This window comes from Microcoleus sp. B5-D4 (assembly GCF_036705145.1).
Classification (GTDB): Bacteria; Cyanobacteriota; Cyanobacteriia; order Cyanobacteriales; family Microcoleaceae; genus Microcoleus.
Map to the genome: position 1 here is coordinate 1 of NZ_JAUBTV010000067.1, position 43,644 is coordinate 43,644.

At 45.2% G+C, this 43,644-nt stretch carries 22 protein-coding genes and 1 pseudogene; 7 read left to right on the top strand and 16 right to left on the bottom strand.

The window, feature by feature from the left end; all coding sequences use genetic code 11:
* The 3 genes from QUB10_RS24820 to ppsA all read right to left on the bottom strand — a co-directional run.
* Nucleotides 1-3,171, bottom strand: a 3,171-nt coding sequence (locus QUB10_RS24820) for a DUF4347 domain-containing protein (RefSeq protein ID WP_333205888.1), incomplete at its 3' end; no start/stop codon positions are given.
* A 1,417-nt stretch (nt 3,172-4,588) separates the two neighbouring features.
* Nucleotides 4,589-4,909, bottom strand: a complete 321-nt coding sequence (locus QUB10_RS24825; protein WP_333205889.1) for a DUF6464 family protein — start codon at nt 4,907-4,909, stop codon at nt 4,589-4,591.
* A gap of 282 nt (nt 4,910-5,191) precedes the next feature.
* The gene (gene ppsA, locus QUB10_RS24830) at nt 5,192-7,669 is read right to left on the bottom strand and encodes a phosphoenolpyruvate synthase (protein ID WP_333205890.1); all 2,478 of its coding nucleotides are present in this window, start codon (nt 7,667-7,669) and stop codon (nt 5,192-5,194) included.
* 789 nt (nt 7,670-8,458) lie between these two features.
* Between ppsA and QUB10_RS24835 the strand changes: the two genes are divergently transcribed.
* The 3 genes from QUB10_RS24835 (at nt 8,459) to QUB10_RS24845 (ending at nt 22,120) form a co-directional block, all read left to right on the top strand.
* Complete coding sequence (locus QUB10_RS24835; protein WP_333205891.1) at nt 8,459-14,950, top strand: PAS domain S-box protein; 6,492 nt, start codon at nt 8,459-8,461, stop codon at nt 14,948-14,950.
* A 248-nt stretch (nt 14,951-15,198) separates the two neighbouring features.
* Nucleotides 15,199-16,419: a hybrid sensor histidine kinase/response regulator gene (locus QUB10_RS24840; protein WP_333205892.1), complete on the top strand. Its 1,221-nt coding sequence runs from the start codon at nt 15,199-15,201 to the stop codon at nt 16,417-16,419.
* 682 nt (nt 16,420-17,101) lie between these two features.
* Nucleotides 17,102-22,120 (top strand): PAS domain S-box protein, encoded by a 5,019-nt coding sequence (locus tag QUB10_RS24845; RefSeq protein WP_333205893.1) that lies wholly within the window; start codon nt 17,102-17,104, stop codon nt 22,118-22,120.
* A 372-nt stretch (nt 22,121-22,492) separates the two neighbouring features.
* Here the strand turns inward: QUB10_RS24845 and QUB10_RS24850 are convergent, their stop codons facing one another.
* The 9 genes from QUB10_RS24850 to QUB10_RS34305 form a co-directional block, all read right to left on the bottom strand.
* Nucleotides 22,493-24,244, bottom strand: a complete 1,752-nt coding sequence (locus QUB10_RS24850; protein ID WP_333205894.1) for a diguanylate cyclase domain-containing protein — start codon at nt 24,242-24,244, stop codon at nt 22,493-22,495.
* A gap of 38 nt (nt 24,245-24,282) precedes the next feature.
* Nucleotides 24,283-24,735, bottom strand: coding sequence for a response regulator (locus QUB10_RS24855; RefSeq protein ID WP_333205895.1), 453 nt, complete (start codon nt 24,733-24,735; stop codon nt 24,283-24,285).
* The gene (locus QUB10_RS24860) at nt 24,732-24,902 is read right to left on the bottom strand and encodes a hypothetical protein (protein WP_333205896.1); all 171 of its coding nucleotides are present in this window, start codon (nt 24,900-24,902) and stop codon (nt 24,732-24,734) included. The genes QUB10_RS24855 and QUB10_RS24860 overlap by 4 nt, the downstream gene beginning before the upstream one ends.
* 521 nt (nt 24,903-25,423) lie before the next feature.
* The gene (locus tag QUB10_RS24865) at nt 25,424-27,331 is read right to left on the bottom strand and encodes a PAS domain S-box protein (protein ID WP_333205897.1); all 1,908 of its coding nucleotides are present in this window, start codon (nt 27,329-27,331) and stop codon (nt 25,424-25,426) included.
* A complete protein-coding gene (locus tag QUB10_RS24870; RefSeq protein ID WP_333205898.1) occupies nt 27,332-29,275 on the bottom strand; it encodes a response regulator in 1,944 nt (647 codons plus the stop codon). It lies immediately after the preceding gene.
* Nucleotides 29,276-29,565: 290 nt separating this feature from the next.
* Complete coding sequence (locus QUB10_RS24875; protein WP_333205899.1) at nt 29,566-32,724, bottom strand: PAS domain S-box protein; 3,159 nt, start codon at nt 32,722-32,724, stop codon at nt 29,566-29,568.
* Complete coding sequence (locus tag QUB10_RS24880) at nt 32,721-33,119, bottom strand: response regulator (protein WP_333205900.1); 399 nt, start codon at nt 33,117-33,119, stop codon at nt 32,721-32,723. Before QUB10_RS24880 ends, QUB10_RS24875 begins: the two co-directional genes overlap by 4 nt.
* A gap of 60 nt (nt 33,120-33,179) precedes the next feature.
* Nucleotides 33,180-35,723, bottom strand: a complete 2,544-nt coding sequence (locus QUB10_RS24885) for a CBS domain-containing protein (RefSeq protein ID WP_333205901.1) — start codon at nt 35,721-35,723, stop codon at nt 33,180-33,182.
* Between the two features lie 159 nt (nt 35,724-35,882).
* The gene (locus QUB10_RS34305; RefSeq protein ID WP_445300788.1) at nt 35,883-36,041 is read right to left on the bottom strand and encodes an ATP-binding protein; all 159 of its coding nucleotides are present in this window, start codon (nt 36,039-36,041) and stop codon (nt 35,883-35,885) included.
* Nucleotides 36,042-37,698: 1,657 nt separating this feature from the next.
* Between QUB10_RS34305 and sds the strand changes: the two genes are divergently transcribed.
* On the top strand, nt 37,699-38,670 hold the full coding sequence (sds, locus tag QUB10_RS24890; RefSeq protein ID WP_333154483.1) for a solanesyl diphosphate synthase: 972 nt from the start codon (nt 37,699-37,701) through the stop codon (nt 38,668-38,670).
* A 97-nt stretch (nt 38,671-38,767) separates the two neighbouring features.
* Here sds and QUB10_RS24895 read toward each other — a convergent pair whose 3' ends face one another.
* On the bottom strand, nt 38,768-39,232 hold the full coding sequence (locus tag QUB10_RS24895; RefSeq protein ID WP_333205902.1) for a hypothetical protein: 465 nt from the start codon (nt 39,230-39,232) through the stop codon (nt 38,768-38,770).
* An 852-nt stretch (nt 39,233-40,084) separates the two neighbouring features.
* Between QUB10_RS24895 and QUB10_RS24900 the strand changes: the two genes are divergently transcribed.
* The 3 genes from QUB10_RS24900 to QUB10_RS24910 all read left to right on the top strand — a co-directional run bounded on the left by QUB10_RS24900 (nt 40,085) and on the right by QUB10_RS24910 (nt 42,547).
* Nucleotides 40,085-40,435 (top strand): hypothetical protein, encoded by a 351-nt coding sequence (locus tag QUB10_RS24900; protein ID WP_333154481.1) that lies wholly within the window; start codon nt 40,085-40,087, stop codon nt 40,433-40,435.
* Nucleotides 40,436-40,542: 107 nt separating this feature from the next.
* Complete coding sequence (ycf46, locus tag QUB10_RS24905) at nt 40,543-42,063, top strand: stress-responsive protein Ycf46 (RefSeq protein WP_333154480.1); 1,521 nt, start codon at nt 40,543-40,545, stop codon at nt 42,061-42,063.
* A gap of 130 nt (nt 42,064-42,193) precedes the next feature.
* Nucleotides 42,194-42,547 carry a DUF1257 domain-containing protein gene (locus QUB10_RS24910; RefSeq protein ID WP_006635781.1) on the top strand — a complete coding sequence of 118 codons (354 nt, stop codon included), beginning with the start codon at nt 42,194-42,196 and terminating at the stop codon, nt 42,545-42,547.
* Nucleotides 42,548-42,717: 170 nt separating this feature from the next.
* Here QUB10_RS24910 and QUB10_RS24915 read toward each other — a convergent pair whose 3' ends face one another.
* The 3 genes and pseudogenes from QUB10_RS24915 to QUB10_RS24925 all read right to left on the bottom strand — a co-directional run.
* On the bottom strand, nt 42,718-43,158 hold the full coding sequence (locus QUB10_RS24915; protein ID WP_333205904.1) for a glycosyltransferase family 4 protein: 441 nt from the start codon (nt 43,156-43,158) through the stop codon (nt 42,718-42,720).
* Nucleotides 43,122-43,496: a hypothetical protein gene (locus QUB10_RS24920; RefSeq protein WP_333205903.1), complete on the bottom strand. Its 375-nt coding sequence runs from the start codon at nt 43,494-43,496 to the stop codon at nt 43,122-43,124. The genes QUB10_RS24915 and QUB10_RS24920 overlap by 37 nt, the downstream gene beginning before the upstream one ends.
* Nucleotides 43,489-43,644: pseudogene (locus QUB10_RS24925) on the bottom strand (IS630-like element ISAcma34 family transposase); the annotation flags it as partial. The pseudogene QUB10_RS24925 and the gene QUB10_RS24920, both read right to left, overlap by 8 nt.

A 43,644-nucleotide genomic window follows, 5' to 3' on the forward strand; every position in this document is an offset into this window, starting at 1 on the left:
TGGGAACTCGATCGCCCCTGTGTCTGGATTGTAGGTTCCGTCATCGGACACGCTGACATTAGTTAAGCCGGGAATCAAGCTGTCAGTAATGACTACGTTGGCCGCAGGACTCGGCCCGTTGTTGGTAGTAGTAATTGTATAAAGTAGCGTGTCGCCCACCTGGATGCTGGCCGGAGCTGTTTTTTGGGTGACAACATCGGCCACAGCCTCGATCGAGGTGGTGACGGTGGCGTTGGGGTTTGTACCGTTGTTGTTGGCCGGAGTGAAGTCGGGAGTGATGGAGGTACTTCTGGCCGTGTTGCTGATGGAAGTTAGAGTAGGCGGTACTGTGAAGTCGATCGTCCGGATGACTGTCTCCGCGTTGGCTATTGCCACCGGCGCGAAGGTGACAATACCAGTCACTGGATCGTAAACGCCACCATTAGATGCCGTCACTCCGGCTAACCCCGGAACTATGCTGTCAGTGATGGTTACAGCCTCTGCAGGACTCGGCCCTAAGTTGACTGTGGCGATCGAATAGCTGACCGAACTACCAGCAGTAGCACTCGTAGAACCCGTTTTCGTGGTAACAAGATCCGCGTTGGGCGCAATACTTGTCGTAACCGTAGAGTTAGTGGGAGTGCCGTCTTTGTTGGTGGTCGAGCCGTTGTTGTTAGTGGCGATCGGATCGAAAGTCGCCGAGCTACTCCGGGCCGTGTTGCTGATGGCGGTACGGGTGGCTGGGGCAGTGAAACTGACAGTGTGGGTCACAGTATCCGCACTTGCCAGCGCTGTCAGTGCTGGGAAGGTGACAATGCCCGAAACAGAATCGTAACTCCCCCCGTCCGATAAGCTGACTCCTGTTAAACCCGGAATAATGCTGTCCGTGATAGTCACATCCGCAGCAGAGTCTGGCCCCATGTTAGTAGTAGTCAATGTGTAGGTGACGCTTGACCCGGCCGAAGTAGTCACAGGGCCACTTTTGGTAGTAACTAAATCCGCGACTGTATCGACAACTGTGGTAAAAACTACACCCGGCCCCTCGATTTGACCGGGCGCGAGTACACCGCTGTTGTTGCTGAGGTCGGGGTCGAAAGTCGAGCTAGTGCTGAATGCAACGTTGGCAAAACTGCTACCGCTGGTTAAACCGGGCGGCAAATCAACTGTCAGGGTGTAAGTCAGAGTCTCACCCGCATTGAGAACCGGAATTAACGGCCAGGTGACAGCCTTCGTTTGGTTCACGTAAGTGCCGTTGTTGGAGGCACTGAGAATCGGCGGCAATCCCCCCGGAAGCAGCAGTTCTAAAGGTAATTCGTCTTGAATCAGAACATTTGTAGCAGGCGCTGGCCCTCTGTTTACAGTAGTAATCGTGTAGGTAATGCTGCTTCCGGGCTTGACAAACTGCGGGCCGGTCTTGATAGTGGCAACCTCAGCGGCGATACTGGGAGGATTGATAGTTTCAACTACCACGTTTTGAAGTTCGTGAATGTTGTTGGCGCCTCCTGTGGAACTGCCAAAACCAAATTTGAAAAGGGGCGGTACTGCGCCATTTGCGGTGACCAAGTTGGGGATGTCGATCAATGTAGTTTCGTAGATGTCGTCGAAATTTTCATCGAAGGCAACGGTGAGACGAGACGGATTTACCGGATCGTTAGATGGATTCAGTGTAATTTGAACGGATCTTTTGGCTAAATTGCGATCGGTCGTGAACGTATTGCTGAAGTTAAAACTGGCGCCTTGTTGAGGGCCACTAAAGTCAATACTCGTAGGAATGTTATCGATGCCGAAGGGAACGATCACATTTGTTAAAAACCGATAACCATTTGCTTGACTTCCTCTAACCGTTACTGAATCAGGTCTGAAAGAACCAATAGAAGATCCCGGAATCGGAGGCGGCTCAGGGCCAGAGCGCCCTTCTGTGGATGTTGAAAAATTGCCAAACTCGTCAAGCCCAATGCCTAAATAACCTCCCTCAATACCGGGTATACCCGTTCGTGGAGCGTAAGCCAGAGAACCGCCATAACCCCCAGTCCTGGTTGGGCTAACAGTCCCATCAATCAAGAAGAAACCCAGCCCGTCCCCTGGCTGAGGGCTAATATTCGGTTGCGGAGCCGGAAACTGCCCGCTTGAACCATAAGAATAAAAATCAAACTGGACTCTGAGACCATCAGTTGAAGGAATCGGATTGTTGTAGATGACAAAAGCTTCCCGAAGGTTTACTGCTGGAGTTAATCGCAGAGCGCCATCGCCAGGACTTGCACCGCCCAAAGCCGGAAGTACGCCGGATACAGTGCCTCCGGTAATGCCGGGGATAAGTTGATTGGCTGCTGCAACCCCGTTGCTCGGATTGAACAGTGCCCCGTTGTTTCCCCCGTAAATCCAAGGCCCCCTAACTGTGGAGTTTCTGAAAGTTTCGTTAACTAATGTGCCGAGGGCGTAAGGGTAGGCTTCGAGCACTTCTTTTTCAATAGCGATTCTCGCCTTTATTTCCCCGATCGCAAATTTTAATTCCCAGTCCCCGCCGAGTGCCGCACTCCCCGTCAAGTTGTCGGAAGCTGCAATATCTGCACCGACTATCAAGCTCAGCCGCCGCACGAAGGCCTCGCCCCTTTCCCCCGCTGCGACGCTGCACCCGAATAACAAGATATCTCCTCTCTCGCTCAGGGCTTTTCCCCACTGCTGTAACAAATGGCTGTAGGTTTCTAAGTTGTCGTTGCAGAGTTCGATCGACCCTAGCTGCACTCCTGCTTCTCGACCGTGAGAAACTATCTGAAGGCTGTCTAAATCGCTGCAAACCGCCAAAATTCTAGTAATTTGCTCGACTCCATCCCGTGTCGAGTCCAGTACAAATACCTCTGTATCGGCTGTTGCTCCTCTTGCCAAGCTGTCGCCGTTCTCTACTCTGGCATCGAGGAACAGTACATTTTTTATAGTCCGAGGGGGCAACCACGGGGGGTTTTCCCTTACGGTTGCTCGCAAAAATTCTCTGGGGGGATGCCCAATTCCCGTGCCACCACGGAGTTTCTGGGACAGGGGCAACCACGGGGGGATTGCCCCTACTGTTTTTACTTGTTTTATTGGTTTTTTCTGATGATAAGTTGCTGTTGTTTGGGAGTTCGCGCCCGCAATCCTTGCGGTGGAGTCACATATTTTTGGGGTGATAAAGATTGATTTGTTGCAGATGCTTTGCATGGTCAAATTGGCTCACGGATTGTAGATGATGTACCCATTTCCAGATGATAATTATCACCTATTCACAAGGTGGAATTGCAGAGTAAGAGGCTCTGCTGCTTGACTTGTATCAAGAGCAAAAAGCAAATTTTACTCAGCACAAAGCAGTGCTATATAGATATTTGATAGCATTGCAAATATCGCCGGCAGAAGCGCTGAGGATTTGGGGTTTAAATCCCAATAATCTCTCTATCGGGTGATATTTTGCCTTCGGCTTTTTTCTTTTCTTTTAGGGAGTGTATCTGTTACACGCCTACAGCATTTCTCAATCTTGGTGAGGTATGCCCACGGAGGCCACGGAGGCCTATTCCCACGGAGGCCACGGAGGCCGCTTATCAAGCGTGCACCTCATGTTACTGAGAAAGGCTATATCTCTTACATCGCGCAGTAGATAATAACAGGAGTTCTCAAAAATTTACTTTATGAGGTTTTCTGTACATCGTCTAATGCACTTTATTTGCAGAGAAAATTCACTATTTCTGGACGTATAAACCTGGTTTGAGGGACTAAAAGACTTCTTTGTAGCCTTCGCTCCCGGTAAAAAACTCGGTTTCTTTGGTTTTGGCGCGCAAACCCTGTTCAAAATAGCAACTAGACATTAATTAGGGAGTGATAGCCGTCACATAATTATGTCGGCAGTGCCCGAAGTGTCATTCAACTGAGATCTTTTACCCTTCTCAATAACCCTTCTATGGGGGGTTCTCCTGCCCGGCCCATAAGAAAATTCACTGGTTGTAGAACAGGCCAGCGTCGCCTATTCTTGAAAATGGTGCAACATATGAGATTCAATTGAAATCGGCATACCCTGTATCGACGAGGCGTCTTAAAAATTCATGACTTGGAGTCGGGAGATAGCAATCTAGGTTTGAGACTGTTTCGCTACGATCGCAAAAACAGATTAGTGCCGCCCACAAGCAACTTCTCAAGTTGTCAACTTAGAGTCTTCGAGCTGGTTTCTGCTTAAGATAAATGCTCGGGACAATGTTTCGTGCAGAATTTTTCATGATGTTTTGGAGAAACTGATTGGGAGATGTGCGCCTCAGCTACTTACGATTTTTGTTGGCTAATTTTCTTAACTGCAGGAGTTACGCCCCGGAGACTAGAAACCTAATTTGTGCCTAGATTTCTCGTCGCCTAACCAAAATTTATCATCTAAACCTGGTTTTTGATCGTAAGTCCTCAACTAGAAAAACACCGATCGCAATCCGCCAGTTATGGCAACTGTAACCAAGCAATAATGCTCGATTAGGTTTTAACTGCTGAGTTTGGGCGTGGGTAGTCCAAAACAAGCTTCAACAAGAATCCTTACACGTAAGTACATATTAACTCATTGATTATTACATCCGCAAATAGACGTAGATACAAGCACCAATATAAGCTATATCTTTTGCTCTCCAACGTCAAGAGTTTTGGCTTGGTAGTACCGACAATCTTGACAGGGCCCAGAAGGATTGACAGCGCAGCGAATGTAATTAGAGCGGGCGTTATACTCGCAAGTGATATCGCCGATAGCATAACCGAGGCTTTGTATGTAAGTGCGATCGGCAGTTGGTAGTTGAGTTCGGATTGGTCTATTCGCTACCGCAAGTCTGGCCGCTGCAATTCTGTCGCGGGCTTGGCTCTGGGCATAGCGCATCACCCACAAAGACAGCAGCGACGGAGCTAAACCTATGAAAATAATCAGGAGAGCAGTTAGCACATTTTCAGAGCTTATGTGGAGAATATTTGTTTTAATTTAGGCTATGGCAACAGAAAATCATCCCCGAAAAGACGGTTTTAAATAAGAAAAGTTCCCGATTAAGTCTCAAACTAGGCCGCCCCTGTGTTAACTGTTAGCTGGCGGCTGAGGAGGGCGAATTAAATAACTTACAATTTCAATTGTTATTGTGGGATGGGCGTCCCGCCCGTATTTTTTGGACGGGCGGGACGCCCATCCCACAAACTTTTTGATAAACCCGGTTGCTCTCAAAAACCCAAACGGTTAAACCTTAGCAATATCCCCCGCTAAATCCATCAACGAACCCGCACCTTCCACCTTAGCAACATCTAACAAAGTCTTCAAAACTGAATCGGGATTCAAACTAATCGAATCAATTCCCAACTCAACCAAGAATCGAGCAAACTCAGGATAATCGCTGGGGGCTTGACCGCAAATCCCAATTTTGCGATCGTACTTCTTGGCGGCTTTAATGGCAATTGCTACCATGCGCTTGACAGCTTCATTCCGTTCGTCAAAAATGTGCGCGACTAAAGCAGAATCCCGGTCTAATCCTAATGTTAGCTGAGTTAAATCGTTAGAGCCGATCGAGAATCCGTCAAAAACTTGGGCAAATTCGTCAGCAAATATGACATTGCTCGGCAATTCGCACATCACATACACTTGCAAGCCGTTCTCGCCCTTAACTAAACCGTGTTTTGCCATCTCGGCTAACACTTTTCGGCCTTCCTCTGGGGTGCGGCAAAATGGAATCATCGGAATCACATTTGTCAAGCCCATTTCGTCGCGAACTCGCTTTAATGCTTTGCATTCCAAAGCGTAAGCTTCGCGGTAATTTGGGTCGTAATAGCGAGAGGCGCCACGCCACCCGATCATCGGGTTTTCTTCCTTGGGTTCAAACTGCCGCCCTCCCAAAAGATTAGCATATTCGTTGCTCTTGAAATCGCTCATCCGCACGATAACTGGATTTGGATAAAATGCGGCGGCAATTGTGGCAATCCCGTGGGCGAGTTTGTCGGTGAAGAAATCGGGTTTGTGTTGGTAAAGTGCTGTCAGCTTTGCAATTTCTTCTTTGACTGATTCATCCACCAATTCGTCAAAGTGAATCAGTGCCAGCGGGTGTGCTTTAATGTGATTGGCAATGATGAATTCCAACCGCGCTAAGCCTACGCCGTCGCAAGGAATGGCTGATAAACCAAAGGCTTCTTCTGGGTTCCCGACATTCATTAAAATTTTAGTGCGGGTGCGGGGTAAATTCTCGATCGCAGTTTCTTGAATTTCAAAAGGAAGCAAACCGGAATAAACTTTGCCTTCGTCTCCTTCGGAACAAGAAACAGTGATTTCCTGCCCGTTTTTCAAGATTTGAGTGGCGTCGCCGGTGCCGACAATGGCGGGAATTCCCATTTCTCTGGCGATGATGGCGGCGTGACAAGTGCGGCCGCCGGAATTGGTAACGATCGCACTTGCTTTTTTCATAATCGGTTCCCAATCCGGGTCTGTTTTGTTGGTAACTAAAACTTCTCCTGATTGAAATTCAGCGATTTTGTGCACATCTAAAATCACGCGGGCTTTTCCTTGTCCGATTGATTCGCCAACGGCGCGTCCTTTTGCCAAAATTGCACTGGAACCTTGCAATTTGTAGTTTCGCAAAACTTTAGCAGACTTTTGAGATTGTACTGTTTCGGGTCGCGCTTGGACAATAAACAATTCGCCAGTATTGCCGTCTTTTGCCCACTCAATGTCCATCGGGGTATAAGTCCCGCGCACTTTAGAGTAGTGTTCTTCGATGATGACGGCCCATTTTGCGAGTTGCAGAATTTCATCATCTTGTATGGCAAATTTATTTTTTTCGGCTGCTATGACGGAGACGTTTTTGGTGTATTTAGAACCGCCGATATCGTACACCATTTTGAGTGTTTTGGTGCCGAGACGTTTGTCTAAAATCGGGAGAAAACCTTGTTTTAAGGTGGGTTTAAAGACGAAGTATTCGTCGGGGTTGACGGTGCCTTGGACGACGTTTTCGCCTAATCCGTAGGCGGCGGTGACTAATACGGCGTTTTTGAATCCGGTTTCGGTGTCGATGCTGAACATGACGCCGGAGGATGCTAAGTCCGATCGCACCATTTTTTGGACGCCGACTGATAGGGCGACTTCAAAGTGGTCGAAACCTCGCTGTTGGCGGTAGGAAATCGCGCGATCTGTGAATATGGAAGCAAAGCATTTGTGACAGCATTCGAGGACGCCAGCGCAAGCTTGGACGTTGAGGTAGGTTTCTTGCTGTCCCGCGAAACTGGCGTCTGGTAAGTCTTCGGCGGTGGCGGAGGAACGCACTGCTACGTCTGTACTGTCGCCGTAGCGATCGCACAATGTTTCGTAAGCATCCGCGATCGCCGCTTGGATTTCTCGCGGAAATGGTGTGTCCAGAATCAGTGCCCGCGCTTGCTTGCCTTTTTGTCGCAGGTTCTGCAGATCTTCTACGTCTAAATCGGCAAAAATTTCGCGCAATTTAGCTTCTAAACCCGCTGACTGGATGAAGTGCCGGTAAGCGTGTGCTGTAGTTGCAAATCCGTTGGGAACTCTGATTCCTTGGCCGGTTAATTGTTGAATCATTTCGCCCAAAGAAGCATTTTTTCCGCCTACTAATGGGATGTCGGCGATGCCGACTTCATCAAACAACAATACTAAGGCTTTTTCTTTGGGAATTAAACCGGGTTTTTGATCAATTGCTAAATTTTCGATCATTGCTTTTTTCCTCTAAAATTCATCTCAGTTCGGTCAAAGGACAGTAAACAAAAGGTAAACAAAAGACAGTTTATTGGGAATTGTAATTTTGTTACAAAAATTCTCAATTTTTTTCCTAGGCTGTATCAACCGAATTTTCGATTGCCTCTATTTCAAGACTATCACTTTTTGGCTAAATAGCAAGGCCTGTGGAGATATTTGATTTGATTGCAAAACGTAAAGAATTTGCAGTAATGAGTTTATGTAAGGTATTATAAAAGAAGTGGTAAAAATATGAATAACGAAGATATTTCTCACCGCTTTTTTGGCGTTGAGCGCTGATTGGTGTGGGGATATCGCTCGGATTGTGTTGGTAGGGGAATCCAAGGGGAACAAAGGGTGGGGTTCGATCGCGCGATCGGCTGACCCCGCCCAAAAACCGATACTTACTTTCCGACAGTAGCCGTGAGTCACCCAAAATTTTAGATTCTAGTTCAAGCTCCCCGATTCATCTGTGGACTAAATCTAAAATCTAAAATCTAAGATCTAAAATCGACAGACCGGGGTGCTAGCCCAAAAAAACACAACACCCAGCAGCTTAGTTTCCTCCTGAAACAGAGATCCTAAAAACCGTAAAATTTTTGCCTCTGATTGCGTGGATCTACTTAGAGCAAAAAAACAGTTGCATAGAGTACATTGTAATTGTTGAACCACAGAGTTTTTAACTTGGAGTGGCCGGATTTGGGGGGAGGTAATTATTTATATGCTATAATAGTTAGCTCGACTGCCTTATGACAAAAAACAAGGTATATGATATCAGTTTTGAGCCCAGCCGCAAAGCGAAACGGCTTTAAAGTTCTTCTGGTCGAAGACAATCAAGCCGAAGCCGATCTGATCGAAGAATTATTATTAGAAACAAATGTCAGTAGAGCCGAACCCCAAAGACTATCCGTAAGTTGTACAGACCGTCTCAGCAAAGCGCAGGAAATTTTAGTCAGTGAACATTTTGATGTGATTTTACTAGATCTTTCGCTGCCGGACAGCCAAGACTTAAATACAATTGTCAAAATACAAGAATACAGTCTAAATACTCCGATTGTTGTACTGACTGCCCGCAACGATGAAGAGCTTGCCGTGCAGTCAATCCAAGCCGGAGCTCAAGATTATCTAGTCAAGCGAAAAATCGACAGCGAAGTGTTAATTCGATCGATTCGCTACGCAGTCGAGCGACAGCACAACCAAGAAGCTTTGCGAAAAAGTGAAGAAAAATATCGCTCGGTAGTCGAGAATTCTCTCGTCGGAATTGCGATTCTTGCTCCTCCGAATTCCCCCTCAGAACCAGAAAAATACGAGTGGTTAGAAGTAAACGATGCTTTGTGCGATTTGCTGGGATACGATCGCCAAGATTTTTTGCATGAGAATTGCCAGAGGTGGGGTTTTCCTGAAGACTTGCAGGCTAGTGGGGAGCAGTTAAATAAAATTTTGGCTGGGGAGAGCGAAGGCTATGTTCTAGACAAAAGGTGGCGCAGAAAAGACGGACAAACAGTTTATACTAGAGTTTCCCTGCGCTGTATTCGCGCCCTAGACGGCTCGATCGACCACCTGATTAAAGTAGTCTTGGACGTGAGCGATCGCTACCGTTACGAAGCTCAATTAAAAGCATCAGAAGAGTTTTTAAATCACACGATTAATTCTACTCCTGACCCAATTTTTGTCAAAGATGAGCAGCACAGATGGATCGTATTAAACGATGCTTTTTGCAATTTGATAGGAAAAAGGCGAGCGGAACTGATTGGCAAGTCAGGATACGATTTTTTACCCCCAGCACAAGCGGCTTTTTTTTGGCAACAAGACGAGCAAGTATTGCAAAGAAGTCTTGCTCAGCAAACAGAAGAAATTTTTACCGATGGCGGCGGCCAAGAACGCATTATCTCTACTAAAAAAACAGTATTTAACAACGCCGATGGTCGTAAAATGTTGGTCGGAACAATGCGAGATGTGACAGAATACAAACGCCAGCAAATTGCGTTGCAGGAAAGCGAAGCTCGATTTCAAATAATGACCGACAACGTGCCGGGAATGATTTATCAATATCGGCTTTATGTAGATGGTAAAACATCTTTTACTTACGTTTCTTCCGGCAGTTGGCAGATATACAATTTAAAACCAGAACAAATAGAAGAAAATGCCCATTTGGCTTTTGCAACAGTTCACCCAGACGACATCTCAGGCTTGCAGCGGTCGATCGCAACTTCAGCGGTGACTCAGCAAGCTTGGCAACACCAGTGGCGGCAAGTTATGGGAGATCGAGTGAAATGGCTGCAAGGCGCGTCAAAGCCAGAAAAGCAAGCCAACGGCGATATAGTTTGGGACGGTTTGGTGATGGATGTTACGGAATTGAAACAAACCCAGCAAGACCGCGATCGATTTTTTAATCTCTCGTTGGATTTACTTTGCATTGCAGGTTTTGATGGCTATTTCAAACGCTTAAACCCCGCTTGGTCAAATGTATTAGGTTATAGCAGTGATGAAATGTTAGCCAAACCTTTGATAGAATTCGTGCATCCAGACGACCGAGCAATTACTTTAGCTGAATTAGAAATACTTAAAAAAAGCCACCCCGTTATTAGCTTAGAAAACCGCTATCTTTGCCAAGATGGTACTTATAAATGGCTGTCGTGGACAGCATCGCCGTTTGCAGAAGAAGGTTTGATTTATGCAGTGGCTCGCGACGTTACATTTAGCAAGCAAGCTGAAGCTGAATTGCGTAAGAGCGCAGCCACTAACCGCGCTCTTTTAAATGCGATACCAGACATGATATTTCGCTGTCGGGCAGACGGCACTTTTGTAGACTTCAAACCTGCAAAAGATTTCGAGAATATCCTACCACAAAAAGCACTAATTGGCAAAAAAGCACAAGACATATTACCGGCTGCTTTTGCTGACAAAATCTTGTCGGGCCATCAACAAGCGATCGCCACTGGCGAGATTCAAGTTGTAGAATATCAAATGCCCGTTAATGAGGAACTGTACGATTTTGAAGCGAGAATTGTTTTCTGCACGGATGACGAAATTATCGCGATTGTCCGCGACATCACCAATCGCAAACGTTTCGAGTCAAAACTCCACCGACAAACAGCGGCAATGGCTGCCGCTTCCGAAGGTATAGCCATAATCGATAGCGACGGACTTTTGATTTATTGCAACGCAGCCCGATTAAAAATCTACGGTTACGACTCTCTCGAAGAACTGTTAGGCAAAAATTGGAAAATATTCTACGAAGGTGCAGAACGGCAGAGGTTTGAGGAAGAAGTTGTGCCTAATTTAGTGCAGAAAGGTTGGTACATGACCGAAGCAGTAGGATGTCGCCGCGACGGATCGAAGGTTCCTCTAGATGTATCGCTGACAATGCTGCCCGACGGGGAAATCATTTGCATTGTTCGCGATATTTCCCAAAGAAAAAAAACAGAAGCAGCACTGCGGGAAAGCCAGCGGTTCATTCAGCAAATTGCTGGGGCCAGTCCTAATATTTTGTATGTTTGTGACTTAATTGAAAAAAAAAATATCTATGCGAACGCTTCTATTTACCACATTCTTGGCTATACAGTAGAGGAGATTCAGGCAATGGGGCCGTGGATGATTTCAAGTTTAATCCACCCCGAAGATTCAATCAAAATGCCTGATTATTTACAGCAAGTCGAAACAGGCAGCGAAGGGGATATCTTTGAAATTGAATATCGAATTAGGCACAAGGATGGTTCTTGGCGCTGGATGGTTAGCCGAGATACTGTATTTGGGAAAACAGCAGACGGTAAGTTAAAACAAATTCTCGGCACGGCAACTGATATTACAGAAAGCAAGCAAGCAGAAGATGAAATAAAGCTGTTGCTGGCAGCAACTAAAGCCATTAGTCAGTCGGCAGATTTTCAGAGCGCCCTCCCAGATATCCTGCGGTTGCTGTGCAATGCGATCGGCTGGAATTTTGCAGAAGCTTGGATACCGAGTGCTAACGGTACTTTTTTGGAACACAGCGAAACTTGGTACGCTAGCGATCGCGATTTAGATACGTTTGGCCACGAAAGTAAAAAAATTAGATTCGCCGCCGGAGTGGCAGTACCTGGACGGATTTGGTCAACCAGAAATGTAGAATGGATTGAAGATATTTCTCTAGCCAAAAATCATCTTTTTGCCCGATCGCAAATGGCGAAATCAGTCGGATTGAAAGCTTGTTTCGGAGTGCCAATTCACGCTAGTTCAAAGGTGCTGGCAGTTTTAGTATTCTGCAAGCGCGATCGCTCGATTATGGAACCGCGTATAGTAGAATTGGTCAAGGCTGTAGCGACTCAGTTGGGCGATTATATTCAGCGCAAACAAGCCGAAGAAGAATTGCGTAAAAGTGAAGAACGCTGGCAGTTAGTTCTCAAAGGCAATCAAGACGGAATTTGGGATCTGAATCTTCAAACAAATGAAGCTTTTCGATCTGCCCGCTGGCAAGAAATTATCGGTTACACAGACGGCGAAATCGACAGCACCAACAGCGCATGGATCGAGCGCATCCATCCAGACGATCGCTCACGAGTGCAAGCAGCGATCCAAGCTTATCTCGATCGCCAAACCCCCAATTACGCCGCCGAATACCGCTTGCAGTGCAAAGACGGTAGCTATAAGTGGGTGCTCGCCCGCGCTCAAGCAGTGTGGGACGAAGCCGGAAACCCTCTGCGGATGGTGGGTTCGATGACGGATATTAGCGATCGCAAAGCAGCCGAATTAGCTTTACTGCAGGTCACTCAAGCCGTCGAAAGTACCAGCGATGCGATCGTGATCGCCGACTTGAAAGGGCGGTCTATTTACCACAATCAAGCCTTCATTCAGCGCTACGGCTACACGGTGGAAGAACTCAATGATATTGGCGATATGACCGCGCTTTATGTCCGGCATAAAAATCATAAACAAATCTATAGAAGCCTTCGCCAAGGTCGCTCTTGGTGTGGCGAAGTTGCGCTGCAAACTAAGAGTTACGAAGCAGTAACTGCTCTGGTGCGAGCCGACAGTATTCAAGATATTAATGGGAATTATATCGGCTTAATTGCAGTAATTACTGACATCACAAAACGCAAAGAATCCGAAGTAATTTTACGCCAAAAATTAAAGCGCGAACAGTTAGCCGTAGCCATGCTGGAACGCATTAGGTCTTCTCTAAATCTTGAAGAAATTCTTACCAAAAGTGTCGAAGAAGTGCGGCATTTTTTGCAAGTAGACCGCACTATTATTTACCAATTTAATCCGGATTGGAGCGGGTTTATCGCTGTCGAGTCGGTTGCCGAAAATGTCCGACCAATTGTAGGAATGGAAATTTATGACCCCTGTTTCGGGGCAGCCTACGTTCATCTTTACCAAGACGGTAGAATTAGAGCCATAGAAGATGTTTACAATGCCGGCCTGGCCGACTGCCACTTGGGTTTGTTGACTCGGCTCGATGTGAGAGCGAATCTGGTAGTACCAATTTTGCAAGGTGAAAACTTGTGGGGGCTGTTAATTGCCCACCACTGCACGGGCCCGCGTCTCTGGCAGCAATTGGAGGGAGAGTGCCTAAAACAATTGGGGGTGCAGTTGGCGATCGCCATTCAGCAATCGGTGCTATTTGAACAAGCACAAACCGAAATTGCCGATCGCAAACTTGCAGAAGCCGCCCTGCAATTAGCTAAAGAAGCCGCCGAATCTGCCAACCGCGCTAAAAGCGACTTTCTCGCCAACATGAGCCACGAATTGCGGACGCCTTTGAACGGGATTTTGGGATACATTCAACTGCTCAAAGTCGAGAAAAACTTTACCGCAGATCAGCAGGAAAGTCTTAACAACATTCACCAGTGCGGCAACCACCTGCTGATGCTGATTAATGATGTTTTAGACCTCTCAAAAATCGAAGCTAGTAAAATGGAGCTGTCGCTGACCAACCTGCATTTTTCCAGTTTTGTGAAAAGTATTATTGATTTGTTCCAGATGCGATCGGCTCAAAAAGGAATTGCTTTTAATTACGAGCAGGTTTCAGCGCTGCCAGACGGCATTTTGGCAGACGAAAAAAGGTTGCGTCAAGTTTTGATTAATTTGCTCAGCAATGCCGTTAAGTTTACGAAGAGCGGCAGCGTTACATTCAAAGTCGGTTATGCAGAAAATTTCCCCGATAACTATCCTCAAACCAACTGCGAAAATTCTAGTTTGACAGCGGAAATTGCCAGTCAAACGCTCAATGTGACCGCGAATTTAGACGCGCAGCAAATGTCGATCCAGCCCCTAGGAACAACAGAAGCGCGCGAGGTGACAACAGCAGAAAATATCGGCCGTGTTCCTACCCCTAAAATTCGCTTTCAAATCGAAGATACCGGCATTGGCATTTCTCAGAATAAATTAGAAGAAATATTTTTGCCTTTTCATCAAGTGGGCGATCATAACAATTTCGTTGAAGGTACGGGACTGGGACTTTCCATCAGCCAAAAATTAGCCAAAATGATGGGCAGCCAAATTCGCGTCCAAAGTACCTCCGGCAAAGGCAGTATATTTTGGTTGGATCTAGACTTGCCCGCAGTCGCCCAGTCTTCTGAACTCCCCTCCCGGCAAGAAAAAAGGCGGCTTATCGGTTTTACCGGCCCCCAGCGGAAAGTGCTAATCGTGGACGATCACGAAGTAAATCGCGCTATGTTGCACAGGCTACTTTTTCATTTAGGCTTTGAAATTGCAGAAGCTACAGACGGCGAAGACTGCTTGCACAAAGCACAGGAATTTCTACCGGATATAATTTTAATGGATTTGCTGATGCCCGTCATGAACGGTTGGGAAGCTACCAGGCGGCTGCGACAGTTGCCGGAATTAAAAGATACGGTTATCCTTGCTTTGTCCGCTAACGTTTACGAGACTACCAAGCGAGAGAGCATACTTGCAGGTTGCGATAGTTTTCTCACCAAGCCGATTCAAACTAACGAGCTTTTAGAATTATTGCGCCTGCACTTGAGACTAGAATGGGTTTACGAAGAACGAGCACAAACCAAAAAGCGGACAGCCCACACTGCAAAAGCATATTCTGAAATTGCGGCTGCTGACTCAACGATGGTGTCTCCTGCCTCAGAGTCAGTCTTGGCGTTGTTAAGATTGGCTGCAATGGGCGATATTGAAGCTATTCTGGAAGAAACTGCTAAACTCGAACATTCTGACCCGACATTAGTGCCTTTCGTTCATCACCTGCGCCAACTTGCTAAAGGATTTCAGCTCAAGCAAATTCGAGATTTTTTGAAGCAACATTTGTCCTAAAATTGACGGTAGCTAACACACAACTCAAAATCAGTTAAATCTCACATCTTGCACTTTTGTCAGCAACAGGCTGTCCGGCCTGTTCCACAGAGACTGTAATTTTGGTGGGTGGGCATCCTACCCGCCCATAAAAGAAAGAGTGATTGCAAATAAAGGGATCTACGAAGCAACCGGGTTTCGAGAGCCGCCGAAAATCACTTGAATCCGATTTAAACTCACCACCCACAACTAAAAAGTAAAAAATTTGAATGTTTGCCTTGAATATGAACGATAAGAATTCCGCAAGAAGCATCATACTAATTGTTGATGACAACCAAACAAATCTTGACGTACTTTTCGAGTTGTTAAGGAATTACGGGTTTAAAGTATTAGTGGCTCTAGACGGCGAAAGTGCGATCGAGCAAATTGACTACATCCATCCAGACTTGATTCTTTTGGATATCATGATGCCAGGAATTGACGGTTTTGAAACTTGCCGACGTTTGAAAGCAGACCCGTCAACGCAAGATATTCCCATCATATTTATGAGCGCCCTTTCCGATACGCCTGATAAAGTAAAAGGCTTTCAGACAGGAGCCGTTGACTACATCACTAAGCCTTTCCAGCACGAAGAAGTTTTGAGCCGGATTCAAACCCACTTGACAATCCGCAGCTTGCAAAAAAAACTCGAAGAAAAAAACCTCGAACTTGCCCACCTCAACCAAAACCTTGAAAGACTTGTTGAACAAAAAACCAAGCAATTAATAAACCAGGAAAAAACAGCCATCATCGGACGTTTGACTCAGGGCATGGTTCACAATCTCAAAAGTCCGCTGCAAGTGATCCAGACTAGCGTCGATTTGATTGAAACAAAAGCCACACAAATTCAAGAAGACTCTCTGTTTAATTATACTAAGTATATTTTTCAAGCTGTCACAAAAATCAATCAGATCATGGATACTCTGATGATGAAAAGCCGAAACGAGCAAAAGCAAGATTTGCACCCGGTGAATATCAACGATTTAGTGCAGCGAGAAATTCAGCTATTGGAAGGCAACCTGTATTTTAAAAATAAGATTAGAAAAAAATACTTTTATGACGAAGAAATTGCCAGCATTCCCTTAATTTATTCCTATCTTTCTCAAGTATTTTATAATTTAATCAATAATGCAATGGATGCTATGTGGGAAAAGAAAAGCAGAGAAATAACTATCGTGACTCGGCAAGACGACTCGAACATATACATGGATATTGCAGATACGGGATGCGGCATATCATCTGAAGATTTGCCAAAACTTTTTGACCCTTTTTACACATCAAAGCCACCTAAAGGCGAGGAAAAAAGAGAAGGCGAACCGACAGGAACTGGCCTAGGACTTTATACTTGTATTGAACTTTTAAAACCTTTTAACGGTGAGATTGCTATTAGCAGCAATGTCGGTCAAGGCAGCGTGTTTACAGTTGTGCTGCCTAAACCGCAGAAAAATTGAGCGACTCAACTGAGTTAAATTGTGTCCGTTAGACAACCGTAATTAAGTTGGTAATTAGGTTTGTAGCAAGGAAGGCAAGTCTTGGTTCCTCGATCAAGAGAGGACTTGCATGGCTCAATACAAATAGGCGCTAATTGCGGGCCATTAACCGAACACAATCTCAGGCCGTATCTTGTAAATCAACGGTAATTCTCGTAGCTTAGTAGTAATACCATTATGGAAAAATAATGCAGCTTTAGGCAAGCTTTAAACGGCCATTTATAATCTAAAGTTTCAAAGGCTATCAGCAATGCAAATCCTGATTACTCCGCGCTCTTTTGACTTGCCTCTTGCTATTCCCCTGCCAAAGGTTGTAAATTAAAATAGAGTTAAGTTGCAATATGGGTAAGAAAATGATAGTTTTGGGCCACTAGGTTTGGGGCGAGGCGGAAAACTTGCAGCGAACAACTCAATTCTACAAATAAATCTGCGGGGTTTGCAAGCACACAGCGAACTCTAAAGCCTGCGGTTCAATTTCCCAAATCATGAGCTAGGTAGCTGCATCCGCTGCTGAGATTTTATAATTCCTAAAAAATAGCAAAAGGATAGCAGTAAAGAAAAATGCCACTGTACGCAAGAACCAAACTGCGATAGTCATCAGTCATTCCAAATCTCAATTCAAAAATATCAAATATAAAATGGTATGACATCTGTTTTTGAGTCAACTTTAACGCCTGGTTTGAAAATTCTTTTAGTAGAAGACTGTGCAGAAGATGCAGAACTCATTCAAGAACTGCTGTCTGAACCCCAACTAGGACAATCAATTGATCTGACCAATGTAGTTCGCCTCCGGGAAGCTATAGAAATTTTAAGCGACAAAATTTTTGATGTAATTTTATTAGATCTTTCACTTCCTGACAGCCTAAAATTTAATACTTTTTTCCGACTTCAAGATTGCGGTATAAATATTCCGATCGTCATTCTGACAGCGGCCGATGACGAAGAACTGGCTGTCGAGTTAATTGCCGCCGGCGCCCAAGATTATCTGGTGAAAAGACAGGTAGACAGCCGGCTGCTGGTGCGGACGCTCAGGTGCGCGATCGCCCGCCAGAAACGGCAAGCAGAATGGCAAAAAAGTCAAGAAAAATACCAGCAGGTTGTTGGCAATATCAAAGAAGTAGTTTTTGAAACAAATACTGCGGGCCATTGGACTTTTCTCAATCCAGCTTGGACGGAAATTACCGGATTTACCGTTGAGGAAAGCTTAGGAACTTCCTGTTTGAGTTACATTCATTCTGAGGATCAATACCAATATTTAAATTCGTTTAGAGGTCAGAAACCAAATCAAGAAACATCCTGTTGTTATCAAAGTCGATATATTACCAAAAATGGCGAAATTCGGTGGGTGGAAGTGCAAGAATTTTTTATGTTGGGCTGGAACGGCGAGGCGCAGGGGACGACAGGAACTATCAATGATATTACAGATAAAATTTTAGCACTTTCCGAACTCGAAGCTAGTAAAAAGTTTTTGAATTATACAATCGATGCAGTTGCAGACCCAATTTTTGTCAAGGATGAACAGCACCGGTGGATACTGTTAAATGATGCTTTTTGCAAGCTGATCGGGAAGCAGCGCGAGGAACTGCTGGGCAAATCGGATTATGACTTTTTCCCGAAACAAGAAGCTGAGATTTTTTGGCATACTGACCAACAAGTGTTTAGGACTGGGAAAGAAAACGAAACCGAGGAAATATTTACAGACAGCAGCGGTGCAAAGCACATTCTGTCTACTAAAAAAACAGTCTTTGAAAATACCGACGGCAGTAAAATTCTCGTCGGGATAATTCGAGATATCACTGAGGATAGGCGCAAACAATTAGCGCAGCAAGAAAGCGAAGCTAGACTTCGGCAACTTGCTGCCAATTTACCGGGAATAATTTATCAATTTAGTCTTTCAACAGACGGCAAAAAAAGTTTTACTTATATTTCTTCTGGTAGCCGCGATTTATATGAATTGGAACCAGAAACTATTCAGCAGAATCCCCAACTATTTTTTAGTTTTATTCATCCAGATGACCGTCAAAAATTTGAAGAATCTATTGCTTTTTCTGCGGCAAATATGCAGCCATGGCAGCAGGAATGGCGCGCGATTGTACCGTCGGGAAAACTTAAGTGGATGCAAGGGGTTTCGAGACCGGAACGAGTTGATCGTCCGACGGAAATAGGGCAGGAAGGGGATATAGTTTGGGAAGGCATGGTGCTGGATATTACTGATTTAAAACAGGCAGAAGCAGCTTTGCGGGAGAGCGAAGCCAGATTTCGATCGCTCGTTGAGAATATCCCCGGCGCTATCTGCCGCAGCTTGTACGATGCTGAGTGGACGATGGTATTTATTAGCGATGAAATTGAGGTAATTAGTGGGTATCCTGCTGGGGATTTTATTGGCAACAACGGCTTGAGTTTTGCGAGCATTGTCCACGAGGCAGACAAGGAAATGGTCGATCGACAAATCAGCGCAGCCGTAGAGTCGAAACAGCCGTACAATCTAGAATACCGGATTGTTCGCGCTGACGGGGCGGTGCGGTGGATGTCGGAAAGAGGTAGGCCAACTTACAATATAGAAGGGCTAGTTTTGTGGCTCGACAGAGCGATTTTTGACATTACCGATCGCAAACAAGCCGAACTGACTCTGTGCCTGGTAACTCAAGCTGTAGACAGCGCTAGTGATGCGATCGCGATCGCCGATTTGGACGGTTATTCCGTTTATCACAATCAAGCATTTATTCAGCGCTACGGCTATACAGTTGAGGAACTAAATAATGCCGGCGGCCCAGCAGTAATGTACCCCAAATCTCAAGATTTGAGCAAGTTATTTAGGGGGCTGCGGAAAGGTCTTTCCTGGGATAGTGAAATTGAAATCAAGAGTAAAAATGGCGATATTATAGAAACTTTCTTGCGAGCTAACTGCATTAAAGATAGCGCTAGTCAACCGATAGGAATGATAGCCATAATTGCCGATCTCACAGAAATAAAACGCACCGCATCGGCATTAAAACTCAGTCAAGAGCGATTGCAGTTGGCGGTTTCAGGCAGCTCTTTGGGGCTGTGGGATTGGAATATAGCTACTGGCGAAACTTATTTCGATTTTCATTGGAAATCAATGCTTGGCTACGCAGAAACCGAAATTGAAAACAACCTCAAAGGTTGGGAAAGTTTGCTGCATCCAGAAGACCGAGGGAAGGTAATGGAATGTTTAAATTCCTATTTGGAAGGTGAGACTGAGATTTATGAATTTGAATTTCGGATGCTCAACAAAGCGGGCAATTGGCAGTGGATTCTGGCAATGGGCAAGGTAGTCGAGTACGACGAATGGGGTGCGCCGTTGCGGATAACGGGCACTCACAAAGATATCAGTGCCCGCGTTGCAGCAGAAGCAGAAAAAACGCAGTTAATCGCATCTCTGCAACTACTTGCTGACCAGTTACAAGCAGCGCAAAAAATAGCCCGCATCGGCAATTGGGAATTCGATAGGGAGGCAGGAGTTATTACTTGGTCGGAAGAACTGTTTCGAGTTTATGGTCGAGAATTGAATCTGCCACCGACAATGGAAGAACTTTTAGAGCAAATTCATTCCGATGACAAAGAAAGGTTCGCAGAAGTTGTACAAAAAGCAGTGACTGAAGGAACAGCTTACGATATCGACCACCGCATCTATTTCCCATCAGGAGAAATTAGGCACGTTAACGCTAAAGGACAAGCTATTAAAAATGAGTTGGGTCAGGTGGTGCGGATGTTTGGCACGGCAATGGACATTACCCATCGCAAAAAAGCCGAAACTGCTTTGCAAGAAAGCGAACAGCGATTTCGAGCGGTATTTGAACAAGCGGCGATAGGCATTGTGAAAGTGTGGCCAGACGGTCACTTTTTGAATGCAAATCAAGGGTTTTGCAATATTGTCGGCTACTCAGAATTGGAGCTAAAATCGCGAAATGTTGGGGATATTTCTCACCCCGCAGATGTAGCAGCAGATGTCGAGTCGCGCGACAGACTGTTAGCTGGGGAAATTTTAAATTATTCCATTGAGAAACGCTTTATTCGCAAAGACGGTTCATTTGTTTGGACTAATATGACTGTATCTTTAGTGCAGGATGGGTTTGGGGAACCTAGCTATGTAATTGCTGTGATTGAAGATATTAGCTCTCGCAAACTTGCCGAGGCTATCTTGCGCCAGCAATTAAAGCGAGAACGGTTGGTGGTAGAGATGCTGGAACGCATTCGATCTTCTCTCAATTTAAAAGAAATCTTGACAAAAGCTGTTGCTGAAGTACGGCAATTTTTGCAAACAGACAGGACAATAATTTATCGCTTTAATCCCGATAGGAGCGGTTTTGTAACTGTCGAGTCGGTGGGCAAAAATTGGCAATCGATTCAGGGACTAACTATTAACGATCCCTGCTTTGAATACAGCTATGCTTCTGCTTACGAACACGGTCGCGCTGTACCTGTAGATGATATTTACAAAGCTGGTCTTTCCGAGTGCTACATTAATTTATTAAGTCAATTTCAGGTGCGAGCTAATTTGGTAGTGCCGATTTTGCAAGGCGAGAAGTTGTGGGGGCTATTGATTGCCCACGAGTGCGCGGGCCCCCGCCACTGGCTGGAAATTGAGGTTGAGTGTCTCAAACAAATTAGCGTGCAGTTGGCGATCGCGATCCAGCAATCAATGCTGTTTGAGCAAGCACAAAGTGAAATTGCCGATCGCAAACAAGCCGAGTCAGCTTTGCAGGAATCGGAAGCGCGAGAACGTTCAAAAGCGCTAGAGTTAGAAGCAGCTATTAACAAACTCCGAACGACTCAAGCTCAGCTCGTTCAAAATGAAAAAATGGTGAGTTTGGGTCAGTTAGTTGCTGGTGTTGCTCACGAAATTAATAACCCCGTTAGCTTTATTCACGGCAATCTCAGTCCGGCTCGCAATTACACTTTAGATTTGCTGGAATTGATTAAAGTTTACCAGCATTACTGTCCTCATCCTCCGGCCCAAGTCTTGGATAAAATTGATGAAATAGACTTGGATTATATTGTTGAGGATTTCCCGAAATTGTTTAACTCGATGCAAGTAGGAACCGAGCGAATTGTCGAGATTGTGAAATCGTTGCGTAATTTTTCCCGATTGGACGAGTCCGCAGGGAAGTCGGTTAACATTCACGAGGGAATTGATAGCACTTTGATGATTTTGCAAAATCGGTTAAAATCTCACAGCAGTCATGGAGAAATTCAGATAGTTAAAGACTACCAACTCTTGCCACAAATTGAATGTTTTCCTGGCGAGTTGAATCAGGTATTTATGAATATTTTGATTAATGCGATCGATGCTTTGGAAGAACGGGACAAACAGCGTTCGATCGAGGAGTGCGATCGACATCCCAGCACGATCGCTATTCGCAGTTATCAGGCTGGTGCAGGCTTCGTAGCGGTATCGATTGCGGACAACGGGGGGGGGATGCCGGAGTCAGTGCGATCGAGGCTGTTTGATCCCTTTTTCACGACTAAACCTGTCGGCAAGGGTACGGGTTTGGGATTGTCGATTTCTCACTCGATTATCGTCGATCGGCATGGCGGCCGATTGAGTTGTATTTCGACACCGGGAGAGGGAGCGGAGTTTTTGATTGAAATTCCAGTGCAGCCGAATTTAACTGGTAGGAATTCAAATTTGGGGCAATAAATTAGCAATTGGTAATTGGAAATTGGGAAGCGCAAATGGGTAATATCTCACATCTTGCACCATTCTCGCTTAACAGGCTTTTCGGCCTGTTCCACAAGAAAATTTACTCTTTGTGGAACAGGCCGAAAAGCCTGTTCCTAAACAAGTAATTGAGAATGGTGCAACATCTCAGTAATATCAAATACCGTAGAATCAGAATTATACCCTGAAAGCGAGCATTATTATTGCTCCGGCTCACTCGATCGCATCCCGCTCGCACTGCACTCGGAAAATTATTATTCCGATGCAAAGGTCAACAATATGAGTTATGAGTTGTGAGTGGTGAGTTAAAAATAAAACACGATTTTACTAATTACTAATTGCCTTCAACGTTTACATAAAAATCTGGGAAGATTCCGAGTTATTGCTAGCGTGACAAATGCGATTTTTGCCTTCGGTTTTGGCTTGAAAAAGGGCGCTGTCAGCGCTGCGAATTAGGGTGTTGGGAGATTCCTGGGCAGAAGGAATCGCTGTTGCAATGCCGCAACTGAGGGTAACGTAGGGGCCGATCGACGATCGCGCGTGGGGCAGTTTCAAGCTGGCGATGCCGTCGCAAATTTTCCGGGCGACAGCGTTTGCCCCTTGGGCGCTGGTGTTGGGCAGCACTAGGCCAAATTCTTCGCCACCGTAGCGGGCAGTCAAATCCCCAGGCCGGTTGGTGGCGCTGGCGATCGCCCCGGCAATTTGGCGCAAACAATCGTCCCCGCCCAGGTGCCCATAAAACTCGTTGTAAAGTTTAAAAAAGTCGATGTCCAACATAATTAAAGAAAGCGGTAGCTCCTCTCTGGCCAATCTGCGCCACTCTAAGTTCAAAACGCGATCGAACTGGCGGCGATTGGCAATGCCAGTCAGTCCGTCAGTAGTTGCCAGTTGCTGCAATTTTTGATTGGCTATTGCTAGCTTGCGGTAAAGTTGAGATTGTTCGATCGCGATCGCTACTTGATTTGCCAACTGCTGTAAAAAATCTATTTCCCACTGTTGCCATTCCCTGACACCACTGCAATTGTATGCTGTCAGCATTCCCCACAAACTATTGCCATTTTCTGGGATCGAATCCGGCAACTTCTTACCCTGCGCCTGCGGGTTGCCACTCGCCTGCGGCCAGATATAATTTTCCACTGCATCTTGATTTTTCTCGACTTCCCAAACAGTGGTTTCTTGTGTTTCTTTTGCCGTTTCCCAGTCGCCTGATTGCCAAATTGGCACGCTGATAACTGCTGCAATTTCACAATCTGCCAGCAATTCTTTGCAACTGCCAGCCAAGGGGGCAGTGCTGACATCTGCGATTGCTTGTACCGACTGGGATTCGACTAAAACAAAGCATGACACCGCCAAAGCAGCACTAATATTTTGGTTTTCAATATAACCTTCTGGCAAACCGTCACCTGCGACGATCGCACCTTTTTGCTCTTCCCCGTCCAATTGAGACACCCAATCCTGACAGCGATAAATTAAAACGCGGTCTGTTTGGAGAAATTGGCGCACTTCTGCAACGGTACTTTGGAGAATGCTTGCCGGATCTATTGACGATCGAATATGTTCGATCATTTTGCCCAACAGCCGCTGTCGCAGAGCCTGCTGCCGCAATTGTTCTTCGATTTGCTGGCGTTCGATGGCGTAATGGATTGCCCGCACCAGCAGAGTTCTGTGAAATCTTCCCTTTACCAAACAATCTTGAGCGCCCCAGCGCAATACCGACCGGGCCATATTTTCATCCTTGATATCTGTCAGCACCACAATTGGCAATGTGGGCCATCGCCCTTTCAAAACTGCGAGATCCTCGCTTCCCCTCAAGCTGTCTGACACTGACAAATCTAATAGTACGGCGTCAAACTTGTCTACTTCCAGACGCCCAACTCCTATCTCCAGAGACTTAACAGTTTGGAGAAGAAATAGAGACTCGCTGAATGACCCTAGAAGGTCTTCGATCATTGTGGGATCTCCGAGGTCATCCTCAACCAACAAAATTTTCAGACATTGGTGACGTGTTAACACAACTCTAGCGTTCGGAGCGGGTCGAAGGCAACTTTTTTGTTTTGAGAGCGATACTTGCGATCGGCAAATATTTCGGCTTATCAAATTCACTATACACTCAAACTATGGATTTAGCTTTCCATTAAAGTTTACATATCCGGCGGGAGTGAAACGATTTCAAACCAATACTCACATAAAGTCTTCATTACTTCAAGCAAGCCTTCAAAAGTTACTGGTTTGGATATAAAAGAATTGGCTCCCAAGCGGTAGCAAAGCAAAATATCTCCTCTGCGGTGGGAAGTTGTGAGCATTACAACCGGAATTTGTTGCAAATGGGGGTCAGATCTGATCAAACTTAGTGTTTCTCGCCCGTCCAGCCTCGGCATATTCAGATCCAAAAGGATCAAGTCTGGCTGATGCCAATTGCTGCTACCAAGATATTGACCGCGACGGTATAAGTAGTCTAGGACTTGTTCTCCATTTTCCACAAATTCGCTCGTAATTGCTAATCGAACTTCTCCCAGTGCTTCCTTCACCAAAAAGCGCGTGTCCTCGTCATCGTTTGCTATTAAAAGAGTAAATTTTTTCTTTTGATAATTCACGGCTTTGCCTCACTACGAACGTCTTTTGTGAGGTCGCTGAACTTTAAGCAGTGTCTGAGTACCTGCACAGCATCTCTTGCCATCATCCGGTAAATCTGGCTGAGGACACTGAAATTGTGTTGCAGCAATTTACCGTTTTTCTGCATTTGCAAAGGTTTGCGAATCATGCTTGTTTCACTTGGCAGTCTGTCCGAGAACCTACAAACTGCAAACACATCACAAATCTTGATCCGGGAACTACTAGGGAAACTATTGCATCCCAAAGCAAGATGCTCTGGATACAGTTGAAAAAAATTAACAAGTCTTGCGCGCACCGCTGATTTATAAGTTGTATAAGGATCGAGCTAATAGATTTATATTGATAGATTTATAGCTCGATGTCATCAGTGAATATGCTACACTTTATAAGCATTTTTGTAAAGAACAGATAAAGATATTTAAAGCTAAAGTAAAGGACTGGTGACAATCAAGCAATTTGGTGACAAGCCCCCGGATTCATCCGTGGAGCGAGAAAAAAGCTCCGAATCCTCTTCACTTGCCCCCGGATTTATCAGTGGAGTCGCTTTCTTCAATTCTAAAATCTAAAATCTAAAACCTAAAATATAAAATCTACAATCTACAATCTACAATCTAAAACCTAAAATCTGCAATCTAAAACCTAAAATCTAAAATCTAAAATCGATTGACTTCAGTTTGGTATAGGAAGAGAAAAATAAAAAGTCGAGCCTCGATTGGGTTCGGATTCTACCCAAAGGCGGCCGCCATGCCGATCGACAATTCTTTGACAAATCGCTAAACCGATACCAGTTCCCGAATACTGTTTTTGGGTGTGCAAACGCTGAAAAATCTGAAAAATTCGCGGATGGTACTGTGAAGCAATCCCAATACCATTATCCTGCACTGAAAACACCCAGCTATCCCCCTGGCGCAAAGCGTCCACCTGCACCACCGGCGCTTCACTGCTGCGGTACTTAATAGCGTTACCCATTAAATTTTGAAACAGTTGCAACAGTTGAAAACAGTCACCTTTTACCCTTGGCAAATTCCCCCTAGTAACTGAAGCTTGATTCTCGCGGATGGCCAAATGCAAATTAGCACAAGCATCCTCAAAAACCCGATTGCAATCTATCATCTCAAAAGGTTTCTGACTGCTCCCGACCCGCGAATACTCCAGCAAGTCATCAATCAGCGCCTGCATCCGATCGCAAGAATGAACAATATTGCGGATAAATTTATTCCCTTGGGCATTAAGTTGGTTGGGAAAGCGCTTTTCTAATAGTTGAGCATAGCCAGCAATCGTGCTCAAAGGCGCTTGCAAATCGTGAGAAGCCACGTAAGCAAACTGTTCTAGTTCGGCATTAGAACGAGTTAATTCTTGAGCGTAGCGGGTTTGAGTGTCTAAACTCTCTTGCAGCAATTCTTGTACCAGCTTGCGTTCGGAAATATCCTCGATCGCACAAATCAAATACTGCAGTGTCCCCTTGACATCGCGCATTGCCGAAACAGTAACATTTGCCCAGCGCACTGCGTCATCTTTGCATACCAAACGCTTTTCCACAGAAAAAGTTTGAATCTTTCCGGATAACAGCGAGCGCAGGTATTCTCTGTCCGCTTCTCTGTCATCCGGGTGAGTAATTGCCTGCCAACTTTGCTGTAACAATTCCGATTCTGCATAGCGGACAATTTGACAAAAGCCGGGATTTACCCGCATAAATTTACCGCAAAGCGCGGTTTTAGCTATGCCGACCGCAGCTTGCTCGAATATGGCGCGGAAGCGTTCTTCGCTGTCTCGCAGGGCAATTTCTGCTCGTTTGCGCTCGGTAATATTACGAAATGTTACTGCCAGACCATCGTTTAATTTGACCGCCACAATGTGCAGCCAAACAATTGTATCTCGCTCCTGTTCGTAATAAAATTCTTGGTCTACAGTTTCTCCTGTTTCTACTACAGAAACATACAAATCAAATAACCCCTTATTGCTAACTTGGGAAACTTGGGCTAACAAATTTTTGCCAACTATCTCATTTAATAGCAGACCATAAAATTTTTCGGCTGCAGGGTTGATCAACAGCCACTGGAAATCTACAATATTTCCCTCACTGTTGCGGACGGCAGAATAAGCCACCACACAGTCTAAGGAACTATTTAATATGCTAGCAAGCAGCGACTGCGACTGTTGCAGTTGATAATTTTGCTCTTTTAATTGCTGTTGCAGCTTTTGCAAGCGGACTTGCTTGTCGATGCGCGCTAAAACTTCTTCTACTTGAAATGGTTTAGTAATATAGTCAGCGCCTCCTACTCGAAAAGCTTGTAATTTATCGTTCATTTCATCTAATACGCTTAAAAAAATTACCGGAATTTGTTCAGTTTCTGGTGTTGATTTCAGTCTCCGACAAACTTCATAACCGCTCATTTCCGGCATTCTAATGTCGAGCAAAATTAAATCCGGGCAATGGGCGATCGCAACATTCAACGCCAGTTGACCGCTAATAGCTCGGTAAACTTGATAGCCGTGGGATGTTAGCAGTTTGGATAAGAACCGCAGATTGCTTGGTTGGTCATCAACCACCAATACTTTAATTTCGCTATTATCCATTTATTTTAAACTCGATTGAGTTAAATCCATTATCTTGTCGAGTCGGTAATCGGCAAGCAAATCTTTTAAAGCCTCAGCTAAAGTTGGATGACTTTCCCAGATGCGATCGACAAGTTGAATCGCCAGCTCTTCATTAACATCATTAGCTGCGTCATGGAGTTCCTTCACCCAGCTTTGAGGCATTTGAGCCAGCAGCCCTCCGAAAAATGAATCGGGTTTTTCGTTCACACAATAACGCCGTAAAGCCCCCACTGGGAGCCGGGGCAACTCTTGATAAAGATAGCGCACTCCCAAGTAGCAAGCCATCTTATCAAAGAGAGTTTGTTCTAGAAAAGGTTTCCGCACAAAATCGTCGCAACCTGCGGCGATAATTTCGCCCTTTCTTTCCTCAAAAGTGCTAGCAGTCAGAGCAATAATTACAGTTCGCCACTGAGTTTGTTTCTCTTTCGCTCTAATTTGTCGGACAGCTTCAAAACCGTCCATTACTGGCATTCGCGTATCCAGCCAAATTAAATGAGGCTGCCAACTTTCCCAGAGTTCAACCGCTTGGTAGCCATTTTCCGCTTCTCGGACTTCAAAACCAATTGGTTGCAACATTTTAACCAGCAGCAGCCGATTTTCTGGATTGTCGTCAACTGCTAAAATCCGATAAATGGGTTGATCTGCTTCTAGTCCTATCACCCGCTGCAATGTCGCCACTGTTATTTCAGACGAAATAGCGCCAAATACTCGGATATTAAATTTAAAACTGGTTCCCTCACCTAAAACACTTTTTACCCAAATATCTCCGCCCATTATTTGCACGTATTTTTTAGTAATTGTCAAACCCAATCCCGTACCATCACCAGCTTTTCTCCCCGCTTGTGTTTGCACGAAAGCGTCAAATAAAGTATCAATTTCTGCTGTTGCTATGCCAATTCCCGTGTCTTCAACTTCAAACAAAATTAACAATGGTTCGACCGAGGTTGAGTTAGGATCACTTTCCGATTCTGCCGGCTGCTGCGGCTGGTTGCTTTCCACGCTCACGCGCAGCCAAATACGGCCCCCGTCGTGAGTAAATTTCATGGCATTTCCCAGCAGGTTAATTAAGCAGACGCGCAGCTTTTTTTCGTCAGTTTTTATATATGGGGGAACATTAGCCTCGATGGAAAATCTCAGTTGGATTTTTTTTGTTTCAGCTTTGATTTGAAACATTTCTTCGAGAGTGTCGAGGAGTTGATAGAGGTCAAAGCTGCGTTGATCTAAGCCAATTATCCCTGCTTCTATTTTCGACAAGTCTAAAACATCGTTAATTAGTTCCAGCAAATGTTGACCGCTGCGGTTAATAATTCGGAGATTTTCGAGATTTTCGTGGCTGAGCAAAGAGTCGCGGCTCATGACTTGGGTAAAACCAAGGATGGCGTTCAGGGGAGTCCGCAATTCGTGGCTCATGTTGGCAACGAATTGACTTTTTGCGAGCGATGCAGCGGCCGCTGCTTCTTCGGCTTTTTTGCGTTCTATTATTTCTTCTTGCAGTTCTTTATTGCGATCGAGCAATTGTTTTTTCAGCCTCTGGATAGTCAGTTGGTGTTCGATTCGCGCTAAAACTTCTGCTACATGAAACGGTTTTGTGACATAATCTACCCCTCCCACTTGAAAGGCGGTTAGTTTGTCCAATACTTCATCTAAAGCGCTGATAAAAATAACTGGAATTTCGGATGTCTTCGGATCTTCCTTGAGCTGGGTGCAGACTTCGTAGCCGTCCATTTCCGGCATTTTGATGTCGAGCAAAATCAAATCGGGACAACCAGAGCGCGCGGCCCTGATTGCCATTTTGCCGTTAATTACGCCGCGGACTTTGTAGCCCCGATCGCACAGCGTTGCTGATAAAACTTGCAAATTTTCTGGAGTATCGTCAACAATTAATATGTTGCCTTTATTTTCTTCTATTTGATTGTTGGTCATCGCTGGCTATTTTTTGTTAATTTAAGAATTGTTGAAATTAGGAAAACTTGTTAAATAGTCACTATAGCACTCCCTCTTCAATCAACTGCTTTGATATTTACATAACTTATCGTAGTTGAGATTTGAGATTTGAGTGAGATTAAAGAATTGGGAATGACTGATGATTAGCAGGGTGTGGAGCTTGGCGACAAGTAAATTAGTCTATCGCCCGCAGGCGAGTTTACAAATAGGCGATCGACCTACATCATCCATAATCCTGAACCTGCCCCTATCCCTTCTTCTTTCATCCTTCAACAATTTCTAAACTCCTCAATCAAATCGATAATCCGATCGCACCGGAAGTTATTGGCCAAATCGGCGATCGCGCTGCGGAAACTAGCATTAATAGGAGGAATCGACAACAACAGCCGAAAAATTTCCTCGTTATCAACCGCATCCGCCGCAGAATACAATTCATCAACCCATTCAGCAGGCATAGCTTCCAAAAATGAAGTATGGAGCGTAAAAGCCAAATCAGCCGTTTCAGTTACCGTGGAAACCTCGGCGGACACCGCAGCATCAGAACTTAGCGAAGCTTCTCGATCGTAAACATAGCGGACTCCCAGATACTTAGCCATCTTTTCCAGAATCACTTGCTCCCGAAAAGGCTTCGCTACAAAATCATCGCAACCAGCAGACAAAATCAGCGATCGCTCCTCATCAAAAGCACTTGCAGTCAGAGCAATAATCACCGTTGCTTGACCTTTCAAATGCGCTTTAATCTGTTTAGTAGCTTCGTAACCGTCCATCACCGGCATCCGCATATCCATCCAAATCAAATGAGGTTCCCAACTCGACCACATTTCCACAGCTTGAACGCCATTTTCCGCTTCCTCCACCGCAAAGCCGAGCGATGTCAGCATTCTGACCAACAGCAAGCGGCTTTCCAGGCGATCGTCAACAGCTAAAATCCGGTATTCTGGCTGTCCGGGTTCGATCCCCACAACTCGGCGAGCTGTTTGAGCCACCTGAATTTCCACTGCATTAGGGAGCGAAACTTTAACATCAAATTTAAAAATGCTGCCGCGGCCGAGGGTGCTTGTTACCGTCATCTTCCCTCCCATTAACTGAACGAACTGCTTGCTGATTGGCAAGCCTAAACCGGTTCCTTCTTGAGCTTTTTTACCGCTTTCTGTTTGCGCGAAAGGTTTAAACAAATTATCCATTTCTTCCGCAGAAATTCCTGAACCCGTGTCTTCCACTTCAAATAGCAAATAGCAATTCTCACTTGGCGAAATCTCTGGGTGATTTTTATTTTTTATCAGCTCATGTTTGACTCTCAAATTAACACCCCCTTCCGCAGTAAATTTAATAGCATTGCCTACGACATTTATCAATACTTGTCGCAACTTGCTTTCGTCAGTTTCTATATATTGAGGTAGATCGGGGGGGCAATCAAAAATTAACTGCAACCCTTTTTTTTCGGCTGGCAGTTTCAGCATATTTTCAGTATTTTTTAGCATTTTGTGCAAGTCGAAGGTGCTGTTATTAAGTGTCACCAGCCCGACTTCAATTTTTGACATTTGCAGAATATTGTTGATCAGAACGAGCAAATGTTCCCCGCTCTGGGTAATAATTCCTAAGTATTGCTGTTGGTCGGCACCGAGGTCTGGGTCGCGGGCTAGCAGTTGGCTGAAACCGAGAATTGCGTTGAGGGGAGTTCGCAATTCGTGGCTCATATTCGAGAGAAATTCGCTTTTTGCCCTGTTCGCTCTGTCGGCTTCTTCTTTGGCTTTTTGCAGGACTATTTCAGCTTGTTTGCGTTCGGTAATATCGCTAGCAGTGCCTGTTGTGCCGATGATATTTCCTTCAGCGTCCATGCGCGCGATCGCCTTGGTATTTACATCAATCTTTCGGCCGTCTTTTCCTAATACTATATTTTCGTACTGAAACACAGTTTTTCCCGTCAGCAAGCGCTGCTGAAGTTCCCATTTCCAGTCTATTTCTCCTGGTGCCAAGAAATCGCTAAAAGAACAGCCGAGCATTTCTTCAGGCTCGTAACCGTATATTTTTTTAACTGCTTGGTTCACAAAAGTAATGTGCCCTTGAGCATTGCAAGACCAGATAATATCTTGGGAAGTTTCAACTAAATGACGGTATTTTTCTTCGCTCTCTGCAAGGGCTATTTCTGCCAGCTTGCGTGGGGTAATGTCCATCAAAGTTGTGAAGATTTTTGTCACTTGCCCTTGTTGATTGACAACTACTTCTCCTCTGGCTTCGATGTAGCGGATGAAGCCGGCTTCACTTATTTGTGACGGGGAATTATCCGCAGCAATTTTCGGTTCCGGGCGCAAAATTCGATATTCCAAAGTGTAAGATTGCCCGCTAGCAATAGCAGTGTCGATCGTTGTTTGCCACTTTTGTCGATCGTCGGGATGCACGTATTGCGAAAACTCAGTCAGTGTGGGCGCAGGCTGGGTTGGATCGATCCCAAAAATCCGAGATAACTCTTCCGACCAAGTAGTTGTGTTGGCCGAGAAATCGCATTCCCAATTACCGACACGGGCGATTCTTTGCGCTGCTGCTAAAGAAGCCGCTACAGCTCGGAGTTTTTCTTCGGCCAATTTGCGATCGCTAATATCTTGAATCACAGAAATCACGCAGGTTTCGCCATGAATGTCAATGATTTCTGCTGACAGCAGCCCGGTTCGGATTTTCCCTGTTTTAGTGCGAAAATCAAATTCGTAGTTGAGAATAATTTGTTTTTCATCTAACATTTTAAACAACTCGGTGCGGGCTTGTATATTTTCCCAAAGATTCAAATCAAGCGCCGTGCGATCGAGGATTTCTACGGCTGAATAACCGATAGTCTGGCAAAAAGCCTCATTAATTTCTAAATAACGACCGTCATTAAGTCTGGTAATAGCAATCGGGTTGGGAGAAGAACGAAAAGCTTTAGCAAACTTTTCCTCAGACAAGCGCAGTTGTGCAGTCCGCTCCTCGACTAAAGTTTCCAATTCTTGATTCAGCTTTTGGAGTTGAGCATTTTGTTCCGCTAATTGCTTCTCCCTAAAATAACTGTTGATCGCTTCTTTTACCGTCAACTTCAAATCTTCGGACTGCCAAGGCTTCGATATGTAGCGGTACAATTTAGCATATTTAATAGTATTCGCCACTGCTTCTAGGTCTGCTTGCCCGGTCAGCATAATTTTGATAGTTTTTGGCGAAATTATGTGAATCTGCTTCAGCAATTCGTCACCTTTGATATTCGGCATCAGATAGTCGGAAATTACTGCAACGATTTCGCAGCCCTCTGCCAGCAATTCCTCGATTAACTCTAAAGCATCTTCGCCGCCTTCAGCCGTTTCTAATAAGTGTTCTTCCCCCAGGGTTTTTTTTAACTCAATTTTCAAACTTTCAAGAATTATCGGTTCGTCATCCACACAAATAATCACAGGTTTATTGTTCATATTTTTCTCAAACCAGATTTTATAGTTTCTACTAATTCTTTGCGCTCCCACGGCTTGTACAAACAACGGTGCAAGTTTGCTTGCTCTTTCACCCGTGCTATTGCTACTTCGTCTGCTTGCCCGGTCAGCATGACTTTCACAATCTTAGGATATTTTTGGTGAACCATAATCAAAAATTCATCTCCTTTAATCCCTGGCATTAACCAGTCAGATACTATGACCAAAATATCACTTTCATCTTCTTTTTGAATTTCCTCCATAATTTCCAGAGCTTCATCTGCATTTTCTGCTACTTCATAGAGGTAAGCATCCCCAAATTCTTTTTTAAGTTGAATTTTTAAACTATTTAAGACCACAACTTCATCGTCAACGCACAAAATTACTGGTTTCGGCATAAAACTTTACTTCTATTAAATTTTAAGACTGGGTGCATTTACCTATTTCTTTAAGTGCTATCAAGGGATTCCGACAGGCAAGGATATAGTAAATTTTGTTTGACCAGGCACGCTTTCTACTTGCAGTTCACCTTGGTGTTTTTCGAGAATTTTTTGAACTATATCTAATCCCAAACCACTGCCTTCCCCTGGAGGTTTAGTTGTGAAAAACGGCTCAAAAATTCTCGGCATAATCTCTGGAGGAATGCCGGGCCCACTGTCGGCAATACTCACTGATATTGCGTTTGCTTGGTGTTTTACATCAATTTTTAACACGCCTTTGTTGCCCATCGCTTGTAAAGCATTGTGAACCAAATTTGTCCAAACTTGATTGAGTTCATCAGGATAGCATAGCACAGAGGGCAAATTAGTACCATAGTTTCTGACTATTTCCACACCGTGTTTGATTTGGTAGTGGTAAAGCGTTAAAACAGTATCAATACCGTCGGTAATATTAGCCAGCGTCTTGGAGCCAGACTGGTCGTAGCGAGAGTAGCTTTTCAAAGCAAAAACGATTTTGGCTGCCCTATCTGTGGCCGTAGCAATATTTTTAGTGCTTTTTTGTACCGTAGCAAATTGGTAGGCTGTTTGTACAATATTTTGACTTTTGCTGTCTTTCAACAAAGGTAAAAAAGGTTCTACATTATTGCCGATGCCGATATCTAATAAAGTACAGGCAAGACTGGCGGCGTCGTCAATCTTTTCGGATTCTAGTTGCCCCTGCAAAACTTTTTTTAACTGACGTTTTTCTTTACTAGATAATGTATCTGTTTCTTGGCTGGACTTGTGTAGCAAAGCAAAGAAATCCTGTCGCCGTTCCGGGGATAGTTGTTGGAAAAATATCGGCAACTGCTGCAATTGTTCCGTCCAGAAGTCGGCGATGTTCTGCACAGAAGAGCGAATCGCCCCTAAAGGAGAATTGATTTCATGAGCAACTCCGGCAATTAACTGTCCGAGGGCTGCCATTTTTTCTGATTGAATAAGTTCTTTTTGAGTCCGCTTCAGTTCTTCTAAGGTATGAGATAACTCTGCATTTTTTTGGCACAGCGCTGACTCGGCTATTTTGCGGTCGTTGATGTTGCGGGCTACCCAAATAACTGCATCTTTTGAGAACAGAGAAATGCAGGCAGAAAACCAAATTTCGCGACCACAAACTGTTAAGCTGTAGTCAAAATTGAGAGTTTGTTGGGTTTCTAACACTTGCTCAACTAACACCCACCAATCATCCGGGTGGTCGTCGTCAAAAAAATGTTCGATGGTCAAGCTGACTATATCACAATCAGGCTCAGAAACCGCTGCCACATTTGTTGGAAGAATTTCTATGTTCCGCTGACTGTCTAGCACGAGAACTATGTCGGTCATCGCTTCAAAAACGGCGCGGACTTTCCTTTCAGAAAAGTGCAATTTTTCTTCGAGCAATTCTCTATCGCTAATTTGTTGCTGCAATTCTTCGTTACTAGCTGCTAGTTGAACCGTGCGGTCTAGAACTCGCTGTTCGAGTTCGGTGTTGAGGCGGCGAACTTCAGCTTCAGCGGTGGTGCGGTCTTGTATTTCCTTTTTTAACTGACTGTTGGCATTAATTAATTCTAAAGTTCGCTGTTTGATTTGTTCTTCCAAATTATCATTTAAAATTCGCAATTTTTCCTCGACTTCTGTCCTCCGCAACGCTTCTATTTGCAATTCTTCGTTCATTTTGTTCAACTCCTGAATTTTGTCGGCAACTGTTTCCTGCAAAAGCTCGACATTGGCGTGCATTTCTACCGGATCTAAGGCCTCTAGCAAGCTAATTTCAGTCACAATTCCAGCTAAATATCCTTCCTCGTCCACCACCACCAAGCGTCGGATATGGTGCTGCTGCATTAACTGGTGAGCCTGCCACAAGGTGGCTTTTACCTGCAACGGTATCAGCGGAAAACTCATCGCGGCGGTGACGGGAGTACGTGCGAAATCTAGTCCAGAAGCTTGGAATTTAACAATGTCGCGTTCTGTAATTATGCCCACAGGTTTCTGATTTTTGTTGTCGCTGTCAGTGCAAATGACTATGCAGCTTTTCCGCTGGGTTCTCATCTGTTTTGCGACTTCTAAAACGGCGGCGCTGCTTGAGGTAACTATTAATTGTGTAGTCATAATTTCTTCGGCGCGCCACATTTTCAGCAAGTCTGCCGGCTTGAGGATTTGACGGATGCTTTCGCAGGTGATAGCGCCTAGCAAGTTGCCACCTTCGTCTAGAAGGGGTAAGTGACGGATTCTTTTTGATCGCAATATGCTCAATACCTTGAAGATACTCCCCGCTTTATCGAGGTTCAGGGCGATCGGGTTTTCAGTCATCACCTCAGAAATTGCCACCCCTGCTAGCGGTATTTCGCTAGCAGTTATTTTCACAACATCGCGTTCTGTAAAAATTCCGAGCAATTGCTGCTCAAACGCGATTAAAATGCAACTGGCACTCGCCTGAGTCATGGCAGCAATTGCGACTTTCAAGGGTGTGTCTGGAGGCAACACCGGCAGTTTGGGGTCGATCGCCTGTTCTAGCAAGCTTTGGGTATCAGACACTGTTGTTGACATGGGCAAATCAAGGGGGATAGATGCAGGCGGAACCGGCACTTCATACCATTTTAGATTTCCGATTTTACAGTCGCGGTACGCTCACCGCAATCCAGCTTTGACATCGGTCTAGAGTTGTATTTTTAGTCGCGCCTTGGTATGATTTTTAGTGCGATCGCGCTAAACGGCGATCGGCATTGACACAATACACGTCCTTTGACCGATAACTGATGTTACTTCTATTTTACCCGAATGTTTTTCCACACTTTTTTTAACAATCTCCCGTCCCAACCCCCTACCTTCGTCGGGGGGTTTTGTGGTAAAGAACGGATCAAATATTCGTGGCTAAATTCCCGGGTAATTCAGTTGCCAGTGACGAGCAGGCTCTGATTTTCGGCTCTCACCTCTACTTTTAAAACTCGGCCATTCTCTATCGCTTGTAAACCATTGTGCATCATATTTATGAAAATTTATTTTACTTCGTCTGGAGCAGACCACAATTTAGGCAGTGGAGCGTGATAATTTATGACAAATTATACTCTGTGTTTTTGTTCTTTTAATCAAAACTTAATAGAGTTTTAATGGCTCAGTAATATTGGCAATTATTTGTTTTACCTACAGTTTTTACCTACATTTAGAGCGAGAATAATTATTTAAATTAAAAATTACTTTTGTGGCTCTCTCTAGCAAATTATTTTCTTGGGAATAGGTGAATAAATCGCAGAGACTATCTGCCTGAATCAGCCCTTTAATCACCCTTTGATGAAATATTTGATTGCCGTGCAAGTTTAGGGATTCCTTCTGTTGAGCAAGCTGGTTGCTAGATTCATAAATTTATCGTTTTATTTCTGTAAGTTCTTGCCCTACAAAATAGGAATATGGCGATTTTTGCCACAATAACCGACAACTTCAAACTCAGCTTTTTTGAGAGTAATTTAATAGCTTTATCGGAACATTGGCAGGGTTTCCCTTACATGAAACTTGCTGTGAGCGATACAAGCTGCTACTAAATATAATATCCTGCCTCAGAGGCTGTGGGTATTGAACATCGATAACTGTAGCTATGTGTTGCAGTAACTAGCAGCCCAGAAAATCAGGGTGCCCGCAATTGTAAATAATAACCCTGCCTTTGCGCGCAAGCATTCAAGGCAGGGTTATTATTGAGTATTCCGAATTCTCAAGGGTGAAGCGAGGACGCTGCTGCCGACTTCGGCTGCCCAGCAGTACACTACTCGCCTAATCGAGTTATTTTAGCGCTGCGTTGGGCCAACATCAGCAGTACATAAATAGTCATTACATAGCCGGCGGCCAGAATGGGAATAATTAGAGGAATATCGCGATAAATCATAATTAGAACCAAAAGTCAAGGACGAGGAGGAGCAGGACAAGTTCAAGACCTACTACATTAAGTCAGCACGCAAGACCATGCCTTGGTTCTGAAGGCTGTTTTTCCATATCAAGCCTGCGGGAACATTTAGGCGTTCCCGGTCATCAATAATGATTTACTGCTTTACAGATGCTTAAACAGCCTAAAACCATCCACTTTAGCTGCTTTGAGCTACCGTGCACATAAGATGCGCTACTCTTAACTTCTGAAAACTTTTAGCCGCGAGGAACTAAAAATCTGTCCCAGAAATTTTGGCTGCGATCGACTAACAAGGCTGGCTCTACGAAACTTTTACAGGCACCTAAAAGCTACCTGCCAGTCTGGCTGTACTTAATGTATAGAATTGTTTAAATCCTTAATACCCATAATAACACAGGGTTTCTGAGATTTAGAGATTTTTTGGCAGTGTCCTTAACAATTCGATACAATAGGGGCAACCCCTCTGACAGCCGGCGACTCGCCTCTGGCAGGCGGGTGACTCCCATCGGGTGGCAGATGACAAATAACTGCCGATCGCCTAGATTTTTCTTTTCTATTGCAGAGAAGTACCTTAAAATAAAGATATGATATGTAAAATTTTGTTACTTTACGGCTTGAGTCGGCGTATCCATGATCTCTAGCACTCTCCTATTTTCCTCGGTTGAAGAAGACCTGCGACTGTTGACAGAAAACTTAAAACAGTTAGTGGGTGCCCGTCATCCCATCTTGTACGCGGCTGCAGAATACTTATTCGGCACAAAGGGAAAACGAGTGAGACCCGCAATCGTTCTGTTGATGGCCAAGGCGACTATGCCCGATCGGGAAATCACGGAAAAACACCGCCGCCTCGCTGAAATCACGGAAATGATCCACACAGCTAGTCTCGTACACGACGACGTGGTGGACGAGTCGGATCTGCGGCGGGGAGTGCCGACGGTTCACAGTCGGTTTAACAACCGAGTCGCAGTATTGGCGGGAGATTTTCTGTTTGCTCAATCTTCCTGGCATTTGGCAAATCTCGACAACCTGCCAGTAGTCAAACTGCTTTCAGAAGTGATTATGGATTTAGCTGAGGGGGAAATTCAACAGGGACTAAATGGATTTGACACCAGCTTGTCGATCGAAGCGTACCTGGAAAAAAGTTATTACAAAACAGCGTCTTTAATTGCCAACAGTTCCAAAGCAGCGGGCTGTTTGAGCGAGGTTTCAGCGGAAATAGCAGACGATTTGTACAACTACGGTCGGAACATTGGTTTGGCATTCCAAATAGTAGATGATATATTAGATTTCACCGCTTCAACGGAAACTTTGGGGAAACCTGCAGGCTCGGATCTCAGAAGCGGTAATCTGACAGCACCAGCACTATTTGCCCTAGAAGAAAAACCTTACTTGGAAGTTCTCATAGAACGCGAATTTGCCCAAGAAGGAGATCTAGAGCAGGCCCTGGCACTGGTAGAAGATTCTAGAGGCATAGATCGATCGCGAGAACTAGCCACAAATCACGCACAGAAAGCCGTCGAATACTTAGCGGCGCTGCCCCATTCAGAGTCCCGTCAAGCTTTGATTGATTTGGCTGAATACGTTTTGAGTAGACTTTATTAGAGGTTAAAAAGTTACACTTTATTGGTAATGGGGAATTGGTAATGGGGAATTCCCCATGCCTAATGCCCTGTTACCAATTAATAGAAAATTGAATTGTTTAGGCAATATCCGGCGGTGGAGCCGATCGGTACTGTTGCAAGTAAACGTTAATTAAACTCTGTACTTGCTCGCGAGGAATTTCCGTCCCGACTTCCTGATTTCCGGGACTTTCAAAAAAAACAATGCTGTCAAGACCTTCCAGAGCTATCATCTGAAATAAAATGTGAGTGACAGGCAAAAGCACCGGTCTGAGGCGATCGCCCCCAGCAGCCGCAGCCTGGGACGCATCTTTAATACTTGTCCAAGCATAAATCACCCTCTTCTCCCGTCCCGGTTGCTTGAGATTGCTCAAAAGCACGATCGCCCAACTTTGGTCTACCGCTTGCAGGATCGAGTATTCGAGGTGCTGTAGCTGTTGGGAAATTAACACCAGGGCCGGGGCGATCGCCTTTAAGATTTGTGGCGTCGAACCGTCGGGCGGAGCTTTTTCGATCAATGCTTGAATCTGTTGGTCTAAATCCATCAGTCAGTTCTTTGATATCTAAAATTAAAAATTTCAGCTTAGCAGGTCCGCATCCAAGTATATATTACCCAGCACTGCCCTATTAAAGATAAGCTGACACCCATCGAAATTTAATATTTAGCAGCCTAGAGTCCTTGTAGCGAGAATTTGGGCAAAAAAATTAAGTGCGTAACAGCTTACACAATGTCTGCAAAAAGTCTAACGGTAGGGTGCTTATCGCTAGCCCTGTCAAGGTGTGTTAAATCTGAGCCCGATAAAAAGCCGAAAACGGCTATTTCTCGTTCTGATTTTTTTCCAACTTAAAGCAATAAAAACTGCTTGGGGGAGTTTGGTTTCACAATCAAAACGCCCAAAGTTAGTAACTTCGTTGTGTACTGAGTCCACCGGCGCTTACGGCGCACTCATGAGCGGGCTGGGTGCTGATGGCGCACCTTACCCCAGATGGCGACTCAAAGAATTTGTTGGCCCTACTCCTATATATCTATTGTTCATATTTATAGTGGGTCGATCGTCCTTGACCAGGAATTTCAAAGGTGGTACCCGCCACGTGATTTATCCGTGGAATCAATCTAAAATCGAAAATCAAAAATCCTCAAGCCCCCGCATTTATCCGTGGGGTCGCCTCTAAAATCTAAAATCTAAAATCTAAAATCGATTGACGCTACCCATACCTGCCGCTGCACCTCGGCCTCATCAGCTACACACCTAACTTTTTCGTTGTTAACTGCCCCAGAGTCACCTCAAATGTAACGAAATATTACAAGATGACGCTAAAGCAGCATAGAGGCTTGACAGCAAAGAATTAAGCGGCTAATCTGATATACATACCCGGGTAAGTCAATTCACTGTCATATGCAAGAAAAGCAAAAAGTTACATTGTATCTTCCACCAGAACTGCATCGCCAGCTCAAAATCCGAGCCGCAGTCGAAACTGAACCGATGTCATCAATTGCAGAAAGGGCAATTGTCTTCTACCTAGGAAATCCCGAACTGGTTGACGAAGTAGAAGCATCCTACGGACAAACCCATCGGGTATACAACTGTCCAGAATGCACGGGTTCAGTAGTAATGCGAGATGGAGAACTGGCATCCGTAAAAAGTCAGCCGAGCGTATTGGCTGAACAGGATCTTCCAGTAAAGCAGGTGTCGGGCGTCAGTGCCAGCACGGCCAAACCTGGAGAGGAAGAATTGGTTCCCTGCTAAGAATGCCTTGCTTCCCCAAAAAGCTAAAACTGAAATTTTCAGTAAGAGGGCGAAGGGCAGCATTGAGATTCAGCAAAGATAGCACCGTCTCTAGTGGGTCGAGGACTATGCAAGAAGAGATAAGTATTCTAATCCAAGCTCAATATCCTCTGATCTACCTCGTGACATCCGAGGAAGAGCGGTGTGAGCAAGCAATTTCGACAATAGCTCAAGCGAAACCACAGCGACGAGTATTTATCTGGACTGTAACTCACGGCATTGTGGAGTATGGTCAACCCCGCACCACCACCCAACACAACACCGTCTCGCCAGAGGCCGCAATTGAATGGGTGATCAGGCAGCGAGAACCCAACAGTAACGCTAGCATCTACATTTTCAAAGATTTGCATCCTTTTATAGATTCTCCTCCGGTAACGAGGTGGTTGCGCGATGCGATCGCCAACTTCAAAGGAACGCAAAAGACAATTATACTGATGTCTCCTTTGCAGCAAATTCCGATCGAGCTAGAAAAGGAAGTAGTGGTGTTAGACTTCGCGTTGCCCGACATGAAGGAACTCAACCAAGTATTGTCTGGTCAGTTGGAGCAAACGAAATCGCGACGCATTACCACAGAAGCGCGAGAAAAACTTTTAAAAGCAGCCTTGGGATTGACCAAGGACGAAGCTGAAAAAGTTTATCGTAAAGCCCAAGTTTCGACTGGGCGCCTCACAGAAGAAGAAGTAGACATAGTTCTTTCGGAGAAAAAGCAATTAATTCGGCGCAACGGCATTCTAGAGTTCATTGAAGAAGACGAAACCCTGGATGCAGTCGGCGGTTTAGAAGAACTGAAGCGGTGGCTGAGACAGCGTTCCAACGCCTTTACAGAAAGGGCGAGAGAATACGGCCTGCCCCAACCAAAAGGGATGTTAATTCTCGGCGTACCCGGGTGCGGAAAATCGCTGATTGCCAAGACCACCTCCCGCCTCTGGGGACTGCCCCTGCTGAGGCTAGATATGGGTAGAGTCTACGACGGCTCGATGGTGGGTCGATCGGAAGCCAATCTCCGCAATGCCCTCAAAACCGCAGAATCCATCTCTCCAGCCCTCCTCTTCATCGACGAACTAGACAAAGCCTTTGCAGGAGGCACTGGTTCGGCAGACTCAGACGGAGGCACCTCCAGCCGGATTTTCGGTTCCTTCCTCACTTGGATGCAAGAAAAGACTTCCCCAGTCTTCGTAATGGCAACAGCCAACCGAATCGAGCGGTTGCCGGGAGAATTCTTGAGGAAAGGTCGGTTCGACGAACTCTTCTTTGTTGACCTGCCTACCAAAGAAGAACGCCAAGATATATTTAAGATTCACCTGTCCAAGCGCCGTCGGGAAATTACTCGCTTCGATTTAGAGCAACTTTCCACTGTTTCCGAGGGCTTTTCAGGTGCAGAGATTGAGCAAGCGCTAGTAGCCGCAATGTACGAAGCCTTCGCTCAAGATCGAGAGTTTACGCAGCTAGACATCATCGCGGCCATTAAATCCACAATGCCACTGTCTAAAACAATGACCGAACAGGTCACCGCCCTGCGAGATTGGGCTAGACAGCGTGCACGGCCCGCTGCGTCTTCCGTCGCTGAATACCAGCGAATGGAATTCTAAAAGCTTTCTCCTGGTCCAAACAGGAGCAAAGGCTAGCAACAGCTAGCAGTTCGATTCAAGAGCCGCCCAGCGGCACCGTTAAATCCAGACCGTTGTTGTTTCTCTCTCAGTTGTATTAGGAGGAAATCCAATGTCTCACTTTAGCACACTGCGTACCAAAATCACCGATGCCGAAATCCTGAAAGCTTCCCTGCGCGACTTGGGCATTTCAGTCAAGTCAGAAGCTGATGTTCGTGGCTATAACGGTCAGCGCGTTCGCTCCGACATCGTGGCGATTCTGGAAGGCGAATATGACCTCGGTTGGTCTCGCAATAGCGATGGTTCCTTTGACCTGATTGCCGACCTCTGGGGTGTCGCCAAAAAGCACAATCAAACTGAGTTAATCAACTCCATCAACCAGAAGTACGCAGTTAACAAGACCTTGGCAGCAGTCAAGCAGCGCGGTTTGCAAAATGCCAACGTTAAGCTGGTAGTGCAAAACTAATTGATCTGCATGTTTCCAAGCTCGCGGGTTAACCAAACAAACGGGTTAACCCGTTTTTAGCTAGCTAGGATGTAGAGGGGGGTCTTTGGGCCGCCACATACTTTTTTAGCACCCCCAAGCAGCAGCTTTCAGGTTGAAAGCTGCTGCTTTATGCTTTAATGGTCGGCTACCTAATGCTTGGGGCAATCGTCGATCGTTTGTTGATAAATTTCCAGTATTCGATCGACTTTGCGTTCCCAATCAAAATGCTGCCGGACTCGTTCCCGTCCCGCACAACCAATACTCTGCCGTAATTCTGGTGACTGAGCGAGCTTGAGCATCGCATCTGTCAGTCCTTGGACAAATCCTTCTCTAGAAGTCGGTTCTACTAAAATACCGCAAGTGGAATTCAGATAATCTGCGGGGCCGCCCCAGTTCGTTGCTATGACGGGCAAGCCCACTGCCATTGCCTCCAGCACCACTGCCCCGCCGCATTCCCGCAAAGTGGGGAAAACCATTGCATGAGCTTGTTGCATTTTGAGAGCGCACTCGTCGTGAGACAGCCAGCCACTAAATACAACGCTGCTGTCGATGCCTAAACGAGCTGTTTGAGCTTCGAGTTCCCCTCGGATGTGCCATCACCGATGATTTCCAAGACTGCATCAGTTTGAGCGACGACGGGCGCGAAGGCTTCCAGCATCAAATCTACAGCTTTCCAGTCGATCAGCCTGCCTAAAAATATAAAATGAACCTGCCCGGTCGCTGCTCTTGATAAGCTAGAGTCCGATCGCCACACCGAGAAATCCACGCCGTTTTCCACAAGTTCAATAATTTTACCACGCACTCCTGATGGAAGTGCCTGCTTCGTGCGATCGTTTGCCACTAACAGTGTCTCGGCTTGGATTTTGCCCGGTAACAGGCGGTTGAAGACATCGACAAACTTGTGACCGAATGCTAAGTAGTTAAGCAAAATTAATTACATAATTATCTCCAAATCCTTTAAGAATTTTTTCTACAGATGAAACAAGAGATGGCCAGCTAGAGTAGGCATCTATTTCGAGCCATTGATATTTGATAAACCGCCACAAAATCTCAATTAAATTCAATTCAGGTGAATA

Coding starts and splice junctions, on each gene's coding strand:
- QUB10_RS24880 (WP_333205900.1), bottom strand. CDS start 33,119: ATGCCGAAACCAGTAATTTTGTGCGTTGACGATGAAGTTGTGGTCTTA.
- QUB10_RS24900 (WP_333154481.1), top strand. CDS start 40,085: ATGCAAGAAAAGCAAAAAGTTACATTGTATCTTCCACCAGAACTGCAT.
- ycf46 (WP_333154480.1), top strand. CDS start 40,543: ATGCAAGAAGAGATAAGTATTCTAATCCAAGCTCAATATCCTCTGATC.
- QUB10_RS24870 (WP_333205898.1), bottom strand. CDS start 29,275: ATGACCAACAATCAAATAGAAGAAAATAAAGGCAACATATTAATTGTT.
- QUB10_RS24835 (WP_333205891.1), top strand. CDS start 8,459: ATGATATCAGTTTTGAGCCCAGCCGCAAAGCGAAACGGCTTTAAAGTT.
- QUB10_RS24875 (WP_333205899.1), bottom strand. CDS start 32,724: ATGAACAATAAACCTGTGATTATTTGTGTGGATGACGAACCGATAATT.
- QUB10_RS24860 (WP_333205896.1), bottom strand. CDS start 24,902: ATGATTCGCAAACCTTTGCAAATGCAGAAAAACGGTAAATTGCTGCAA.
- QUB10_RS24845 (WP_333205893.1), top strand. CDS start 17,102: ATGACATCTGTTTTTGAGTCAACTTTAACGCCTGGTTTGAAAATTCTT.
- QUB10_RS24910 (WP_006635781.1), top strand. CDS start 42,194: ATGTCTCACTTTAGCACACTGCGTACCAAAATCACCGATGCCGAAATC.
- QUB10_RS24840 (WP_333205892.1), top strand. CDS start 15,199: ATGTTTGCCTTGAATATGAACGATAAGAATTCCGCAAGAAGCATCATA.
- QUB10_RS24895 (WP_333205902.1), bottom strand. CDS start 39,232: ATGGATTTAGACCAACAGATTCAAGCATTGATCGAAAAAGCTCCGCCC.
- QUB10_RS24885 (WP_333205901.1), bottom strand. CDS start 35,723: ATGTCAACAACAGTGTCTGATACCCAAAGCTTGCTAGAACAGGCGATC.
- QUB10_RS24865 (WP_333205897.1), bottom strand. CDS start 27,331: ATGGATAATAGCGAAATTAAAGTATTGGTGGTTGATGACCAACCAAGC.
- sds (WP_333154483.1), top strand. CDS start 37,699: ATGATCTCTAGCACTCTCCTATTTTCCTCGGTTGAAGAAGACCTGCGA.
- ppsA (WP_333205890.1), bottom strand. CDS start 7,669: ATGATCGAAAATTTAGCAATTGATCAAAAACCCGGTTTAATTCCCAAA.